47 protein-coding genes and 1 pseudogene (1 of these 48 running past the window's edge) are annotated in these 57,671 nt (G+C 49.6%); 3 read left to right on the top strand and 45 right to left on the bottom strand.

The features are described from left to right. From M3630_RS10035 to M3630_RS09945, 19 genes are all read right to left on the bottom strand, one after another. Positions 1-340: the beginning of an SEL1-like repeat protein gene (locus tag M3630_RS10035; protein WP_251251993.1), read on the bottom strand. Its footprint begins 2,186 nt before the window's first position; the window shows 340 of its 2,526 coding nt (coding positions 1-340); it begins with the start codon at positions 338-340; its stop codon lies off the left edge, out of view. A gap of 144 nt (positions 341-484) precedes the next feature. Then, on the bottom strand, positions 485-1,222 hold the full coding sequence (locus tag M3630_RS10030) for a PIG-L deacetylase family protein (RefSeq protein ID WP_251251992.1): 738 nt from the start codon (positions 1,220-1,222) through the stop codon (positions 485-487). Between the two features lie 9 nt (positions 1,223-1,231). Then, the gene (locus M3630_RS10025) at positions 1,232-2,248 is read right to left on the bottom strand and encodes an N-acetylglucosamine kinase (RefSeq protein ID WP_251251991.1); all 1,017 of its coding nucleotides are present in this window, start codon (positions 2,246-2,248) and stop codon (positions 1,232-1,234) included. Continuing rightward, on the bottom strand, positions 2,248-3,756 hold the full coding sequence (gene argH, locus M3630_RS10020; RefSeq protein ID WP_251251990.1) for an argininosuccinate lyase: 1,509 nt from the start codon (positions 3,754-3,756) through the stop codon (positions 2,248-2,250). The genes M3630_RS10025 and argH overlap by 1 nt, the downstream gene beginning before the upstream one ends. Before the next feature lie 112 nt (positions 3,757-3,868). After that, positions 3,869-6,400, bottom strand: a complete 2,532-nt coding sequence (locus M3630_RS10015; RefSeq protein ID WP_251251989.1) for an NEW3 domain-containing protein — start codon at positions 6,398-6,400, stop codon at positions 3,869-3,871. 119 nt (positions 6,401-6,519) lie between these two features. Continuing rightward, complete coding sequence (locus M3630_RS10010) at positions 6,520-9,039, bottom strand: PIG-L family deacetylase (protein WP_285860474.1); 2,520 nt, start codon at positions 9,037-9,039, stop codon at positions 6,520-6,522. Positions 9,040-9,091: 52 nt separating this feature from the next. Further along, a complete protein-coding gene (locus M3630_RS10005) occupies positions 9,092-10,819 on the bottom strand; it encodes an ABC transporter permease (RefSeq protein ID WP_251251987.1) in 1,728 nt (575 codons plus the stop codon). Between the two features lie 14 nt (positions 10,820-10,833). After that, complete coding sequence (locus M3630_RS10000; protein ID WP_251251986.1) at positions 10,834-11,910, bottom strand: ABC transporter ATP-binding protein; 1,077 nt, start codon at positions 11,908-11,910, stop codon at positions 10,834-10,836. Positions 11,911-12,033: 123 nt separating this feature from the next. Continuing rightward, positions 12,034-13,158, bottom strand: coding sequence for an extracellular solute-binding protein (locus M3630_RS09995; protein ID WP_173612021.1), 1,125 nt, complete (start codon positions 13,156-13,158; stop codon positions 12,034-12,036). A 24-nt stretch (positions 13,159-13,182) separates the two neighbouring features. Then, the gene (locus tag M3630_RS09990; RefSeq protein ID WP_173612022.1) at positions 13,183-14,361 is read right to left on the bottom strand and encodes an ROK family protein; all 1,179 of its coding nucleotides are present in this window, start codon (positions 14,359-14,361) and stop codon (positions 13,183-13,185) included. 1,244 nt (positions 14,362-15,605) lie between these two features. Continuing rightward, on the bottom strand, positions 15,606-15,887 hold the full coding sequence (locus M3630_RS09985) for a hypothetical protein (protein ID WP_173612023.1): 282 nt from the start codon (positions 15,885-15,887) through the stop codon (positions 15,606-15,608). 208 nt (positions 15,888-16,095) lie between these two features. Then, on the bottom strand, positions 16,096-16,977 hold the full coding sequence (locus tag M3630_RS09980) for a LysR family transcriptional regulator (RefSeq protein ID WP_251251985.1): 882 nt from the start codon (positions 16,975-16,977) through the stop codon (positions 16,096-16,098). A 129-nt stretch (positions 16,978-17,106) separates the two neighbouring features. Further along, a complete protein-coding gene (locus tag M3630_RS09975) occupies positions 17,107-18,075 on the bottom strand; it encodes a threonine ammonia-lyase (RefSeq protein ID WP_251251984.1) in 969 nt (322 codons plus the stop codon). A 142-nt stretch (positions 18,076-18,217) separates the two neighbouring features. Further along, the gene (locus M3630_RS09970; RefSeq protein WP_251251983.1) at positions 18,218-19,339 is read right to left on the bottom strand and encodes an aminotransferase; all 1,122 of its coding nucleotides are present in this window, start codon (positions 19,337-19,339) and stop codon (positions 18,218-18,220) included. Positions 19,340-19,367: 28 nt separating this feature from the next. Next, a complete protein-coding gene (locus M3630_RS09965; protein WP_251251982.1) occupies positions 19,368-20,417 on the bottom strand; it encodes an ornithine cyclodeaminase family protein in 1,050 nt (349 codons plus the stop codon). A gap of 130 nt (positions 20,418-20,547) precedes the next feature. Further along, positions 20,548-21,279, bottom strand: coding sequence for an IclR family transcriptional regulator (locus M3630_RS09960; RefSeq protein WP_173612027.1), 732 nt, complete (start codon positions 21,277-21,279; stop codon positions 20,548-20,550). A gap of 27 nt (positions 21,280-21,306) precedes the next feature. Then, on the bottom strand, positions 21,307-21,996 hold the full coding sequence (locus M3630_RS09955; RefSeq protein WP_056491238.1) for an amino acid ABC transporter permease: 690 nt from the start codon (positions 21,994-21,996) through the stop codon (positions 21,307-21,309). Between the two features lie 65 nt (positions 21,997-22,061). Continuing rightward, the gene (locus M3630_RS09950) at positions 22,062-22,874 is read right to left on the bottom strand and encodes an ABC transporter substrate-binding protein (protein WP_173612028.1); all 813 of its coding nucleotides are present in this window, start codon (positions 22,872-22,874) and stop codon (positions 22,062-22,064) included. Between the two features lie 74 nt (positions 22,875-22,948). Then, the gene (locus M3630_RS09945) at positions 22,949-23,671 is read right to left on the bottom strand and encodes an amino acid ABC transporter ATP-binding protein (RefSeq protein WP_251251981.1); all 723 of its coding nucleotides are present in this window, start codon (positions 23,669-23,671) and stop codon (positions 22,949-22,951) included. A gap of 213 nt (positions 23,672-23,884) precedes the next feature. Between M3630_RS09945 and M3630_RS09940 the strand changes: the two genes are divergently transcribed. Further along, a complete protein-coding gene (locus M3630_RS09940; protein ID WP_251251980.1) occupies positions 23,885-24,253 on the top strand; it encodes a hypothetical protein in 369 nt (122 codons plus the stop codon). Positions 24,254-24,286: 33 nt separating this feature from the next. Here the strand turns inward: M3630_RS09940 and M3630_RS09935 are convergent, their stop codons facing one another. The 7 genes and pseudogenes from M3630_RS09935 to M3630_RS09905 form a co-directional block, all read right to left on the bottom strand. Next, a complete protein-coding gene (locus M3630_RS09935) occupies positions 24,287-25,102 on the bottom strand; it encodes a metallophosphoesterase family protein (RefSeq protein ID WP_251251979.1) in 816 nt (271 codons plus the stop codon). Beyond that, a complete protein-coding gene (locus M3630_RS09930; protein WP_173612032.1) occupies positions 25,099-25,650 on the bottom strand; it encodes a riboflavin biosynthesis intermediates N-glycosidase in 552 nt (183 codons plus the stop codon). Before M3630_RS09930 ends, M3630_RS09935 begins: the two co-directional genes overlap by 4 nt. A 21-nt stretch (positions 25,651-25,671) precedes the next feature. Further along, positions 25,672-25,772, bottom strand: a pseudogene (locus M3630_RS31330) (DUF1963 domain-containing protein); the annotation flags it as partial. 237 nt (positions 25,773-26,009) lie between these two features. Then, positions 26,010-26,360, bottom strand: a complete 351-nt coding sequence (locus tag M3630_RS09920; RefSeq protein WP_251251977.1) for a DUF6463 family protein — start codon at positions 26,358-26,360, stop codon at positions 26,010-26,012. A gap of 25 nt (positions 26,361-26,385) precedes the next feature. Then, entirely contained in the window at positions 26,386-26,580 is a 195-nt protein-coding gene (locus M3630_RS09915; protein ID WP_251251976.1) for a hypothetical protein, read from the bottom strand. Next, positions 26,577-27,761, bottom strand: coding sequence for an ArsA family ATPase (locus M3630_RS09910; protein WP_232774737.1), 1,185 nt, complete (start codon positions 27,759-27,761; stop codon positions 26,577-26,579). The genes M3630_RS09915 and M3630_RS09910 overlap by 4 nt, the downstream gene beginning before the upstream one ends. A 76-nt stretch (positions 27,762-27,837) precedes the next feature. Continuing rightward, entirely contained in the window at positions 27,838-28,314 is a 477-nt protein-coding gene (locus M3630_RS09905) for a MarR family winged helix-turn-helix transcriptional regulator (RefSeq protein ID WP_173612037.1), read from the bottom strand. A gap of 146 nt (positions 28,315-28,460) precedes the next feature. On the opposite strand from M3630_RS09905, the gene M3630_RS09900 reads away from it, so the two are divergent. Then, positions 28,461-28,649, top strand: a complete 189-nt coding sequence (locus M3630_RS09900) for a small acid-soluble spore protein H (RefSeq protein ID WP_173612038.1) — start codon at positions 28,461-28,463, stop codon at positions 28,647-28,649. 83 nt (positions 28,650-28,732) lie between these two features. Here the strand turns inward: M3630_RS09900 and M3630_RS09895 are convergent, their stop codons facing one another. The 17 genes from M3630_RS09895 to M3630_RS09815 form a co-directional block, all read right to left on the bottom strand. Next, positions 28,733-30,916, bottom strand: coding sequence for a glycosyltransferase (locus M3630_RS09895; protein WP_251251975.1), 2,184 nt, complete (start codon positions 30,914-30,916; stop codon positions 28,733-28,735). A gap of 4 nt (positions 30,917-30,920) precedes the next feature. After that, positions 30,921-31,628, bottom strand: coding sequence for a glycosyltransferase family 2 protein (locus tag M3630_RS09890; protein WP_251251974.1), 708 nt, complete (start codon positions 31,626-31,628; stop codon positions 30,921-30,923). A gap of 45 nt (positions 31,629-31,673) precedes the next feature. Further along, the gene (locus M3630_RS09885) at positions 31,674-33,152 is read right to left on the bottom strand and encodes a glycosyltransferase (RefSeq protein WP_251251973.1); all 1,479 of its coding nucleotides are present in this window, start codon (positions 33,150-33,152) and stop codon (positions 31,674-31,676) included. Positions 33,153-33,181: 29 nt separating this feature from the next. Beyond that, complete coding sequence (locus M3630_RS09880) at positions 33,182-33,379, bottom strand: hypothetical protein (protein ID WP_251251972.1); 198 nt, start codon at positions 33,377-33,379, stop codon at positions 33,182-33,184. Between the two features lie 14 nt (positions 33,380-33,393). Next, positions 33,394-33,771, bottom strand: coding sequence for a DUF2642 domain-containing protein (locus M3630_RS09875; protein ID WP_251251971.1), 378 nt, complete (start codon positions 33,769-33,771; stop codon positions 33,394-33,396). 221 nt (positions 33,772-33,992) lie between these two features. Continuing rightward, positions 33,993-34,961 (bottom strand): aromatic acid exporter family protein, encoded by a 969-nt coding sequence (locus tag M3630_RS09870; protein ID WP_353057226.1) that lies wholly within the window; start codon positions 34,959-34,961, stop codon positions 33,993-33,995. Between the two features lie 160 nt (positions 34,962-35,121). Beyond that, positions 35,122-36,720: a YcdB/YcdC domain-containing protein gene (locus M3630_RS09865; RefSeq protein WP_251252226.1), complete on the bottom strand. Its 1,599-nt coding sequence runs from the start codon at positions 36,718-36,720 to the stop codon at positions 35,122-35,124. Positions 36,721-36,898: 178 nt separating this feature from the next. Further along, positions 36,899-37,651 carry a hydrogen peroxide-dependent heme synthase gene (hemQ, locus tag M3630_RS09860; RefSeq protein ID WP_017252188.1) on the bottom strand — a complete coding sequence of 251 codons (753 nt, stop codon included), beginning with the start codon at positions 37,649-37,651 and terminating at the stop codon, positions 36,899-36,901. A 120-nt stretch (positions 37,652-37,771) separates the two neighbouring features. Further along, entirely contained in the window at positions 37,772-38,536 is a 765-nt protein-coding gene (gene nagB, locus M3630_RS09855; RefSeq protein ID WP_251251970.1) for a glucosamine-6-phosphate deaminase, read from the bottom strand. A gap of 35 nt (positions 38,537-38,571) precedes the next feature. Continuing rightward, positions 38,572-39,465 carry a MurR/RpiR family transcriptional regulator gene (locus M3630_RS09850; protein WP_221866713.1) on the bottom strand — a complete coding sequence of 298 codons (894 nt, stop codon included), beginning with the start codon at positions 39,463-39,465 and terminating at the stop codon, positions 38,572-38,574. Positions 39,466-39,588: 123 nt separating this feature from the next. Beyond that, positions 39,589-46,143 carry a carboxypeptidase regulatory-like domain-containing protein gene (locus M3630_RS09845; protein ID WP_251251969.1) on the bottom strand — a complete coding sequence of 2,185 codons (6,555 nt, stop codon included), beginning with the start codon at positions 46,141-46,143 and terminating at the stop codon, positions 39,589-39,591. A 162-nt stretch (positions 46,144-46,305) separates the two neighbouring features. Beyond that, positions 46,306-46,671 carry a YisL family protein gene (locus M3630_RS09840; RefSeq protein ID WP_007715853.1) on the bottom strand — a complete coding sequence of 122 codons (366 nt, stop codon included), beginning with the start codon at positions 46,669-46,671 and terminating at the stop codon, positions 46,306-46,308. 153 nt (positions 46,672-46,824) lie between these two features. Continuing rightward, positions 46,825-47,829: a proline racemase family protein gene (locus tag M3630_RS09835; protein WP_173612047.1), complete on the bottom strand. Its 1,005-nt coding sequence runs from the start codon at positions 47,827-47,829 to the stop codon at positions 46,825-46,827. A 42-nt stretch (positions 47,830-47,871) separates the two neighbouring features. Then, positions 47,872-49,311, bottom strand: a complete 1,440-nt coding sequence (locus tag M3630_RS09830) for an aldehyde dehydrogenase family protein (RefSeq protein WP_251251968.1) — start codon at positions 49,309-49,311, stop codon at positions 47,872-47,874. Between the two features lie 14 nt (positions 49,312-49,325). Further along, complete coding sequence (locus M3630_RS09825) at positions 49,326-50,210, bottom strand: dihydrodipicolinate synthase family protein (protein WP_173612049.1); 885 nt, start codon at positions 50,208-50,210, stop codon at positions 49,326-49,328. 31 nt (positions 50,211-50,241) lie between these two features. After that, a complete protein-coding gene (locus M3630_RS09820) occupies positions 50,242-51,267 on the bottom strand; it encodes a 4-hydroxyproline epimerase (RefSeq protein WP_251251967.1) in 1,026 nt (341 codons plus the stop codon). Further along, positions 51,264-52,457, bottom strand: coding sequence for an NAD(P)/FAD-dependent oxidoreductase (locus M3630_RS09815; RefSeq protein WP_251251966.1), 1,194 nt, complete (start codon positions 52,455-52,457; stop codon positions 51,264-51,266). Before M3630_RS09815 ends, M3630_RS09820 begins: the two co-directional genes overlap by 4 nt. A 141-nt stretch (positions 52,458-52,598) precedes the next feature. Between M3630_RS09815 and M3630_RS09810 the strand changes: the two genes are divergently transcribed. Beyond that, positions 52,599-54,359: a sigma-54 interaction domain-containing protein gene (locus M3630_RS09810; protein ID WP_251251965.1), complete on the top strand. Its 1,761-nt coding sequence runs from the start codon at positions 52,599-52,601 to the stop codon at positions 54,357-54,359. 926 nt (positions 54,360-55,285) lie between these two features. Here M3630_RS09810 and M3630_RS09805 read toward each other — a convergent pair. Both M3630_RS09805 and M3630_RS09800 read right to left on the bottom strand, forming a co-directional pair. Next, positions 55,286-56,341: a DUF4179 domain-containing protein gene (locus M3630_RS09805; protein WP_251251964.1), complete on the bottom strand. Its 1,056-nt coding sequence runs from the start codon at positions 56,339-56,341 to the stop codon at positions 55,286-55,288. Next, on the bottom strand, positions 56,334-56,837 hold the full coding sequence (locus tag M3630_RS09800; protein ID WP_043072165.1) for an RNA polymerase sigma factor: 504 nt from the start codon (positions 56,835-56,837) through the stop codon (positions 56,334-56,336). Before M3630_RS09800 ends, M3630_RS09805 begins: the two co-directional genes overlap by 8 nt. Positions 56,838-57,671: the final 834 nt, after the last annotated feature.

Raw genomic sequence — 57,671 nt, 5'->3', positions numbered from 1 at the left:
CATCAATGTGAAAATACGGAAGCGTTCGTTTTTCCAGATAGTTCAGAAGCTGATTCCTCGCTTCCAAAAATGCTTCTTCGTTACGGATTAGTCCTTCCTGTCTCTCCAGGAAATCGTAGAATCGCTTCACGTTTTCGATGCCTGCCTGCGCGTCGTAAAAGAGTCCGGAATTGTCCGGTTCGGTATGATTGTTGTAATTGTTTCCGGCGATTACACCACCTTCTATGAAGAGCGGCTGCAAGAGTAGTGGGACCTCATAGCCCCATTCCACCATCATCGTGTCGTTGCCTTGTGCTTGAGAAGGTTCACTGACGTTATATACATAGACTCTATGTGACATGTCTTCTCTCCCTTTGATTTCCAATTGCTTCTTGACCACATTGTAAGCAATTCTAGCACGGTAAAACAATCCGACTGATGGTCTATCCAATGAAAAAGGCTGACAAGCGAAAATCATGCTGGTCAGCCCTTTCTACTTTTTAGACTATAGCTCAATGACAGGAATACTCCCACCCACACTAACCGGCTCGATCGCCTTGCCCGCTGACCGCACCAAAGTAAAATACTCATAGCAACCAATGACACCAAAGTCCCCATCGATCACACCCGGATAAGCGCGGTTGACGGAATACTCCTGACTGAGGTGAGCCTTCAGCGCCTCTCCTTTTTGTGTCCGATAGCCTGAAATATCGACCTTGCCTGTGATGGGAACCGCTGGCTTTGGACCATGATCCGGGCAATGATCGTAGTAGTGCGGGATCGAAACATAGTACAGATCAGGATATTCTGCCGGAGTCAAGCTTGCCTCCGCTTGTTCGACCGCTCGCGTCGTCGCCTCGCACGTGACGATATGATCGGGATGACCCGTTACCCCGTCCGGCGGAAACGTAACGACGACATTGGGCTTCCATTCCTCTATCGCTTCCCGAATCTTGCCAACCAGCTCGTTCAGGTCGGCATTTTGCAAGGAACCATCCGGGTACCGGAACAAGTCGAGACGACTGATTCCCAGCACTTCCGCCGCTGCTTTCAGCTCTAGCTCTCGATGCTTTGCCAGCTTTTCTCTGCAATCGATATCGAATGGACCGCTGCGACCTTTACAACCGGAGGTAATGCACAAATAACATGTTTCGTGTCCGGCATCCTTGCACTTTGCCAACGTTCCCCCGCAGGCAAAAGACTCATCGTCCGGATGGGGAAAGACAACCATTACTTTTTTCATATCTGCACCTCACTTGCCGCCCGATTGGCGTTCTAAATAAGCCAATCCCTTTGCTATGACACCGTAAATCGGATCGTTTTGCGCATTTTCGATGACGACCTGCGAAGCATACTCCCGGACGCGCTCTACGACAATCTCTCGCACGCGATCATCGTTTTGCAAAACGCCTCCCTGCATGATCATCTGAAATGGCTTGGCTTTCATTTGCAACGTATCAATGACCGCCCGAGCAGCATCGAAAAGCTCTTCGCCTGCAACCTGCAAGATAGCTGCTGCCACCTCATCTCCGGCAAGTGCCGCTTGACTGACCAACGGCGACAGCTCTCCTACCTTCTCGACGGAATAATGCTCACTGTACGTCCAGTTAAACAATTCATCTACGCGTCCCAGTCCAACGTGCGGGAGGAGCAGCTCCTTCAATACGGTCGGCTCGCCGCGGCCATCCGCTGCTTTTAATACTGCCATAATCGCTTGCTTTCCGATCCAGTAGCCGCTGCCCTCGTCACCGACCCGATGCCCCCAGCCTCCTGCTCGAGCCGTTTCCTGATCATCATTTACACCAAAGGCAATCGAGCCTGTGCCTGCGATGACCAGAATGCCTGGTTTGCCTCCGGTCGCACCGAGCAATGCCGCAAACCCGTCGTTTTCCACAATTAGCTGCTGGACGCGAATACCGAGCTGGTGCAGCACCTTGCTCACCATTCGCGAGATCACCTGTCGATCATACTCCGTATCCAGGCCAGCGATCCCGAACACTGCGCACTCGATTTCCCATTCGATTCGTCCATCCGGGGTCGGCGTGCCGCTCATAAAAGGGGCAACTGTTTGACGAGCGACCGCATCGTCCAAAGCTTGGCTGATCGCTGCAACCAGCTCACGAGCTGCCGCTTCCTCCCCGATCCCTTGATAATTGCATGAACCGGAGCGTCCTGCACCGATTTCATTTCTGGAGCGGTCCACCAGTACCGCCAGACACTTGGTGCCCCCTCCGTCCACTGCCAGAAGAGGTATTCGCACCACTGCCATTACCCCACACTCCATTCAGCTGTCATCTGATCTAACCCTTTCATCACATTCGCAATCGCCTGTTTTTTCTGTGCCAGCCATTCTGTTTCCTGATGGAGAACCCCTTGGCGAACAGCGATCATGCGCTTCATTTCCTCTGGGTTTGGTCCACCAGGAAGCTTGCGGATCATTACGAAATGAACCGGGTCAAGCGCCAGTTTGAGCTCTTCTGCTGTGAGCGACAGCTCCCGCCCGATTACTTCCACGGCTGCACGGTTTACCAGCTCCAAGCTGATTTGGTTTGCAGCAAGTTGCTCGCTCATCGCTTCCTTTACCACACGACTCACGATGTGATGAGATTTGCGGAACGAAAGCTGATCCGTGCGCACCAATGTATCCGCCAGCTCTGTGACAGTCGCAAAGCTGCCCTTCGCCCGCTCCAAGAGAACGTCCTTGTTCACTTCCATCGTACCCACAACGCTCGCCATCAAGCGATACATCTGCTCGAGTACTCCCATGCTCCGCCACGCGTATGGCTGCATGTCATCCTCGGTGTCCACGATATCGCCAAAAGGCGTATTGTGCATCATCGTAAGCACTGTCGTCGCATTGCCTGCCGCACTGGACAACAGAGAGCGCATATGCTCAAAAGAAACCGGATTTCGCTTTTGCGGCATGATAGAGCTGATCTGCACGTATGGACTCGCGACTTTTAACCCCGCGAATTCTTGTGTGCACCACAGCAGCATATCTTGAACCGTACGCCCCAAATTGATAGCTGCCAATTGTACGGCTGTCGCTACTTCCCCTAAATAATCCGCGCCGCAGACTGCATCATAGGAATTTTCCACCAACTCATCAAATCCGAGCAATTCGCGCATCCGCTCCCGGCTGATCGCAAAGCCAGAAGTCGTCAAGGCCGCTGCCCCCATCGGTGAGCGGTTGACTGTGTGATAGGCCTGGATCAGTCGTTTGATATCACGGCTGAGCATGTCAGTAGCCGCCATGATGTAATGCGCCATTGTCGTCGGCTGTGCCTGCTGCGTATGTGTGTAGCCAATCATGATCGTATCTACATGCTCATTTGCAAAGAGGAGCAAATGCTCTTTCAGATAGAGGGCAGAAGCCAAGGTCACCAACAATTTTTCACGCAGCACCATTCGGTAAATCGTAATCCCCATGTCGTTGCGGCTGCGAGCCAGATGCAGATTTCCTGCCACATCAGGAGCCAGTTCCAGCAACCGGCTCTCTACCTGAAAGAACAAATCTTCAAACTGTCCGGTGTAATGCGATTGGCGCAGCTCTTCCATTTCGATCCCACACAGTGCACCAGCAATTTTTTTAGCCTCGTCGTCTGTGAGCAATTCTTGTTCACGAAGCATGATCAAATGTGCCTTGTTGATCGCCATCATCGGATGCAGCAGATGGTGCTTCGCTTCATTAAATGCAGGCTCCAAAACCGCCTCCACGTATGTCTTGCCAGGGAAGCTGGCTCCCTCCTGTTGAAAAATTCGCTCTCTGTAATTCATCTTTCTTGCATCTCCTTCCCTACCCATTCGTAAGCTGCTTCTATTTTTGCGTCTGTTCTTCTTTTAGGGAGGGGGGCGACCGCCTGAACGATCGCCTCCCCTTCTACTATGATTACTGCTGTGGGCTGATCATGTTGACAAACAATCGGATCGCACCCGGTACGAGTGACGGAATTTCGCGATACCACACAAGTGAGCTGTAGGTATACGTTCCTTTTCCATACTTGGCAGTGAGGTACGTACCCGTAAATTCCTTCTCGCCTTCGTCTCCATTGGAGATAAGCTCTGTGTATTCCTTGCCCCACTCGGATGGGTTGTAAGCGGAACGATCCTGAATCCAGTTGTCCCAATCTTTCTCCGTGATTTTGTTTGGTGAATGGAACAAAGCATGATCAGGCGCCAATACTGTCACTTTGGAGTTTTCATCTGTGACACGCCATTGAATCAGCGGAGCACCGATTTTGATCGGATAAGGAGCCAGTTCCGGCTTCCATTTATCCTCTGGCTTGTGGTATTGCACGACCAGATTTCCGCCGTTTTCCACGTATTTCAGCAAGCGTGCATTCGAAGAAATCAGCTCAGGCCGGAAACCATAAGCGCGAATGCCCAGCACGATCGTATCGTATTGATCCAGATCACCAGACTCGATATCTTTTGCCGACAAATTGGTCACATCGACTCCCAATTGGGACAAATACTGATCGATATTGTCAAAGCCACTGGATACGTAACCGACCTTCAATCCTTCCGGCACCTTCAAGTCAAATGCCTGGATGGCAAGCGTCGCTGGTTGGACAAAGTACGTCGTGCCGATATGCGGGTAACGGATGACTTGGGCTCCGTGTCTGCTCTCTTTTCCACTGCCAGACGCTACTGCTGTCACCGTGTACTTATCCGGTTGGACGGAAGCATCTGCTTTGACTGTAAAGGCAACCGACTTCGTTTCTCCCTTGGCTTCAAAGGCGAGCGGTGCTGCTTGTGGTTCTACGCTCCAGCCTTTTGGTATATCGAGAGAGATGGTTGTTTTCGCTGCACCTGGATTGTAATTTTTCACCGTAACCTTGACCGGAATTGGCTCCTCTGGCTTCTGCGTATTCAAAACCGTCGCATTTGGACTCAGCACCATAGAAAAAGATGGAAGAACTGCAATGGCATCTGCTGGTGTCACATGGCTATTCGCCGTCGAGCCTGCAAAGCTGTAGCTGACGTCTGCTGTAATGGCAGGAGCGGCATACGGTTGGAACAGAGCAGCATCAGAAGGAACTGAGACATCAAAAGTCGTTTTCACCGTCTGATTGTAGCCGAGCGATGAGAAGCTCGTGGTCGATTGCGGCTTGGCTTGCCAGCCTTTTGGTACATTCAGCGCGAGATTGATCTTCCCGACTTTTGCTTGGCCGCCGTTGTAAGCCGTGACCGTTACTTTTGTCGTTTGCCCTGCTACCAGTTCGGTTGTCTCAGGCTTTACTTTGGTTACGAGCGAGAGCGCTTCGGCACTAGCTTTGTTTAGCTGGGATTTCTTCACTCCCAAACGATGGCGCAAGTCTGTTTTCGTGTCAGTTGGCAAGGAGGAGGCTTCGACTGCTGCCGTCGCTTTTTCCACATCCGCCAACATCTCATGCGCTTCCTTGGCTACGGAGGCAAAGCTTGGGTACGCAGCAATGACCTCTGCGGCATCCTTTTGCAGCTTTTTCAGTTCACCCGCGACTTTTTCCCCGCCAGACTGGCTGGCCACTTCCTTCGCTAAATCGTCAAACGAATAGGCAATTCCCTCAAAAAAGTCTGCTTCCTTGTCTTTTGTCTCTACGATGGATTGATCGAGCTTGTAATAATTGAAGCTGGGTCCCTCGTCATAGTGACGTCCCATCCCCTGGCTCTTGTGCATAAAACGGGATTCTTCGCCGAGTTGGACGTAAGAGGCCCCATAAATTTCGTCATAGTCGCCAACAGGCACTTTGACTGAGTAATCCTGTTCCTTTGCAGGCAGATACAGCTTCTTCACCTGCCAAGTAGCCAAGCCTTCTTTTGCATGCTGTGGAAAAACGTTTGGATCTGCGGCATCCTTGAATGCCCGTACTGTAATGACATTAATCGCGCGATGATGACCGTGAGTCGAAGGTTCGTTCAAAAATGCGGGAATCACGACATCAGGTCTCAGTGTCCGGATACGGCGGATGAGCTTTTCGTACGCGACATCCTCGCCCCATTTTTGCAAGGTTTCATCCGGGCTTTTGGAAAAGCCGAAGTCAAAAATAGGGTCGTCGATTTTTTCACTGAGGTTCTCCAGATGGATGTTCGTGATTTTGGAAGCTTCCTGCAATTCGCGGGTACGAATGATCCCCAGCGCATTACCCAGCTCGCTGCCTATCTCGTTCTGTCCTCCCTCGCCTCGGTTCGCAATGACACTGGATGTGTCCACCCCTTTGCCAAGCGACAAGTACGCGAGCATCGAACTGTGCTCATCGTCCGGATGTGCTCCGGTGTTCATCGCACTGGCAATCGTGGTGAGCGGCTTGATGGCTTTCCACAGGTCGACAACCCCGCGGTCCGCATGGGCGGTCTCGGGTGCTACCGGCATAATCAGACTCGTGGCTAGCACCGCTGCAGTCGTAATCGTGTACAGCTTGGCAAGTTTCCCCTTACTCAATGAACAACTCCTCCATTCCATTCAGATTGATGTCTATATCAATCATGGCGGTCTGTACGTATGCATTTCATTGATGTAGCCATGGATCGACCCACGGTTGGCCCGGAGTGGATGGGGCATTACTGCTTCTGACTGATCATGTTGACAAACAAGCGAAAAGCGCCAGGGACTAGCTGTGGAATCTCGCGGAACCAGGCAAGCGAGCTGTAGGTGTACGTCCCTTTTCCATAGTGCGCCGTGAGGAAAATGCCGCGGAACTCCGGTTCTCCCGGATCACTTGTCGCAATCAGCTCGGTATACTCGCTTCCCCAGCGAGAAGGATTGTAGATGGAGCGCTCTTGCACCCATCCATCCCAGTCTGCTTGGGTAATGACGTTTGGCTCCTGGAACATCGGATGTTCAGGGGCCAGCATACGGACGTCTGATTGCTCATTGGTCACCCGCCAATCGATCAGCGATTCACCGATAAAAATGGGGTAAGGTGCCAAGTGCGGCTTCCATTTGTCCTCCGGCTTATGATATTGAACGACGAGGTTTCCGCCGTTTTCTACATAGTGCAAAAGACGCTGATTGCTCTCGATTAATTCGCGCCGGAATCCGTATGCACGAATACCGAGTATAATCGTGTCGTAGCGGGACAAATCGCCCGATTGGATTTCGTTTGCGTCGAGATTGAGACAATTCACCCCGACCGCGCGCAAGTATTTATCCATATTGTCAAAGCCGCTGGATACGTAGCCGATTCGTTGGTTTTTCGGGATGGCCAGATCAAAGGCTTGAACAGTCAGCGTAGCGGGCCGGATGAAATACGTTCGGCCAACATGCGGGTATTCAATGACCTGCACATCTTGCGCAATCTCTGCCACACCGTCTGTCCCCGCGACCGTAGCGCTGATCTGATATTTGCCGTTCGTCACCTGCGGTGTGGTATGAACAGTAAAAGCGATCGTTTTCGTCTCGCTACGGAAAGAAAACGGAACATCGACAAAGGCTGGCTCCGCTGTCCAGCCTGCCGGGACAACGAGAGCGACCTTGGCTGTAGAGCTTCCCGGACGGTACTGTTTCAGTGTTACCTTAACCGGGATCGTCTCATCCGTATGCAGCGTATTCCGCACCACATCGGACGGGGTCAGCGTCACGGCATACGGCGGAAGCACAGCTACACGGCTATCCGGCTCCACGCGAATCGTACTGGCTGTCTCGAAGGCGAAATAGAGCACCTCGACATCGAGTACAGTCGGCTTGTAAGGATGGAACAGCTCCGTCTTTGCAGGAATCGATACCTCAAATACGGTGCACACCGTCTGATTGTAAGCAAGTCGTGGAAAAGCCGTTGGCGTGAGCGGTTTCGCCGTCCATCCAGCGGGGACACGCATACGCAGCTGCACATGCTCAACCTCCAGCGAGCCGCCGTTGTAAGCCGTTACGGTAACCGTTGTCGTCTGGCCCGCCACCCACTCGCCCGTCTCCGGCTTGATTTTCACAACCAGAGACAGAGCCTCCGCACTGGCACGGTTTAGCTGCGCTTCCTTGAGTCCTAGCCGATACATCAAATCGACCTTTGTTTCTTCATCGAGTGAAGCCTTGCTTACTTCTTGTTGTGCAGACGCAAGCAAAGCCTTCATGCGGTGAACCCTTTGAGCCACCTCAGCAAAACGCGGGTAGGCATTCAATACATCTGTAGCCGCATCATGTATACGGTGAAGCACTTCCGCAAGTTCTTGTCCGCCTTTTGCAGCGATGCTCTGCGCCAGATCAGCAAAACTGACGGGCAGTCCGGAAAAAAAGTCGCGCTCTTTTTCCGGTGCCGGAAAAACCGAGGCATCCAGGCGATAGTAATTGTAGGTCGGGCCTTCATCGTAGTGAACTCCCATGCCCTGTGTCTTATGCATAAACCTCGATCGCTCACCAAGCTGCACATAGGATGAGCCGTAGATTTGGTCGTATTCCCCCACGGGTACGGCGACGTGATAATCATCGTTGTCCATGATAGGCAGATACAGCTTTTTCATTTGCCACGGCAAAAGTCCAGCCTGTCTATGTTCAGGAAAGATCTGTGGATCAGCTGCTTCGTGGAAAGCTCGCTGTGTCAGTAACGTAATCGCCCGGTGATGTCCGTGTGTCGTCGGTTCATTTTCAAAGCAAGCGATAACGACATCGGGGCGCAGCTCCCTGATTTTTCGAACCAATCGCTCGTACACGACCTCTTCGCCCCATTTGCGGAAAGTTTCTTCGGCGCATTTGGAGAACCCGAAATCATGGATGGGATCATCCAGCTCTTCGCTTAAGATGCCAAGCGTCACATTGCTAAGAGATGAGGCTTCTTCCAGCTCACGCGTGCGGATAATCCCCAGCGCGGTACCTTGCTCGCAGCCGATTTCATTTTGTCCGCCTTCCCCTCTCGTCGCGATCACACTGGTGGTATACACGCCTCTCCCCAGGGCCAAGTAAGCGAGCATGGCACTGTGCTCATCGTCCGGATGGGCACCTGTATTCATGGCACTGGCAATGGTAGCGAGTGGCTTGATCGCTTTCCACAGATCGAGCAGTCCATGTTCCCCCTGCATGGTGCGAACAGATGCGGGAATAGTCGGGCAGGGTAGTTTGGTCGGCTGCACTTTCGGTGATTTCTTGTCCATCGATTCACTGACATCCACGTGAAGCCCTCCTTTTTCACGAAGGCATCCAGCTTTACACGGCAGTTCCCGCCTTATCTCCGGTCAGTTTTCTGGAGATGAACAACACGATGATGATGACCACGATTTGCAAGACACCATAGGCGCAAGCGGTGCCAAATTCATTACTGTACATGCGTTGGAATACAGCGACAGACAATGGCGTTGTCTTCGGTGTGAAGATCAGAATCGAAGCCACGAATTCCCCGATACACTGGACGAATGCCAAGAGCGTACCTGCAAGAATTCCACCCCAAGCCATCGGGAACACGACACGCCTGAAACTGTACCACCAGGAAGCACCCAGATTTCGCGCAGCCTCCTCAACAGATGGGTCCATCTGCATCAAAGTCGCATTGGTAGAGCGAAACACAAGTGGCAGATGTCGGACAAAATACGCCAACGGGATAATCCAGAATGTTCCGATCAAAACCTGTCCAAAGCTGAATGCATTCGGCTCACTGAACGCTGCAATCAGGTTGATCGCCACGACTGTCCCTGGCAATGCCCATGGCAGCATGATCAACACATCCAGAAGCGTTTTCCCGCGAAACTTGAGGCGAACCATGGCATATGCCGCAGCTACACCGAAAATGACGATCCCGATTACCGCGATCGCAGACAACTGCAAGCTGTTGAGAATCGGACGCCATGTCTTGCTATCCGTGAACAAATCCATGTAATGCGACAAGGTATACTCAGGAGGTAATATTTGCACCGTCCAGGTACCATCTACCGAGAAGGAGATGAGTACCAATACGAGAATTGGCAGCATCAGAATGATTGTACCGATAAAAGACAGCACAATCGTGGTGTAGCGTCCCGCTTTGCTCTTGATCTCGGTACGATGCACGCTGACCCCTTTGCTCAAGTTCTGGTAGTTGCGCGCGCCTTGGTACCAACGCATGATCAAAAGAAAAGCCACAGAAACAATCGAAAGAATCGTAGACTGTGTCGCAGCCATGTCCAAATCTCCATTGGTGCGAGACAGATAGATCTGCATCGTCATCGTCCGGTCAATGCCGAAAATGAGCGGTGCCGTATAAGAAGCCATCGAAATCATGAAAACCAACAGAGAAGACGCGACCATGGCTGGCGTGAGCATCGGCAAAATAATGCGCCGCCAAACGGTAAATCGATTCGCTCCAAGACTGGCTGCCGCCTCTTCCAAGGACGGGTCGAGTCCCTTGATTGCTGCTGTTGCTGTCATGAAGAAATAGGTGTACATCGTAAACGTATGAACGACGACCACACCCCACATTCCTTTTAACGAGAAAGGAACCTGGGCAAGCCCGAACAGCTCTTTGATTGCCCGTGGGATGATTCCGCTCTCTCCGTACAAAAAGGTAAACGAGAGAACACCAATCAGTGGAGGCAACGCCATCGGAACCAAAGCCAGCACAGAAAGAATTTTTCGTCCTGGAAACTCATAGCGCTCCAATAAAAACGCCATCGTAACCCCGACAATTCCGCACGTAATGACACTCAGAACCGATATGTAGACACTGTTCCACAACGCTTCCAGGTTGGCGGTATGCTCCAGACTGAAGAAGCGAATGTAGTTTTTCCACGTAATTTCCTCATCGATTTTGATACTCGCAACGAACGTTTCGAACAATGGATAAACGACATAAGCCAACAATATTAAAAAGAGTGGCGATACCAGCACGTAGACGAAGGCGGGTGAAGCGGTGATGGACTTTCGTCTGGCTGCTGTCGGCGCTTGCTGCAACTCTGCTCTCAAAAGCTTCTTCCCCCTTATCCGGCAAAATAAATGCTCTCTTTCGGTATATGTAGGCCGATGGCATCGCCGCGCTGTTTAATCGGTCGTCCCAGGTTGATGGACATGCTGCGCAGGCTCTCCGTTCCTACTTCCGTGACATAATTGACACACGCCCCTGTAAATTCAGACATGACAACAGAGCCTTTCACTACATTTTGTCCCTCATTGCCTGTACTCTCCAGAACGGATTCAGGACGAATGGACATCGTTACTTTCTCCCCGACAGACAGCTGTGCACGTGGAGAGGCATTTTCCTTCAATCCGCTAAGCATTTGTCCAGAAGCTGTGCGAACCAGCACTTCATCGCCGTCAAATCCTGTAACTGTCCCTTCCCACAGATTCGTCTCGCCGATAAAAGAAGCGACAAAACGGTTTACAGGACGATGGTAAATCTCATGCGGTGTTCCGATCTGCTGCACTTCTCCGCTCTGCATGACCATAATCCGGTCTGACATCGACATCGCTTCTGCTTGATCGTGCGTGACGTAAATCGTTGTAATTCCCAGCTCCAGCTGGAGTCGCTTGATCTCGAAACGCGTCTCTTCCCGAAGCTTCGCATCCAGATTGGACAGCGGCTCATCCAACAGCAGAATCTGCGGCTCGATGACCAGCGCCCGTGCCAGTGCTACCCGTTGCTGTTGTCCCCCGGAAAGCTGATCAATGCGGCGTTCGCCATAGCCCTCCAGACGTACCAGCTTCATGATCCGTTCTACGCGCTCTTTTGCATCTGTTTTGTTCACCTTCCGAACCTGCAAGCCAAACGCGATATTTTCAAAAACAGTCATGTGCGGGAACAACGCGTAGTTTTGGAATACCATCCCGGTATTGCGCTTGTGGGGAGGAAGAGATGTAACCTCCTGTGATCCAAAGCGGATATGGCCTTCCGTTGGATAATAAAAGCCGGCAATCATGCGCAGGGTAGTCGTTTTGCCGCAGCCACTCGGACCGAGAAAAGTAAAAAACTCTCCTGATTCGATATGAATGTGCACATCTTCGACCCCTTTTGCTTGGCCAAACCTTTTGTAAACGTGATCAAGTGTTACGCTGCTCATCGGGTTGTGTTTCCTCCTTCATCGCGAGTCATTTCAAGCTGACGGCCGTTTTCAAACAACTGCTATAAGTGACTAGACGGAAAGGACAACGCCTTCCCGCCTAGCTGCTTGAAAAAATCTTCCTTACTTCTTGCCTTTTCCCTTGATGTTTTCATCCCAATGCTGCATCCACTCTTTTTCTTTTTCAGCCATGACAGCCCAATCGAGTTCCATTGGCTTCAGCTCGAGATTTTTCATGAAGTCTGGCAATTGGTCCTTGCTGATGTCTGTACGAGATGGGAACTGGAAGCGTTCCTTCGCCAATTGGGCAGCCATTTCAGGACTCATCAAGAATTCCATAAACTTTTTCGCCGCATCCAGGTTTTTCGCGCCTTTTACCAGAGCCACGCCGTCAACGAGAATCGGTGCTCCACTCTTCGGATAAATGAAGTCATACGGATGGTTGTTCTTTTTGCTTTGGATCAGAACATCTTGGAGGTTCCACAAGGAGATGACGCCCTCTTGACGATCCAGCTTCAGATACAGGTTTGTCGGGTCTTGTGTGTACTCTTTTGTATTGGCATCGAGCTTGGTCAGCCATTCAAAACCTTTTTCAGGAGTATCCGCCCCTTGACGGAAGATCATTGCGGAATAAATGGTACGCATGGTGCCGGACGGCAGTACGTTTCGGATCACGATTTTGTCTTTGAATTTCGGGTCGATCAATTCATCCCAATCTTGCGGCGCTTCTTCTGGCTTCATTACCTGCGAGTTGTACATGATGACCTCTGGCAAAAGCATTTCGCCGTACCAGCGATCTTGCGGATCTTTGTACAAATCTGGAACCTTGTCTGCAAAAGTCGGCTTGTAAGGCTCCAGCAGATCTTCATTGGCTGCTGTCGCTAGAGCAGATTGAGTACCGCCCCACCAGAAGTCAGCCTGCGGGTTCGCCTTCTCTGCACGGACGCGCTCCAAAATTTGTTGGGCACCCATTTCAAGTGTTTCTACTTCAATGTTCGGGTACTTTTCTTTGAATTTTGGCAACACGATTTCAAAAATGTTTTTGTCCCGTCCGGTGTAAATCACCAGTCTTTGTGGGTCACCCGATGAATCAGCAGGTTGAGCAGCCGTGCCAGATTGGCCGCCTGCGCTGTTGTCGGCAGGCTTTGCTTCCTGTCCTCCACTGCCGCACGCAGCTACAGTCAGAGCCAAGGAGCTGACAAAAACGCCCTTCATCCATGTTTTCAGCTTGCTAGTTGTCTTCTTCAAAATGAACTCCCCCTCTTGTTCTTCTCACTCTTTGTCAAGCAGTCGTGTGAAAGGAAACGCTTCCAAAACGCTGTGGACAGCACCAATCAAACCAGCGCGCTCCCCCAGACTTGCTTTTTCAAGATTAGGCACCTCAGGCACCCATTCTCTCAGCCATTCGTGAATTTGCTTCACCCCTTCACCATCGACATGGACCATCTCCCCGCTCAGGATCAATATTTCCGGGTTCAAAATACTGATGATGTTTGCCATTCCGTACGCCCAATGTCGATACACATCCGCAAGAAGCTCCTTTGCTTGTGCATTTTGTTTGGCGTGCCGGATCAGCTCTTCTATGACACTCGACCCTTCCTGAAGGTCAGAGAGAAATCCCTTTGCCTGCTCTTGGATGCCCGGAATCGAATAATGCGTCTCAAACACGCCTGACGCGCCATTCGGGCGATTATGTACCGGGCCGATCATCATGAAGCCGATTTCTCCTGCTGCCTCACGACTCCCCCGATAAAACTGTCCATCCAATATAATCCCGGCCCCAATTCCCGTCCCTACGTACATGTAGACAACGTTGGTATGGCCGACCCCTGCTCCACGGACGTACTCGCCCAGTGTCATCATATTCACGTCATTGTCGATAATGACGGGCAGTCCGAGTCGCGCTTCGATGGTCTGTTGAATCGGTGAACCCATCCACCCCGTGCTGGGTGAAAAGCTAACGGTTCCACTGCCACGCTGTGTGACGCCTTGCAAACCGACGCCCATTCCGAGCAGGCGCTCTCGCGGGATGCCGCTTTCACACAACAAGCGATCCAGTCCGGCTGCCAAATCTTCGATGACAGTTTCGCCATTCGCTGGTTGTGCCAGCCGTTTGCGATAGCGAGCCAAGAACTCGCCTTTCATATCTGCGATAGCCATGTCCAGGGTAGAGCCTTCAAAAATTGCCCCGGCAATAGCGTACGCCTGGTAGTTGTACTCCAACAAAATCGGCTTGCGGCCGCCTTTGGAATCGCCCATTCCTACTTCTTGCAGGAGTCCTTCCTGGATCATTTCATCTACAAGGGCGGAAACACATGGACGGCTGAGCTGGGTCTGTTTGGAGATATCCGCACGGGAAATCTGCCCGTGCAAGACGACCTGCTGTAATACTTCTTCTTTATTCAGTTTTTTCACGAGTTTGCTATTACCTGTTTTTTTGGGAGCTTGCACGCTTCATCGATCACCGCCACACAGTTAGTTAACATTACTAACAAAGATAACCAAATTATAGACACGGCAGCACCCAATAGTCAAACAATTTACATTTGTCTTTCAGATATTTTATGGATTTTTTAGTGTATATATCCCTTGTTAAAAAATACTAAAAACATGGTCGTCACGCTGTTGTGGTGGGGAGGAAACAGAAGAAAACGCTCAGATTCTTGTCCCACCCGCTGTGGGATTCACTGCCCGCCTCCATGCAAAAAGCGAAACCGCGTCCAAAGTGGTCCATTCAGGATGTGTTTCAGAGGTGGACGCTTAAGAACGTGTTTCGCTTTTTGCATTCCGTCTCGGTCGGTGTACCAAAGATCTTCGCTTATTTCTCCTGTTTCCTCTACGAGCTTTCCGTGTTTAAACAGGGTTTAAAAGCATTAAAAGATTGAAGATTGTACTCCGTCACGACAGAGAAGAATATTTCCAGACGTAGCGACTTGTGGAGTCCTACCGAGCGGAGAAGGGATTCGCGGGCAAAAGAAACGCAACCGTGCCCATGCGACGTAGCGGCTACCACTTTTGCGTTTCCCCGCGAATCCCTTCGGAGCGGACAGTCTCAACCCCCAGAGGGACGGAGCCTGGAGCCTAGACTGGAAATATTCTTCTCCCCACCGCAGCTGCATATTTAGGGACCTTGAGTTGTTGCTGTTGTGGTGGGTAGGAAACAGGAGAAAACACTCAGATTCTTGTCCCACCCGCTGTGGGATTCACTGCCCGCCTCCATGCAAAAAGCGAAACCGCGTCCAAAGTGGTCCATTCAGGATGTGTTTCAGAGGTGGACGCTTAAGGGCGTGTTTCGCTTTTTGCATTCCATCTCGGTCGGTGTACCAAAGATCTTCGCTTATTTCTCCTGTTTCCTCTACGAGCCTCCAGTGTTAACCGGGTTTTAGAAGCCTTAAAAGATGGAAGAATGTGTTCAGTTACGACAGAGAAGAATATTTCCAGACGTAGCGACTTGTGGAGTCCTACCGAGCGGAGAAGCGATTAGCGGGTAAAAGAAACGCAACGTGCCCGCGCGACGTAGCGGCTACCACTTTTGCGTTTCCCCGCTAGTCGCTTCGAAGCGGGCAGTCTCAACCCCCAGCGGGACGGAGCCTGGAGCCTAGACTGGAAATATTCTTCTCCCCACCGCAGCCACTGCATTCAGAAATATAAAAAAGCACATCACCCTCTACGGGGGAATGTGCTTGGAACGTCCTCTATTCGTCTATGTATCCAGCGACTCCTTTTTTAATCAAGTATTCCATCTCTACATCCAGGATCTTCTCGACGGTGATCTCATCCAGCTTCACATCTGACTTACCCATGACATAATCTACGAGATCATCAAAATCAACGTCGACATCACCTTTTGCATCTGCCTTCGCACTGTTCATGTACGCTTGCTCATGCTTGAGTACGATCCTGATTTTTTCCGGGTCTACTTTTGTTTTCGAAGCTACATGCGAAACGAGTTCGGTTTCGTTTACTTGCTTACTCATTTGTTGTCATCTCCTATTTCTCTTACCTTCTGTCATTTTACACTATCATTGCGGAAGAAAATATTGTTTCCAAGAGACAATTTGCCCTTATGTCGAGTTGGGTATTCGGGCAATCACTTTCTGTGAACCAATAAAATCGAAAAAGAAGCTGGGAAAAACGAAACTGTTTTTCCCAACTTCTTTACTTTTGAAGGACTTCTTAGGCTGCCTACTCTTCTCTTACGGATAACCAGATGTCTTTGACGAGCTCCATGAAGGTTTGGATTGCGGGTTCTTCTCTTCGGCGCCCCAGACAGACCAGTGATGTTTCTGCTTTCTTGGAAAAGCGGTACAGCTCAATTAGTTCTCCTGTACGAAGCTCTTTTTCCACTAAAACCGTACTGAGCAGGGCTATGCCTGTTTGATTCAGGACTGACCGTTTGATCGTTTCTTCGCTGCTACATTTAATGACAGAAGGTGGGATGTAGTTTAACTCCAACAGGCATTGGGAAATAAATTCATCGAGATTGCACCCCTCCTGATAGGACAAAAAAGGAAAGGTCACGAGTGCATCTTCCAGAGTTTTGTCCTTCATCAAATCAGGAGAAGCAATCAAAGTGAATTGTTCTAAGTCCACGACACTGGAATGAATACCTGGTTGCGAGGTGATGCCCGCAATGATCCCAATATCCGCCTCGTGGGCTTGGATTTTTTTCAAGGTCTCCTGACTGGTGCATGAAATCACCTGCAGATTGACCTGTGGGTGTGTCTCCACATATGCTTTCAGAATTTGAGGCATGTATTGGATGCAATAAAACTCCGGGGCCGCCACGACCAGCGGCCCTACAGGCATGTCTAAGTAATTAAGTCCCTCCGCCATGTGCTGGAGAACGTAGAAAAGCTGATCCGTATGCTGTTTCACTATTTTTCCGGCCGGTGTCAAAAACGTGCGCTTGCCTACCCGATTGAGCAAAGGATGTCCCAGCTCCCGCTCCAACGCTTGAATCTGGAGTGTAATCGTTGGCTGGCTGTATCCGAGTTGCTCTGCAGCCTTCGTCAAGTTCAAATGCTCGGCAACGACCTGAAATGTCTTCAGATTGCGTAACTCCATGATTGATTATCCACTCCCTCACCGAACGACACCCATTCTTCTGTAAGTGCGTGTTCAAAAAGTCGGCTTTTTGAACAATCTTTGCTAGAAAAAGTGTAGCCGAGAGTGGCTCTGTGTTCAACCGATAGCCTATGCGTGCTTCCCTATAACTTCCGCCAGCTTGCGAGCATCTACATTACTGCCGCTCACGATCGTCAGTACCTTTTTCCCTGCCAGATCGGGTACCGTTCCCTGCATGAGTGCAGCGATACCTACCGCCCCTGAGCCTTCCACCATCAGATGATGCTCCTTTGCCAGCCAGCTCATGGCTTGGGCAACATGTTCTTCCTCTACGAGCAGGAAGTCATCGACGATCTGCAGGGCCAAATCCAGATTGCCTTGTGTAATTCCCCCATGAAGACCGTCTGCGAGCGAATCACTATATACCACATCTGCCAACCGCTTTTCGCGGAACGAGTAGTACCATGGGGGAGACGCATGTGTCTGAATCCCAATCACCTGAACATCCGGATTGATTGCCTTTGCTGCAAGCGCCACTCCGCAAATTAACCCGCCACCGCCAGCAGGTACGAGTATGACGTCAAAATCCGGCTCTTCCAAAAGAGCTTCCAGGGCTGCCGTTCCTTGGCCTGCTATGATCTCGTTATCTTCAAAGGCATGGACGAATGTGCGCCCAGTTTCTTTCGCCAGTTCATAGGCGTGACTTTCTGCGTCATCATAGCTGTCACCATAAACGACCAACTCCGCACCGTAGCGCTTGATTCCCGCTTTTTTGGTCTCTGGTGCGGTTTTTGGCACGACGATCAAGGCCGACACCCCTCGAAGCGATGCCGCATACGCGACCCCTTGCGCATGGTTGCCTGCTGAAGCGGTAATAACACCCCGAGCTAGCTCATTTTCCGTCAAGGATGCGATTTTGTTTAGCGCACCGCGCGCCTTGAATGAACCTGTTTTCTGATGGCATTCCAGCTTCATCCAGACATCGGCATCTGCGATGGCAGACAGCGCGGGTGATGAAATTAACGGGGTATGGATAACCTGCCCCTTTAGATTCTTGTGAGCTTTTACAATATCAAGAAAGGATACGGACAACGACATGAACTTCTCCTCCTTACTGTCAAAACACCGAATGTTCCGCTAATTATCAATACAATAAAGATCAAGCCTGTATGCTAGAATTCCAGGATAAGAGTGTCTCTTTTCTTCTACCGAAGAGACACTCCCTCTCCTACTTTATCCCTTATTTGCGTGACTCCAAAAACTCCGATACTTTTGCCAGACCTACTTGAAGCACTTCCGTCGAGCAGGCGTACCCGATTCGTACCCACCCTTCCATGTCAAAGCAACTGCCTGGTGTCAAAAACGCCCCTGTCGTTTTAAACAGGTCAATGCAAAACGTTTCCGAAGGGATATCCAGCTCGTACTTGAGCATTGCGGTTGTTCCTGCCTGCGGCTTTACGTAAGAGACCAACGGCTCCTTCGCCACCCACTCATCGAGAATCTGCAGGTTGTCGCGCACGATCTTCAGGCTACGCTCCATAATCTTGTCACGGTTTTTCAGTGCATGGACAGCCAGCATGTCATCCAGCATCCCGCAGCTGATGGTCGTGTAATCGCGGTGGGTAAAGCAGCTTTTGATCACATCCTGAGGTGCTGCAATCCATCCCAGACGCAAGCCCGCCAACGAAAACACTTTGGACATGCTGCTTGTCGCAATCCCTTTTTCGTACAGGTCGACGATGGATGGTACCACAACCTCCGGGTCTTGGTGCAAATTTCGATATACCTCGTCACACAACAGGTAGGCATCAACAGAGCGGGCAATCTCTACGATTTCTCGCAGCAACCCTTCCCCCATCAAAGCTCCGGATGGATTGTTCGGATTGTTGATACAGATCAGCTTGGTCTTGTCTGTAACGAGCGAGCGCAGCTCATCCAGATCAGGCAGAAAATCATTTTCCGGCAAAAGTCTGAGCAGCTTGACCTGCGCTCCGAATGACTCCGGTACCGAATAAATTTGCTGATAGGTCGGATGAACGGTAATGACTTCGTCACCAGGTGCAACGAGCGAGAACAAGGTAAGAAAATTCGCTCCAATCGCCCCGTTCATCGCTAAAATGTTCTCCGGCTTCATCGTTTGATACATACTCGCGACGAGGCTGCGGAATTCCGGTGAACCCTCGATATGTCCGTATGTCAGCTTCTTCTGGGCCATCTCGCGGAAAAAATCCTCCGGCTCATCGGAAAGGCGAATCAACTCTTCTACCGTCAGTGAATCAACGCATGTTTCGGCAATATTGTAAACTGCCTCCATCTCGTAAGCGTTCATCCATTCTTCTACTTTAAAAGGTGCAATTCTCATCGTCGTTCCTCTCCTTATCCTTTCACTTTTACAGATCCACTATCGTACCTACACCGCGTTTATCCGCCACTTTCAAAATGTGTGCAGCTGTCAGTAAATCTTGGAACGCGATCCCGGTGCTATCAAAAATCGTGATTTCTTCTACATGTTGTCGTCCTTGGGCTTGACCAGAGATGACATTGCCGATCTCTGCTGCGATATCGCCTTCTGTTAACAGACCCTTTTTTACAGCTACCTTCGTCTCTCCCAGGCGTACAGCCTGTCCAACATCATCAACGAAGACGCGCGCTTTTGCAAAAAGCCGTTCATCGATTTCCTGTTTTCCTTCCATGTCTGCCCCTATGCAGGTAATATGCGTCCCCGGCTTCACCCACTCCGCTTGGATCATCGGTTCACGTGAAGAGGTTGCGGTGATGATAATATCTGCTTGTCTAGTCGCTTCTTCGAGGTTGTCCACTGCAATAAACTGCACGTCACAACGGCTGGCAAACCGCTCGTACTCTTCTCCTGCATATTTGGAAACGAATCTGGTCAATAAGCTTTCTTTGATGTTGGCGGCAAAGCTTTGCGCCTTTTCTGGTGATCGCGGATTGCAGATGTACACCCGCTTGATCTCTGTCATCGTCATCAGTGTCGCCATGATTTGAAAAGGAGCCTGATGTCCCGTCCCGACAATCAGCAGGTTCTCTGATTCGGGACGTGCCAAATACTTTGCCCCGATTCCACCGGCAGCTCCTGTACGCATACAAGTGATGTGCTCTCCACTCAAAATCCCCTGCGGTACGCCAGTTTGGCTATCCAATACCATCACCGTACCCACTAATTGTGGCAGGCCTTTCTTGTCATTGTCACCGAACCACGAGACGAGCTTGAGTCCAAATATATCGGCTTGGGGCAAATGACCGGATTTGATATCCATGTCGGCTTTCCCCTCTACGAACTCATGAAAAATGAGCGGAAACAACGTCGCCTGCTGACTCGATTTCATTAGATAGGCTTGCTCGACCACTTCAATCACGCTAGCCATATCCAGCACATCTTCCGTGGTTTCCTGATTGATGACGCGAAATGGAAACATGTCTATCTTCCCTCCCCACTGTTTCTTTCACACTAACACAGTTTTTCAGGGCGAAAAAATTGAAAGATCCAATGGTTCCTATTAAAAAAAGCAAACCCTCCACCAACAGATGCTGGAATGGAGGGTTTGCCTATGCGCCGCCGATTCTTGCCGAAATCGTCGCAGCCTGACGTTTCACTTTTTCGATGAGTTGGGGCAATCGATCTTCTGTCACCCGAAAGCACGGAGCATTGATCGAGAGCGCTCCGACGAGTTGATTTCCGTAGCCGATGATCGGTGCGGCAACTGCCATGGTGCCTTCCGTCTTCTCCTCGTAGCTGATCGCATAGCCACTTTTCTTGGCTTCACTCAGCTGCTCCAAAAATGACGGCTGCTTGTCTCGTGCAAGCTGGGCGGAAACGACTTTCGTGATCGCATCCTGCTTCAAATACGCGAGAATGATTTTACTGGGGGCGCCGATTGTGAGAGGTATCCGCTCCCCCAGGTTCTCGTCGATGCGTATCTTCAGTGGACTTTCTACTTTTTCGATCGGCATCGAATCCGTCCCCGCCAATACGTTGAGGAAGATACTCTCCTCGACTTCATTCGCCAACTCCTCCATGAAAGGTTTCGCCACAGCCCGCAGGTTCAGCTTTTCATGCAGGATAAAACCGATTTCCATCCACGTATATCCCGGTTTGTAATGCTTGGTGACTGGATCCTGCTCAACCAATCCGAACTGGATCATGGATTCGAGAAAACGGTGGAGCGTACTGATTGGAAGACCTGTTGCGCTCGCCAGCTCCGAAATCGGCCAAGCATGTTTTTCGTCTGAAATCAGTACCCGAATAATTTTCATCGCCCGTTCGACTGATTGAACCATCCTTCTTTCGTCCTCCATGACATAAAGTTACGCTGCAACACTCGTGTTATCTTTCGTTTGTTTAGTGGGGGCTTTTCCTTTGGCAAGTCTTGCTTCCAGCTTGTTCACGAAATACGAGAAGATCATGATCAGCACGAGATAGTACAACCCGACGACCATATACGTCTCCAACTGCTTGTAGTTGGAAGCTGCTTCACCGAGGCCCGTTCCCCATAAATCCTGCATCCCTACGTAGGCGACCAACGACGAATCCTTCAACCCGATAATGAACTGGTTGCCAAGCGATGGGATCGCCCGACGGAACGCCTGCGGCAAAATGATTCTGCGCATCGCCAACGGATACGACATTCCGAGTGATCGGGAAGCCTCCATCTGCCCGCGATCGATTGACTGGATGGAGCCTCGGAAGATTTCTGCAATATACGCACCATTATGAACCGCAAGCGCGATGGCCCCTGCCCAAAACTGGGACAATGTCACCATATTCGCCAAGCCGAAGTACAGAATACAGATTTGCACAATCAAAGGCGTTCCACGAATGACGGTAATGTAGGTGTGTGCGATGTAGTTCAACACTTTGGAATCGGATATTCGGAAAAAGGCAATGACAAGACCTACCCCACAACCGAGGATCAGGGCAACTGCCGTCAACTGAACCGTGAGCCATGTCGCTTTTAGAAAAAGGGGATAACTGGACAGAAAAATATCAATAATCACGTTCAATCCTCCTCACATGAAGCGTTAAAAAGGGGGGCGTCCATCACGGACACCCCGTTGCCCACTCACTGTTTTTGCAAGATATTGCGACCAAACCATTTTTGGCTGATCTTTTCATAGGTACCGTCTTTGACGATCTCATCCAATGCCTTGTTGATCCGCTCCACTGCCTCCTGGTCACCCAAGCGCACAGCAATCGCTTGCTCGTCAAAGCTGAGTGGTTCACCTACATCAATCACTTTTCCGCCGCCTTCTTTAATGAAACGCAAGCCTACTACCTGGTCGGTAATCACAGCATCGAGACGTCCTGTCGGCAAGTCCAGCAAAGCGGTGATATCGCTATCATACTGAGTAATTTTGTCTTCATCGGTCAGCTTTTTCGCCCAATCCAAGTAGTTGGATGCTTTCACGACGCCGATCTTTTTGCCTTTCAAATCCTCTTTGCTCTTGATCGCTGTATTGCCTTCTTGCACGAAAATTTGCGAACCGGAACGGTAGTATGGATTCGTGAACAGAACAGCTTTTTGGCGTTCAGGTGTGACGGTCAAGCTCCCGATGACAGCGTCGTATTTTTTCGCGTCCAGACCAGGGATGATCGTTTCGAATGGATTGGTGATCGGCACTGCGTTCATGCCCATTTTTTCTGCCAGCGCTTGTCCGATCTCTACGTCAAAGCCGGTCAATTGCCCGTTTTCCTTGAAACTAAACGGCTTGTATACGCCACTCATGGCGTACGTAAAATCTTTCTTTCCCCCGTCTCCAGAAGCTTGTCCACCTGCTGCTGGCGCACTTTCCTGTGATCCACAAGCCGAGAGCAACAACGAGCCTACCAGAACAGTGGACAACAAAATTCCAGACCATTTTGCACGTTTTTTCATTGGTGATTCCCCCTGTATTCATCTCTATTATTCGTGATCAAAAGACGCCTTTTGAACTAGCTTTTTCGTGGGTTTTAACGGATGCTGCCTAAAAATTGCTTGGTACGATCATGCTGCGGTTTTTCAAAGAATTCACTCGGCGGTCCTTGCTCGAGGATTTGCCCATCGTGCATGAACACCGCCCGATCTGCTACTTCACGAGCGAAGCCCATTTCATGCGTCACGACGATCATCGTCATTCCTTCTTTAGCGAGCTGCTTCATGACCTGTAACACTTCACCGACGAGCTCGGGATCGAGTGCGGAGGTAGGCTCATCAAACAGCATGATCTTCGGCTTCATCGCAAGCGCCCGTGCGATGGCAACCCGCTGCTTTTGTCCACCGGAGAGCATGTCCGGGTAGACATCGGCTTTATCCTGCATATTCACTTTTTTCAGGAGCTCGTACGCCAATTGTTTGGCTTCTGCTGCATTCATCCCTTTGACGTGAACAGGTGCCTCGATCACGTTTTCCAAAACGGTCTTGTGCGGAAACAAATTAAAGTGCTGAAAAACCATGCCAACCTCGGCGCGGAACTGATTCAGATTCGTCTTGTGTGGATCAATCTGCTGACCCCCGATTCGAATCTCTCCGCTGTCATAAAATTCCAGAAAATTCAAACATCGGAGTAAAGTACTTTTGCCTGAACCACTGGCTCCAAGCAAGACGACAACTTCCTTTTCTTCCACCGTGAGCGTAACGCCCTTCAACACGGTTAACGGGCCAAAAGATTTGACAAGCTGCTTAACCTCAATCATCCTGCTATCCCCCATTTATATCCCGGATGAATTGCGTATTAGTTTTTCCGAATACCGGAAATGATTTCTGATTTAAATTATAATTATATATTTTCTGATATTCAAGAAAAATATGTTTTATTGAATAAATATTCATGATAGGGATATGGAATAGTTTTCCTCCATGCGAGGAATGAATAAACGGGAGTGTTTTATACATCAAGGAGGACCGTGATGAAAGCAGCAACGTACTTCTCTGTAGGACTCATCATCATTTTTCTGTTCTCCGCCTGTTCACTGCCAGGTCCACAAGCAGCACCACCGCCACAGCAAACGGCTCCATCTGACCCTGAACGAGAAGTGAAAAGACCTGCAACCGATGAGATCAAAGGTCGAACCATAAACAATCAGTTCACGGTGCCGATCCCGATCATCGAGACATTTACTTTTACCATTCCGCCCTCTTGGACAGGAAATTACATCGTGAAGGAGTTTTCATCAACACCAAAACGTCCGCCTCGCCAACAGCCACTGGAGGGCAAGCTGGATGTGCAAATGGTCATGTCGCTTGATCAGGTAAAAAATGCATTTTCCGTTCAGTAGATAGAAAAAAGTGGTCGACAGCACAACGTCTGCTCAACCACTTTTTTTCGTAAAGACAAATAGCTTCCCATCCGCGTTCAACACTTGTGTCCCTTGGGCAAGCTCGATCCAAGACCGCTCCCAGTGAACATGCCCACAGCAGACGAGTACTGGAGGATGCTGCTGCAAGCACTCACGAATCTCAGGCAAGCCTTGCAGATCGAATGAAGGCTCATCCGGACCTTGATGAAGTAACAAAATGTCAGGCTGCTTCCGAAGCAGTTCCCGCATTCCATTCAGGAACTCCTTCCTTTCCCTCCGATTCGGTCTATCCGCACGACCTACGATTCCACCCAGGCCCGCAATACGGAGCTGGCTGACTTGCACCATTTCAGGATCATTGATTACGGTGATGTCTGCCATGCGTTGAAGCTGTGCGAAGGAACCAGAGTCAAACCAATCGTGATTGCCAACAACCCCGACCACCTCTCCAAACTCGCGTTTAAAGGCCTGCCATACGGAGGAAGGGTCCCCGCTACTTCCCCGTTTCCAAGGATCGGCATACAAGTCTCCGCATAGCAAGACCAGAACGCGTTCCCTTGAAATGGATGACTTTTCGATCTGGAGTAACAGTGATACTATCTCTGGCAACGCTTCGCCAAGCAGTACCTGCTGCTGCCCGTGCCAAGACTCTATCACCCCTTGCAGATCGGAAGTAATGATGATCGCCTCATAAGCTTCAGGAATATTCGCCATTTCCCCAAAAAAGATAGGCAACATGCTCGGAACAACACCTTTGCCATTCGCGCCTGCTGCTAGATAGGGAACCTGCTCGACGGGTTCTTCTCCGATTTTGGTAATCCGAATCACGAACGCAACTGCTCCCTGACTGCCATCAATGCAAAACCGAGCAAATTTTCTCCCCGCCATTTCTCGGGCTGTTCCGCATGCGGATGATCTTGGGCCATCCCGATTCCCCATATCCGATCATAAGGACTCGCTTCGACAATAATGCGGTCACCTGTGTCCAAGAGGTATGCTTTCAAATCGGCATGCTGGCTGAATTTTAACAGGTTTGCCTGACGTACAATCGCCGTCTTGTTCGCATTCCACACAGCCTCGTCAAAGGAATGAACCTTTCGTCCCAAATCCTTCGCTTGTTTTGGATGGCTTTTCTTGAGTATTTCATCACGGATGGCAAGATCGCCGAACAGCTCAGCCTTTTTCGCCATCATGTAATGCTCAGCGGTCAGGTACGTGATACCGTCCTCTACAAATGCGGCCGGATACCATTGGCTGAAACAAGATTTATCGATCGTGCCTGATTCCTTCTGTGTATGTCCCCAAAAGAACAAGTATTTCACTCTGGTCTTTTGCGATTCTTTGATTAAGGTTTGGACGTCATGTATGTGCGCCATCGTTGTATCCCCATCTTTCTTTTATAAACAATCCCATGAATACGAAGCCTTTGAAAAACCAGACGAAGCAGATCCTCCCTGCGAACGAAGAAGTTGCCCACTCCGCTATCTCCCCACGAGACATAGCTGAAAATTCACCGCCTGTGGATCTCGATGAGGGACGTACTGCGACTCTAGTTTTCCTGTCAGCTTGTATGGCCCACCTAGTACCGGACTGTACACGTTCAGGATCCTCTGGTGTAAAGGGGGGTTATTTGCATCTAAGAAGCTCAAGGAAGATCACCTCGGATATTGAACCATATGGAAAATGGTTACATTCATTTTATCTGAACCATCTACCTATCCGCAAATTTCTTACATCACTTGCGCAGCAGGATGCCAGCCTGCGGTATACCAAGCCAGAAGCCAGAGGTAGGCATGGCAATTACCCCGACCACACATATCCCGAGTAACGTCCACCCAAAGGCAGCTGGCGTCTCCATTCCCTTCTTTTTCATCAACCAATCCGCCATATATCCGAGCAACATCAGCAAAAAGCCAAACATCATAAACCAGACAGCAGCAACTTCTTCTTTCCCTACAGCATTCCAAAAACCGTTTGCGACGATCTGCTGAAGCGGCTCCGCGTATAAAAACAGACCGACAACTGTATGCAGCAGTCCTGTAATCATGAGCGTGAAACCCATTTGGCGCTTGATCCCACTTACCATGTCAATTCTCTCCTCTCAAGTTGGCCTATTCCTTAGAAATGTTGATTTTATGAGCTCTCGGACGGTCTTGTTCATCCTGTAACACATCAATCATGCTGTCGATCACTGATCGCGATGCGAGTAGCCATTCTTGGCAGGCATTTTTCACATGGCGCTCGGTTCCGTACTGTTCCATGTTCGTAAGAATCGTCAGCACCCGATTCAATCCAGTACCTCTCAATGCTGAGCAGCCCCTTCCCTTGCGCTAAAACGAATGATCAGCCGATCTTCCGCATATTTCGCTCCTGTAACCCGTCGTCCCATTAATACGCGTGGCAAGATGACTTTTCGTTTGTAGGCACCTGCATTTACGGTCAATTCATCCCCTGTTTGCGTTAAATCCAAGGCTGCTTTATCCACAAAAGGAATCATCAGCTCCAAATGCAGCTCGCCGTCCACTTCTCGAATCAGTTCCGTTCTGCCCTGATAAAGCCTGGCCGATGGGTCTTCTGTTCCAAAAACGATATCTGCCAATTCTTCTAAAACAGGAAGCCCAATCACTTCTTTTGGCATCATCGGTGCTTTCAAAATCGGCAGCGGCTGAAAGTTTTCCACGATTTCGTTCTCATACTTTCGTTGCAGCTCTCGCCAGTGGGCAAAAAAGCCTTCTCCTGCTTCGTCCGGAAGCACCCGATTCACGATGATGGCATCCGTATTGAACCCGAACAGATTCAAGTACGTGAACGATCGCTTTGCTTCCGCAAGCACCATTTTCTCCGGGTTTACTACGATCCTCACTGATGTAATCTCCGGGTCCAAAACAATGCGTTGCATTTCCTCCAGCCCTCGAGCGAGCTGCTCGACACTGTCTAGTACATCATCAGAAGGAAGCTCTACTTTGTTGACGATCTTGGCCACTGGGCGAACCAGTTTAATCAGCTTGCGCTCGGTCGGAAAAATTTTCTCCAGCCACCAATTCAATACATTCGGATAACTAAGCAGACGCAGTGTTTCCCCGGTTGGGGCACAATCCACTACCAGGACGTCGAACTTCCCGCTCATGGCGTGTTCCTTGATCTGTAGCAAACTGAACATTTCCTCCATGCCAGGAAAAACGAGCATCTCTTCCGTTGTAATATCAGTCAGCTGTGCTTTGTCGAGCAGTGTTGTCAGCCATCCCTGAACGGCTCCCCAGTTGCGCTCGGTTTCCCGCAAGCTGTTTACTTCCTGGCCCCATAAATTTTCACTGATTGGTACGGGATCTGGTCCGATCACAGTCCCCAATGAATCTGCCAAACTGTGTGCGGCATCCGTACTGAGTACGAGTGTCCTCTTTCCCTGCTTTGCCAGCTTCACAGCCGTTGCTGCTGCAACACTCGTCTTCCCAACCCCACCTTTGCCGGTGTAAATGACGATTCTCATCTCGACTCTCTCCTTCACGATCCATTTAATACGATTTCGTAGTAATTAGACAAAAAAAGAAGCAGGCTCGATCAGACTATTCCTCAATGTTGATCTTGATGGAACGAACCTTTGTTTCACGAGGCTTGACAGGTCCTCCGTCCTGAAATACCTTGGCGGCTTTGAGTAAAAGGGTAGTGAATTGCTCCATTTCTTCCGGCGTAAATGCCTCTTGAAGCCTTCCCAGCATCGTCAGCATCATTTGCTCCGATTCTTTGGCGAGCTGTTTGCCTGGTTGTGTTAGCGTGACGAGCTTCACCCGTTGATCCTCTACAGAGGTAGCCCTCGCGATGTATCCCTTGCGTTCAAGCCGTTTCGCGATGCTAGTCATCGAACTAAGCGGCGCCCCCATCTCCGCAGCCAGCTCTGACATCGTCAAGTCTCCGCGGAAAAGCAGGATGAGGAGGGTCGACAAATCAGAGCGAGTCAGTTTTTCTTCCAGCTGCATCGTATCGGACATAAAGGCGAACGGACGTAAACCGGTTTTCAGAAAGAGGTCATATAGTTGATGCATACCGGCGACTCCTTTTAGTACGATTTCGTAGTAATTTCTATCTTCAATTTATTACATATTTTAGGGAATGTCAACAGGCGTAAAAAGTATACCATGCTGGGCTGACGTACATATTAAAGCTGTTACAAATGACAGGAGGAATCAAAATGAATATACAGCGCGCGAAAGAAATCGCCGCTTCGCCCGTTATGGCGAATGTTACCTGCGACGGAATACCTGTATACATCCAGCATATCGATGATGACAACGACATGGCGAGGATTTACCCGCTCAACCAGCCGGATCAGGAGATGAGTGTTCCTGTAGCCAGCTTGCGGGAGCATAGTGAGTACTGATTTTTGTCACGACAACGATGGAGGGGACCTGTAGCGAATATGCAGGTCCCCTCGTCTTTTTCTTTTTCATTGTACAAATGGCCTTACAGCAAGCCTTGGATGAACGGCAGCTCCAAATTATCGATCATTTTTTTCTGACTCGCCGCCAATTTTGCTGCGATCTGCTCCTTGCGTGCGATTGCCTCCCAGGTGCAGGAAAGAATTCGTTCACCTAATTGCGGCTCGCCTGTTGACACGATGAGCTCTGGGAGATCCAGTGAATAAGCGAAGTCAATGCCCTTAATGCGGTACGCCAAACAAACGAACGGAACACCCGCAGCGGCACTCAGCACATTCGCATGCAACTTAAAGTTGATCGTCGCCTGAAAGCCTTTCATCAGCTGCAGCATTCGCTTATGATCGTGCAGCTCCAGGTCGAGGATTGTATGAGCTGGATCGTCGATTTTTTTGTACAGTCTTTTAATGGCTTCCCGATCCGGTCCCCACATGGTGAGCAAGTGGATATCGTAGCCTGCCTTGATCAGCTTCTTGGCTGCATGTACAAGCCCATCCTCTACTGCGGTCTCGTTTTTCCCATAAATCCGGTTATAGGACGTACCCCAGTTGATGCCAATCGTGGATCGCTTGCTTTTATCTACCACTGTTGGCAATGATGCGGGGAGAAGCAGCATCCCCGGGTCTCCGCTAATCGCTGCCCTTTCTCCCACTCCCGCTTGCTGGAGGTATTGGAGTGTAAGTGGTCCGCGTACACCAAAAAACGTGGCGTGCTCGGCGATTTTTTGCAGCATGTGGCTCATTTTATCTTGGCCAGTTATCAGCTTGTTCGTCAATCTGCCGGAAGAATCCAGCTCGACTTGATCTTGCGAGTCAAATCCGCTTCCCCAGACCCATAGATTTTTTTTCTGTTCAACAGCACGATAAGCTACATCCACATACCCCGGGATGAGAAGCGATCCTCCCCCCAAAACGACGGTATCATATGGGCTTAAATCCTTCAGATCAACCCCGGGCAGGGAAGGTATTACCTTGTATTGTGTAGGGTCGAGGTATTTGCATGACAGATCGTAAAAGGCATGCCACATCAGCTCATCGCCCAAATTGTTGAAACCTAACCAGCCAACGTACAAAATTTTTTTCATGCTTGCCGCCCCCCCTCCATTCTTTATTTGTGCATAAATGGTAAGCAAGGAGGTACATTTTTGCGTGATATGAAAATGGTTTTGAATCCACGCTCTTCCTTTACCTCCTATTTCCTTCAATTGACTCCGGTCGCTACATGCTTGACGCAAAGCACTATCAATCAACGCAGGAGACGGCTTCTGCACAGAGGAATGGTCACCGAAGTAACAGTCCCATGCCAACTCGTAAGACGAAGGTTCGACCATACCGACGTAGCCATGATTACCGATTGCAAGCACAGGCTTTCCACACGCCATCGCTTCGAGTGCGACCCTCCCTGTTCCAATCACCAAATCGCTGATTTCGTAATACGGCCGGACATCTGTTTGCTCCCCCACAATGTGAATATAGGGCTCCCCTGCGGCTTTATTCAGAGCTTTGGCCAACTCATGAACATGAATGGCCTGGGCACCTGAACCCACCACCACGATATGCAGGTTGGGGATTTCACTCCGCAGTGTTTTGGTTGCCCGCAACACCATGTTGCACACCGTCGCTTTTTGCCAAGCCAACCGGCTCACGTACGTAACCACCATGGCATCAGGCGGCAATGACGGCACATCAGCCTTACTTGCAGAGCCAGACTGAAACTCTTCTACATCAACCCCATTGGAAATGAGTGTGGTTTTTACCCCTCGCCTTTGCCAGAATAGTTGGACAGGTTTACTCACACTGATAACAGCGGAGCAGAGCTGGGCTACTTTTATCGCCTCATCCTTTGGATAGTACGTTCCATGCAGGGTGAACACGACAGGAATGCCAAGCTCATTGGCTGCCGTAGCAGCAAGAAAACCTGATGGCGTCTGGTGCACATGGACGATGGTAATACGATGCTTCTTCATACATGCACGGTAACACTCGATCAGATGCTGTCTGCGTGCCTGGAGCGGCTCACGTGCGGATTCTATTGGTTCTATCAAAAAGCCTGCATCAACAAATTCTTGGTAAAAGGGGCCATTGCCACCTGCATAAAACAGTTGCACGCCTTTTTTCCTCAATGCTTTACCCATGCTAAGAACATGTGTCTCCGTTCCGCCTGTCCTCAAACTGTCCAGCACCATCAATATCCGATCATTACTGCTAGTCAACTTTTTACCCTCCCTTCTTCCGATAATAGTGGGCCGAACGCTGCTCAGCGTGGGTGCGGTAATAATACAATGCTTCTGCTATATTGTTCACGCCTGCTCTCGCATTCAAAGCTTTGGCGATAAATTCGTAGTCTTCTGCACCCTCAATCCGGCGTGTCGGGCCACCAATCTGGTCAAACAATCGCCCTCGAAACATGCAGGTTCCGTGACAGACGCAGTGTCCCCCGTTTCCGTATACTTTGCGAATGTCATCGCCGTACTTGATCCATCCAGCGAGCTGCTTTTTTTCCGGATTATCGGACGAAAACGCATAGTAATTCGTACCGACCAAATCAACCTGGGGATGATTTTTCAAGTATTCAACCTGCCGTGAAAAACGCAGGATATGGGAGAAATCATCCGAGTCCTGAATCGCGATGAACTCGCCTCTGCTCAGGTAATGCCCGACGTTGATGGCACCCGAAAAGCCAATATTGCGAGGGAGCTCATGAATCAGCACCTGATTCTCTCTTGGAAAAAAACTTTTACTCTCTTCCAGCCATTCTCTGACCACTTCTACGGAATGATCTGTCGATGCATCATCGATCAGGACAATCTCCCAATTCTCATAGGTTTGCTGGAGGATGCTGTCCAAGCATTCACGTATATAAGCAGCCCTATTGAAATTGGTAATGACAACACTTACCAGACCTTCTATTCTCTCTCTTGCCAATTTCATATCCTCCTTCCAGTCTTCTTGTTTCCAAATCGCATCACATCACCGCTCTTTTGCCAGAAACTGCAAAGCTTCCACGTGGTCACCCGCAATCTGTTCGACGGCAGGGGGCATTCCAGAGCTGGCGAAGTGTTTTTCTGGCCGGAGTCGGTTGGAGGTGAAGCTGTTCACCTGATGAACCAATTCCATCTTTACACCTGCTTGTGCATATGCTGCTTGGGCTTTTGGCGGGCAGAGCAGTATGGGCCACCCGAGCGGAGCAACCGCTTCCCTTCGTAAGGCAAAGGGGACGGTCGCCATAGACCCGATCCCCAAATCCTTACGATTTAAAGCCAAGTTGAGAGCTTGGCGACAAGCCACAAAGACATTGTCTACGCAAGGTTGATTCAGAAATACAGAAACGTCATTTAGGGCCACATCCACGCCGCACTCGCATGCGAGAACAAATGGATACAGATCATGGGCAGTTATAATCGTATCCGCATCGACAAACAACAGGATGTCGCCTTTCGACAGACTTGCTCCAATTGCCCGTCCTGTATCTACACCCAATGCATAGGGGAACTCTACGGTCGTCGCGCCGCATTCACGGGCAAGCTGTGCCGTTTGATCAACCGAGCCATTGACGACCACGATAATTTCAACAGGCTCCAGCCGAAAAACTTCACGGATCACTTGCTGGATCGTCGCTGCCTCGTTTAGGGCTGGAATGATCACCGATACCGTCTTCCCACCGTAAAGAGTTGTTCGTCGCAAGGGCCATTTGCCTACCTGCATCACAGGCATACCCCAGTTTTTACCGCCCACATTCTCTGCTACATCTCTTCGCCGACCTCCATCGGACAGTCCGCCGCGAAAAGGAAGACGCGAGACAAGATCAAGCTGTTCGGCAATCACCAGCTTTTCATACAAAGAGAGCTCTTTGAGCGACGAACCGTGAAGCTGTGGCAAAAACATCCGTTCTTCCGTCCCTGTTCCCATGGTTTGCGCGGTAATGGACAGCCCACTCATGACCGCCCGCTTGTGCGCTTCGGCAGGCTGTGCCAACTGTTCCACTCCAATTTTGGAAAGTGCCTCTCTGGTCATTGCGTGAGGTGTGTCCAGCAAGGAAGCTTCGCGCAGATCAGCTCGACCGAAGAGGTTATTTACCAGCAGGGAAAAACTGTGGATGGGTCTTGGTTTTGTCATCCTCCTGTGTCGCAGATCATGCTGGGGCAAAACGACCTGTGCATTGCCATATAAAATCGGGAACAAGAAGCGCTGCAATCCAGACAGCGTTTCGATTTGTTCTTCGCCAAGAAAAATCAGGACACTCCCTTTTGCATGCTTGGCAGCCTCTCTCCGCCATGAGAATAGATTCTCGACTGCCTCTGCAAGAACGACGCGCACACCTGCTTCATGTTCCAGTGCCCTTTTCGAAATCACGATGATCTCCAGAGGTTCAAGCTGTTTACATACCGCAATCAGCTTTGGCAAATGAGCTGTCCCATGCACGGCAGGAATTAGAATGGATAGGGGCACTAGGCCCCTTCTCCCTTGCTGCTCTGCCATTAGAGAACGCGCACATACGTGATGCGATCGAGTTGAAATACCACTGTTTGGCCACCGCCATAGCCGGGCTCACTTGCTGCAAGCACGGTTAATGTCGAATTGGTCACGCTGAGCAACTCACCGGTAGTCACGTCCAATCCGGTTATGACTTGTACACTATCGCCTATAAACGTTCTCAATTTTTGAACATAGTTCATTTGTCTTCTCCTCCTTACACCTCATGAACATAATTAATTTGCGTGAAACGAATCAGCACACGTGTACCGCTTGACTCTATGATTTCAGCATAGTCCCGGCCAACCTCGTTCAGGACCCCTGTGACACTTCCTGCATCTGTTCCCAGCTCGACGGTTTCATGCAAATAGCGCAGCAGCACTTTACGAAAAGAATCTTGTCGAAGCAAATCACTGTGGTTTTCTTGCAGAAACGCGGCGAATTCTTCTGCATACAGCTCTTTGCGAAGCGAACAACGAACTGCTTCTTCCTTCTCATTTTCGACTTCTTCGTCTCTTTGGTCTTTTCCCCAAACGAGACGTCGCAGCCCTTGAAAATACTCTTTCAACTCTTTTTCATTCACAATTATTTTCATCTGGTCACTCTCATCTCCTTGATCCTACTCTTTTGATTTTTTTCGCCGCTTGTACACGGTATACAAGTAAGTTCAAAAACGTACTAGGACAACTGTGTAATTTTTTGGTTTTAATGAAAAGTTCACAGGGTTTTTACCGAAAAACAAAAAAAGACTGCGAAAAGTATTCGCAGCCTTCCTTCGGTATTCTACAACTCTTTCATTGTTACGTACTGTTCTGTCTAACTCTTTGCCACCTGTGCCTTTTCGTCCCTGTTCTTGCCTAGCTCATGCTTGATGAACAAATAGCTCTCAATTTCCCGAAGGAGGTAGAACAGCGAGGCACGTGTCTCAAATTCCTCCCGCGTTCGCGGCAAATCTGCTGCCTTGATCTCCTCTTGCATCACGCGCAGTTGGTCGATAAAGCGGTAGGCGGTATTGCCCGGATGTACCGAGTCGCTGATTCGCTCAAGAAAATCTGCGATCCGATGGCTCTCCGCCACCTGATTGTCCAAGGAAGAGACGATTGGCATCATGCGTTCCAGTAGCTCGAACTGCTTTTGCCGCATCACAAAATACTCGTAGTACGAATCGTTACGACGGCCCAATCGATTGCCAACATCTCGTGAAGCCAAACGAATCGCCGTTTCCAATACACCATTTGTTTCGATCAATTCTTTCCCGTCCCACTCACTTTCCCCGTGACGCAAGTAGTAGCAGAACTCCCGCAAGATTTTGCTGAACAGCTTCTCCACCTTTACTTGCATCCCTTTTAGCTCTTTATCCAGGCTCGGCATGTACAGATTGACCAGTAGGGCTACGCCCACACCGATGACGAGCAAAGCGACCTCATTTAGCAATAGCATCCCGTCGATTCTCTTTGAAGAATACAGATGCATGAGCACAACCATGCTGTTGACGAAGCCTTCCTGAATGCCAAAACGTACCGCGAGTGGCAAGAAAAGCAAAATGAAAAGGAGAATGGCAATCGGCGTATAACCCATAAGGGAAAACAGGCAAACACCGATTCCCAGACCCAATAAACTGGCCAGAATCCGATTCCACGCTGTCTGAAACGATTGCTTGACTGTTACCTGGATACACAAGATCGTAATGATCCCCGCTGAAGAAGCAAACATCAAGCCTAGCTGCTGGGCGATCAGAATCGAGATAGCCGTTCCAATGGCTGTTTTTAACGTACGATAACCAATTTTAAACTTGAGAAAGCCCAGTCTTGTTCCCCTCCGCTGTCAAAAATGCTTTCCTGTTTACTTTAACAAAAAGTGTCCGGGAACCAAAGACAAGGTTTCATAAATTTTTGCAGGAATGTCGGCGCGGGTATTTATGCGGTCTGGCTTGTTACCCACTGGGCTACTGCTTCCGTTCCTTGGTAAAACTGTGCCACTTGCCATCTGCTGTGACGAGCCCTTTCTCTCCCACATAACGGTAGACGAGGAGGGGTTGTTCGAGCATTTTCATTCGTCCATTACCCCCTCTTACTTTTGGCTGAAAGTAAGTGAGCATGAGCTTTTTATTCTCTTTCACGACTTTTTTCGCCGTACTCAGATCGTTACCATCTTCATTTTTTTGGGGAAGAGATGAATCCCCCGCATGATTAGACAGGTGGTTATACAGATCCACTACTTCCCCTGTCTCAGCGTCAACATTGACTTCAAAGATCGCACCATCTACCGGTAAGCCGTTTATCAGATAGCCGAATTCGACCTCATACAGTTCATCATTTTCCCAAATTTGTTTGATCTTTTCCTCACTTGGAGCATTGTCGACTGCGTAAATGATCCCTAACTGATCGGAGTAGAAGGTTTGTACGAGTTTTCGTGCACTCTCTTGTGCTTGTTCCCAGGTAATACCCTTTTCTACTTTCTTGCTCTCTTCCCTGAATCTGTTTTTTTGATTCAAGTTGTATTGGACTAAATAGCCACTGGCGTTAATCCCAATTTTCACAGTATCTGACTTTTTGCCATCCCCTGGTTGGGAGGTAAACTCGAAAAACCAAACCTTATCATTCAATCCTGAGCCAGATTCAATAATCCTGTTATTCAAAAGGTATGTACCAGGGAGCTTTTTGAGCTGTTGCTCTGCTATTTTTTGCGCCTCGTCTTTCGTAATGAGCTTTCTTTCTGCGGTGGATGGAGGAACGGTTTTCCCTAACGGCTGTATCTTCCTTTCATGGGCAACCTGTCCGTATGAATCGAGCATCTTTCCTGTGATGGCATCGACATACTGCGGGTCGATTCTCTGGAATTCATACACGAGCTGGTATCGTTCAGTTTCCTTACGAGAGACGGACGCCATATCCTTGTTTAAAAATGTTGGAAATGCCCCTTCATCCCATTTCCTCTCAGCTTCCGCTATCTTTAAGACTTTCGAAGCATCTGGAAGTTTCCCCTCGGACCAGCGCCGCTCAAAATAGGTCACCTCCCCATCATTGCCCACTATCAGTCGAAACCCATTCTCAAGAAAAGGAATCCCGTTTTCGATACGAGTAAAATTTACATCTATTCCCTGTTTATCACTCGTATAGAAAATGTCCGAATCAGGATATTCATTGGGCTTGGATAAACGGCTCCGTTCTTCTTCTGTCGCTACCTGCTTAAGAAATTGAATAGCCACTTGAAACGCTTGATCTTCCGTAAGCTTCTGTTGATTTGCTTCCCAGTCCTGTTCTTCCTCAAGATACTCGTATTTCCATATTTGCCCTGATGTTGCATCCTGTTGCACACCTAAACTTCCACCATTCTCTTTATTCCAGCTGGTATACCATATTGATTTTCCCCATAACATTTCAATGCCGTCTACAAATTCGGCATCTCTCAACTTATACTCACCCAGCATCGCCAACTGCTTCTGGGCAAGCGCGATTGCCTCTTTCTCCGAAAGTGTCTTCTCGGCAGCATATACGACTGGCGTCAGAATTCCTCCCCCTACTGGAGCAAATACAGTTGTCATCAAAAGGGTAGATGACACTCCTAGTGAAAGTCTCCACGATGAAGTACGTTTTAACACAAATCAACCTCTCCTCTCCAATTCAAAACAACCTTATTTTACCATTTTTGAACAATAAAGGCTGAAATAAAAAAATCCGCCAATGCGACGATCTCGCACAGCGGATTTTTGGGCATGTTGTTTATACTTCCAGCTTTTTCGCCAGTGTTTCTACGTTCAATACGTTTCCTACAAGGAAGTTGCCGAATTCACCGAAGCGCGCACTCACTTCGTCAAAGCGCATTTCGTAGACGATATGCTTGAATTCCAGCGGATCGTTGGCAAACAGGGTAACGCCCCACTCCCAATCGTCGAAACCAACGGAGCCACCGATGATTTGCTTCACGCGGCCAGCGTAGGAGCGACCGATCAAGCCGTGGGAGCGCATCATTTCTTGGCGCTCCTGCATGGAGAGCATGTACCAGTTGTCTTGCAGATCACGTTTTTTGTTCATTGGATAGAAGCAAATGTGCTCCCACTTTGGCAGGATCGGATAGAGGCGGTCGCGCACATGCGGGTTCGCTTTTGGATCTTCGCCTGGGTTATGTACATAGTTGCTCAGCTCTACTACGGATACATACGAATAAGGAGCTTCTGTATAAGCAGCAAAGCGGGTCTTATTGAACGCTGTTTTGATCTCATCGAGTTCTTGCATAGTTGGACGCAGGAACATGAACACGAGGTCTGCTTTGTGTCCGAGGATGGAGTACACAGCGGTGCTTCCTTGGTTCTCGCCCTCATTCGCTTCCCATGTGCGGATCAATGTATTCAGCTCGTCCAACGCTTCTTGGCGTTCTGCTGCGGACGCTGCTTTCCACTTTTCCCAATTGATGGTGCGGAAATTATGATACGTATACCAACCTTCTAATGTAAGCAACGCTTCGTTTGCGCTCATTAAAATCAGCTCCTTTGAAAAATCTGGTGACCTTCTTGCAACATTCCCAGTATAGCATAAGGAACAAGTGCGTATTCGGAACAGATTGGTGAACAAGCAAAATGAAAACCAAGCGGTGCATTAGCTGCCGCTTGGTTTGGTTCCTGCCAGTACGGAGGTGGTCAGCTTGCTCGCTGCTTCCTGATCTACAAAAACGGTTACATCTCTATGCAATTGCAATAAGGAGGCTGGGACATCTGCCGTAGGCTCTTCTTCTAGCATCAATCGCACTGCCTCTGCCTTTGCCTCTCCACTTGCAAGAAGTACGACTTTTTTAGCGCCAAGAATCGTCTTGATCCCCATAGAAACGGCCTGAGTCGGCACCTGATCCACACTATCAAAATAGCGGGCATTTGCTTCGATAGTGCTGTCAGTGAGCTGGACGACGCGTGTCAATGAGTCGGCAGGGGAGCCAGGCTCGTTGAAGCCAATATGGCCGTTATTGCCGATCCCCAGCACCTGGATGTCAATCCCACCTGCCAAACGAATCGCTTCCTCATAGCGTGCACACTCTGCCAAATGATCTGGCGTATTCCCAACTGGCACATGTGTATTCTCCGCAGGAATGTTGATGAGATTGAACAAGTTTTCTTGCATATACGAGCGATAGCTTTGCGGATGAGTCGAGGAAAGTCCGACGTATTCATCCAGATTAAAGCTGCTCGCTTGCGAAAAATCGATGCTCTGTGCTTGCGACAGCTTGATAAGCTCACGGTACATCCCTACTGGCGTGCCTCCGGTTGCAAGACCAAAGACGGTTTTCGGATTTGCTTTTACTTCGCTCACGAGCATTTCAGCAGCTTTTCTGCTGAGCTCCGCGTAATCTTTCACGATCACGAGCTTCATTTCCAACCACTCCTATTCCATATAAAATAAACCACTTAATATTTTCTCTCCAGGACAGCCTTCGCTGTTCTTTCTTTATATAAAAGGGCCTTTTCCTTGTTGCGCATCGTGATTGTCGTACTAATGACATCCAGTACATGCAGCTGTGCAATTTTCGCTGCGAGAGAGCCTCCCTGCAATGGACCTTCTTGCGCTGCGGTCAATAGCGTAATGTCCGCTACATTCGTGATCGGCGAGCGTCGATAGTGCGTCAGGCAAATGCAAGTTGCGCCTGCCTGCTTGGCGACTTTCAATGAATCGATCGTGTCTTTCGTACTGCCTGATACAGACAAACCGATCGCAACATCCCCCGGTCCCAGAGTAGCCGCAGCCATCGCTTGCAGATGCGATTCATTAAAAGCGTCCACGCGAAGCCCGATCCGCAAGAATGTGTACTTGGCATCCTGGGCTGTTACCGCTGACGTACCTACCCCGTAAAAATGGATCGTGTTTGCTTTTTGCAAAAGGTCTACACAACGCTCCAGTTGTTCGATCTGAAACAGGGCCGAGGTATCCCCGATCGCCTGTTGATTGGCTGCGGTTACTTTGTGCGTGATGATGTCCAGAGAATCGTCTTCTCCTACTTCGCCATGCAAGTTTTTGACTGGATTGACTAATTCCTGTGCCAATGCCAGCTTGAACTCCTGGTAGCCATGGAAGCCTATTTTCCTGCAAAATCGCAAAACGGTCGTCTCGCCCACTCCTGCCTTTTCGGCAAGGTCAATCACCGATGAATAAATCACGCTGTCTGTCTGCTGTAAGACGATATGGGCAACCTTTTGCTCCGATTTCGTAAAGGAGGGAAGGAGACTCTGAATATGCAAAAGCGTATTTGTCTTCGTGATAGTAGCTGTCAATGGATGGGCCAGCTCCTCCTGCTGTTTCACCATATGGCTCGCTCCCCCTTGTTGTTTTTCCCCCAAAACAAAATAGCTGTATTTCTACAGCCATTATATCAAAAAAGGAGTTATCCGCCATATTTTTATTTTTTAGTGGAGCAATTCTCCAGAACATCAAAATGGGGTAAACAAGATGGTCGGACATGTTGCGACTCGAAAAGATCCACTCATAGCTGCTGGAACCAGAACCAGGTCGAGCGTCACGATTTCCCCTGCACCTAGCGTCGCTGTCCCTCTCGCTTCTCCACTCCCCAACGCATTAGCTACAACCAAGTAGGTGCCAGGAGCAAGACCAGTCACCTTGTACCTCCCGAAGCTGTCTGTTTGGACGACCACAGTCGTTCTGTTTGGTTGATTTACCGTTTGCACATATACGGTCGCTCCAGCAACTGGCAAGCCTGTTAAACCAGATCGAACCGTTCCTTGTATCGTACCCGTTTGAGAAAGGCGGATGATGATAAAGGTTGTTTGGTTCGGCAAAACGACTACTTCTGCCTGACCGGTACCAATGCCCGGGATGGTCCCGATAACGGTATACGTCCCCGGCGCCACATTGACAAAATGGAATGTGCCATCCGGCTCAGCCAGGATATTTTGCAGGCGAATCTGGTTTGAATGAAATAACGACAATTGAATATTGTTTCCGCTGGCTTGACTTCCGTCTGGCAAGAGGACAATCCCGGATATCGTTCCAACGAATGGCAATAGCTCGACTGTCGTTACGGTCGTCTGCCCGCCTGCGACCGTAACTGTGCTGTAATGTGTACCGAAGCCATCTGCACTTGCTATGACATTGTAAACTCCGGCCGTCAAGCCATTCACCTGGAATTGCCCGCTCTGATTTGTTACGGTGTTGGCAATAAATTGGCCATTGGCAAACAGTTGCACGTTAACAGCCGCTCCCGTGATCGGGAGTCCCGTCAACTGATTGGTCACCTGTCCCATGATGTTGCCTGGAAGAGGAGACATCGTGAGAATGACTCCGCTTATTGTCTGTCCAGTCGGCACTGTTATGCTTTGTGTTGCTGTCGCGTAGCTATCTTCACTTGCGCTAATCAAATAGGTCCCAGGCGGAAGGTTACCAACAGAGAAATTGCCCGAGTCATCCGTGATTGCACTTCCGAACAATGTTCCATGTGAATCCTTCACCTGTACCAATGCATTGGGAACAACGCCTCCGCCAGCAGCCTGTACCTGACCTGTTACAGTAGCTGGGAAGGGGGGAAGCCCCACATCAATCGTAGTCGTCTGCACGGAAAAGATCGTCGCACCAACAGGCTGGGTGGTGTAGTTTTGAGCGCTTATCGCAAGTGTATAGGTTAACGGAGCCAAGCCGTCGATTTTAAACTGGCCGAGACCGTCCGTAACGGTACGAGATAACAAATTGTTTGTACCAGGGAAAAAGATCAATACTTCCGCTCCTACCAGCGGCGTACCATCAAGTGCATCCCTGACAGTGCCCTGCAAAATACCAGGATTCGGGTCCAGTGGGATATTGACTGTAGCTGTTCCCCCGGGAGCTACATCAAAGGAGACACTCTCCCTCTGATAGCTTTCGTTCCTTGCCAAAATCGTGTAATTGCCAGCCACAAATCCATCAATGAAGTATATCCCTTGAGCGTCTGTCTGGGTAGAAAAGAGAATCGTGTTATTGTTGCCCAGCAAGCGGACAAGTGTATTCGGCAAAGGTGTACTGAGAAGGGCGTCACTAATTTCGCCTGTGACATTCGCAGGCAGATTCTGCAAAGAAAAATCAAGGCCGGTAGTCGCCCCCAATCCGACCATAGCTGTTGATGCCTCAGCAGCGAATCCCGTAGCACTTGCGATCAGTGTATAGCTCCCAGGAGACAGTCCACTCACCATATACTGACCCTGCGCATTCGTCAGGACAATAGCCAGTATCGTTCCAGACGGACTTCCTTGTCGAACCGTAATGACCGCACCGGCAATCGGCGAGGCCGAACCTTCCTCTCGCACTGTACCAGCTATCCCACCGGGCAGCTCGTTTAACGCAAAGCTTAATACAGACACCACCCCTGATTGTATCAGTGCGCCAGCTACATCGCTTGCATATCCAGTTGCATTGACATTGACGGTGTATCCTCCAGGAGCCAACCTATCAAGCGAAAAGTTACCATTTGCATCTGTCAGTACGGAGCCCACAGCGGCACGAGTACTGTCGTAGACGATAACTGTTGCGCCAATGATCGGCAAGCCCGTCTCCAGATCAGTCACAACACCGGATAAACTGCCGGGATTGGGAACTAATGCCTGCTGATAGTTGGTGGTAATGCCCCCTTGCAAAATAACCGCCTGTGAAACGGATACAAAATTCGGCGCAGAAACAGTTACATTTACGACACCCGGCGGAAGCTTTTCTGCCAAAAAATTGCCTTGATCGTCTGTCAATAATTGAGCAAGCACAACTCCTTGGCCATCTGTAATGAGTACGGTGCTTCCCGGAATCCCGAATCCCGACATCTGATTCGTCACCACACCGTAAATAGCCGCAGGCAAGTCAGGTAACGTGACGGTCGTTGAAGTTGCAGCATTGGCCGTCACGATCACGCCGATACTTCCTACGGCATAGCCAGTCGCTGACGCGATCACGGTGTAAACGCCGGGAGCGACACTCCCAATGAAAAATACACCCAATTCATTCGCGAGCAGGCTCTGTTTGACGGCTTGATTGCTATCCAACAGCTTGACGTTGATTTCGCTACCTGTAACAGGTGTCCCCAAGCTGTTTATGACGCTTCCCACGATGGACCCAGGCATTGGCAAGAGCGCCACACTAGCCCCCGTCGTTTCTCCACTGACTACATTGGCCCCTACTGATTGATCAGCATAGCTAGGCGCACTTACCGTGACGGTATAAGCACCAGGCAACAGATGTTGAATCAAATAACTGCCCGTCTGGTCGGTACTTGCTGTAGCCACTACATTTCCGTTACTTATGGAACGAATCAGTACAACGGCGCCTGCAATGAATACCGCGGGATTCGTCGCGTCCGTCACCTGTCCACTAATCCCGCCTGCATTTGCCTCAAGAGTGAAGTCTACTCCGGTCTTATTATCACCGGGTCCAAGTGTAACACCAACCGAGCCTGTAACATATTCAGGGGCGCTTGCCACCACGACAAATGATCCGGCAGGCAGGTTGCCAATTGTATAGGCCCCGTTTGAATCCGTATAACCAAAGCCTATTGTCGTCTCATTCAAATCCAGCATACGGACAACGGCATTGACAATCGGCTGCATCCCCGTGTCTTGCACAGTTCCAGATATACTGGCCGGATTCGGGGTAAGCGTAAATGAAGCGCTAACCGTCTGCCCAGGCTGTACAATCGCCCCAACAGATTGAACAGCGTAGCCTGGAGCCGTAGCTATAAGGATATAAGAGCCTGGTGCGACTCCCAAAAATGAAAATGCCCCATTCCCATCTGCGACGACAGTACCGACCAACAGGTTATTGATATCAAACAATTGAATGGTGGCTCCCGGTACGACAGGTGCTACTGTACCATTAATAAAACCGATATCCTGATTGAGCTGGAGCTGGACAGGAGTAGTGGTATTCGCGTGCACAATGGCTCCGACATGATTGGACTGAAAGCCATCCGCTGATGCACGGATAACGTATTGACCTTGAGCCAAGCCCGTAATAACAAAGCTTCCTTGACTATCGCTGTATACCGAATGCACGATGGAGCCATTGAAATCGAGTGCATTTACTTGGGCACCGGCAATCGGCTGTAACGTCCCTGAAGCGAGCACCTGCCCTTGGACCTCACCCGGACTCGCAAACAATGATAAGTTGACAGTCGTATTCGTATTCGCTAGTACAGTGGCGGAAGCACTGTTCGTTTCATAATTGGCAGCACGGGCGGTAATGGTGTAAACGCCCGGTGCAAGCCCTGTGATCTCGTAACCGCCAGAAAGATCGCTGCTGGCATGAGCGACGATTGCCCCCGCTTGGTTCAACACACTAACTACTATCGAAGCACCTGTGATCGGAAGACCCGAGGTAGCATCAAAAATAGAACCTGAAATACTTCCCGGCAAGTCTGCCAGCCGTACATTCACTGTTGTTGTCGTCAATGAAGTGACGATTGCCCCCGAGATCACTGTCGTTTGATTCGGAGCAGATACGATGACAACGTACGCCTGCGGTAGCAGATTAGGTACCACATACTGTCCGTTCCCATCAGTCAATACAGTAGCGACAACAGCACCTGCTGCCGTATTATCCCTAATAATGACAGTGGCACCCTGAATCGGCTGATTGCTGTTGTCGACCACCTGTCCTGCGATTGATCCCGGAGAAGCTTGCAGGACGAAGGCAAGGGACGATATTTCCTGAGGCTGTACAGTTGCCCCCAACACAACAGTGGAATAACCAGAAGTAGAAGCGGTTACGGTATACGTGCCTGGGGCCAAGTGTGGAAAGGAAAAGGTACCAGCGCTATCGGTAATGGTCTGCGCCACAGGAACAATTCCCTTCATAACAATGACAGTGGCATTGCCAAGCGGATTGCTCCCTGTGTCCGAGACAGTCCCATTCAGTACCCCTGCCAGTTTTTCCAATTGGAGGTCAACCGGCGTAGTAGCTCCAGCATTGATATCTATCCCAACTGTTTTGCCCGCATACCCCTCTGCAGAAGCCGTAAGGACATAGTTTTCTGGACCAAGCAAGGATAAAGTGTAGTCTCCATTCACGTCGGTTAATGTCTCTCCTACAGCAATCCCCGAGCGCGTTACCACCTTAATGCTCGCATTTGGGATTCCCTCACCCGTTTGCGCATCGGAAATGGTTCCACTTACCGTTCCAAATGAAGTCATCAAAGAAAAATTAAGAACCTTGGCATCGCCCGCTTGCAGACTGATTCCAGCTAATTGTGTGGAAAAACCCGCGGCACTGACACGGATTTGATAAATACCTCCTGCGAGCTTGGTCAGCAGATACGTGCCAGCTCCATCTGTAGTCGTTTCCGTCAGCGTAATACCTGTCTGGTTCAGCACTTCCACCAATGCCCCGGCAATCGGTATACCGCCAGGACCTGTTACCAGTCCGGAGAGCTGGGCAACGGATGTTTGGAGCGCTACATTTTGTGTAGTCGTCTGAGCTCGAATAACATTGATTGCAACGGTTGCTGGTTGGAATGTATCTGCACTGACTGCCAGGGTGTAGGCACCCGGCACGACATTGGTAAACAGATAGGTCCCCCCGCCGCCAGTCACTGCCTGGTTTACGGTCACGCCTGTCGTATTAATGAGCTTGATCACTGCCCCTGAGATGGGGGCCAATCCGGTATCTGTTACCGTCCCGTTCACCTGCCCTGGACTCGGAGGAAGCAAAATGTCCGCTCTTGTGGTCTGCCCTGCCAAAACGCTCACGAACTGGATTTTGGGGTCATAAGTCGGCGCGGTCACCGACACAGAATACAGACCAGGAGCCAATCCGGTAAACGAATAGGCACCATCTGTGTCTGTTGTCGTCGTTCCGATTAGGACAGGAATCGAATCATACAGCGCGACCTGCGCACCTGCAACAGGCAAGTTCGTGGATTGGTCAAGCACCACCCCAGCAACACTACCAGCCAAGTTAACCGTGATGACGATATTATCCTGGACAGGGGAAAGCGTCCCGCCAGAAAAGCTGTCTACACCCGTGACTGTCGCTGTGTTTAATCGCCGTGTTCCGCCGGGAGAGACCGCGAAAACTCCACTAACCGTAAATGACAAGCTGGCAGTAGAACCAGCAGCCAAATTGCCGATCGTCCAGCTGAGCACCTTCGTGAGGGAATTGTAGATCACAGAGCCGATACTTGTTGCGTTTACCGTAAAAGCCGTTACCTGATCCAGCTCGATCAAATCGTTGACAACAACTGTCGTTGCCTGACTCTTCCCGGTATTGGTGACAGTGATCGATCCTGTCCATTGTGATAGTTGTCCTGTGGTAACGACGGCTGGTCCTGCTGTTACTTGCTTGTCGATGGCAAGGCTGGCCCGTACGTCTCCTGTTGCTACCGTAGTCGTATTGCTCAAGGAATTTTCAAAGCTAAAGCCTTCACTGATTCGCAGAGAATCTTTGTTGTAATTGTTGTCATTTGCAGAAGTAAAGGGGAGGAAGCGAACGGAAGTAAGGGAGGTAACACCGATCGTTGAAAAAAAAGTAGCTGCCGGCATGACGAGATCGATGAAGTAATCGGGATTGCCGCTAAAATTTGAGCCATCATTCGTTAAGCGCACACGAGCCGTGTCAAAATTGATAATCGGCGCTTGCCAGTTGGGTGCTCCACTGCCGTTTGTGCCCTCTGCCGGATCATTCCATGAGTTGACTTCTATAACCGTGTTTTGAATCAGGGCTATGCGATTGCGCAAGCCTTGCACGCCCAGCATCCACTGATATGTGCCTGTCACTCCGTTTGTATTGATCAGATAACCCCAAGCAAAGTTTTGAAAGCCTGTTTTTTGCGAATTTCTTGGATCTTCATTGACTCGCATCCGAAAGTAGAGATTCGTTCCATCGTACGCCAAAAAGGCAACGGGAAACGTAGCGTTTCCTACCATGTCAGTTGAGCCGGGACTTTCATCGTTTGGGACGTCTGCGAATGGACTTCCCCCGAGCATAAACGGGATGAATTGACTGTCAGAAGGATAGGCCATTTTTCTTCCTCACCTCTCCCCTCTAACATATGAACATAGAGTAATATGGCCCCATCCCTCCCTTTGCTAATTGACTTGTCCATACCCGTACAAACAAAAAAAGGGCTTTCGCCCGCAAATATTTCTTGCGAGGAAACCCTCTTCCTTCCCGTATTGCCTATCTTACATAAATACGCGATAGCCAAGCAGAATAACCAGCACCAAAACGACAATACAGCCGATAAAGAAGCCAATGCTGCCTTCTTGTCTCTTTGCTTTGCCCAGGGACATTTCCATCAAACCAAAGGCGATAACCGCGATGATGCCCTTCACGTAGTAATAGAAATCTGTTGCGTGACCCACGAAAAGCATCCAAGCTCCGGATACAAGAATGATGACCATCATGAGTCTGAGCAGCATATGTACGATCTTGCCTGCTTTTGCTTTGCCCACGCGATACAGGATGTAGGCAACGATCAAGAGCACGAATGCGACTTCCCAGCTACCCACATGCGCTTCAATTAACGCTTTGTACGGCAAAAAATTCAACCCCTTTACTCCTAAATTCAATCTTGTCCATTATACCAGAAGAAGGGAAAAAATGCTGATGTCCCAATGCGTGGCAGTATTGTGACCAGGCTTTTTGAGGGATGAAAAAGAGGCTGCCCGTGATCGGCAACCTCCTTTTTCTCGCAAACGATCCTATCGCAGTAAAAATCCGTCTTTCAGTGGGTCGGTAGGGTCAACGACAAATTGATGCAGACCTGTGATAAACGCCTTTCCTTCTATGCTCGGGATGACAGCCGGATAACTCCCCACCTGCGTGGTTGCTACCACCTTGCCGATAAACTGGCTTCCGACAATTCCTTCATGGACAAACGATTCTCCAAGAGCCAGCTTGCCTCGTGCATGCAAGGTGGCTACGCGAGCCGCAGTACCTGTACCGCATGGGGAGCGATCGATCTGCTTGTCGGCGAAAATCGTCACGTTGCGCAGGTCTGATCCTTCCACTCTCGGCTTATCCGAGATAATCACCCCGTAAATTCCTTTGAGCTCAGGCTCCAACGGATGAACGACCTCCATTTTCGCCTCGATTTGTTCCTTGATTCGTCTGCCCCACTCTTGCAGCTCGGCCAGTTGTTCAATATCCACCTGAACCCCGAGATCATCCGCTTGTACTACTGCATAGAATGCTCCGCCAAAAGAAATGTCCACAGAAAAAGTACGTCCTCCCCACTCAATGGAAACGTCCTGTGCCAAAACAAAGGAGGGGACATTTTCAAACGAGACGGAATGAACCAGCGATTCTTTCACAGTGGCGTGTGCAATGATTCTTCCTGCCGGACTGTCAATCACAATACGCTCTGTTGAATCTTTTCGCCGAAGTATTCCAGTCTCAATGGCTGCTGTCACTACCGCAATGATTCCATGCCCGCACATTGTACTGTAGCCCTCGTTATGCATGAACAGCACTCCAAATGCCGCATCCGGGCTGACGGGCTCTGTCATGACACACCCGTACATACCATGATGCCCGCGCGGTTCATACATGAGTACCCGCCGGATATGATCCAGCTCCTCCCGAAAGTATCGTCGCTTCTCCAGAATCGTCTTGCCCGCGAGCGGTGGGATGCCGCCTGTTATGATGCGCAGCGGCTCCCCTCCGGTATGGGCCTCGATCGTCGTAAACAACTGATTGATGTGCATGACATCCTCACCTTTTTATGCAATTGGCAATTATTTGATGGATCACCACGCGTATTTGATCGCGCATGTTTTCGTCGTACTGTAGAAATCAAGCGCCGCCTGACCCTGCTCCCGTGTATGTGAGCTGGACAGCTTCATGCCGCCAAATGGAGCCTGGTATTCTACACCTGCCGTCTCCTGATTGACCCGAACCATCCCCGCCTGCGCCACATCCAAGAAGCGGTGGGCACTCGCCAAATCTCGGGTGAACAGCGAAGCGCTCAGTCCGTACACGGACTGGTTGCACAACTGCACTGCCTCGTCAAAACCGTCTGCTGTCAAAAGCACAGCCAATGGTCCGAACACTTCCTCCTGAACGAGGCGATGATCGGCAGCGACACCCTCGACAATTTGGGGACGGATGTAATAGCCTTGCTCCTCTTTTGCATATGAGGGGCTTTGGGCAATGACTGACGCTTCCTCATTCGCCAAGGCGATGTATTGCCCAACCGTCTCAAACTGTGCAGCCGAGGCAACAGGACCCAAATACGCTTCCAGATCACTGGCATCTCCTACCCGGCATGTCTCCATAGCTGATTTCAATCGCTCGACCAGTGGCTGATAGATCGCCTTCTCTACAATGATCCTGCTGGTTGCCGTACATTTTTGACCAGCCGATCGAAACGCGCCACTGAGCAAAATCGGAACAGTTTTATCCAGATCAGCATCAGCCAAAACGACTGCCGCATTTTTTCCGCCCATTTCGGTTTGATATTTCATATTGCGACCCGCGCATGCGATAGCAATCTGTCTGCCTGTTTCCGATGAGCCAGTAAAGCTGACTGCATCGACTTCGGCTTCATTCGTGAATGTATTTCCGATCTCTCGCCCCTTGCCAATCACCAGATTCAGCACACCCGCAGGCAGCTTCGTTTCCGCAAATATTTCAGCCAGTCGTGTCGCCGTAAGCGAGCCATTTTCCGCTGGCTTCCAGATGACTGTGTTCCCGCAAATGAGTGCAGGGGCGATTTTCCAGATGGGGATCGCAACAGGAAAATTCCATGGTGTGATGACCGCCACGACTCCGAGCGGGACACGACGGCTGTATTGCAGAACATTCGTATCTGAAGAAGGAATCAGGTTGCCGTTGGAACGCATCCCCTCTCCAGCATAATAGCGCAACAGACTGACCCCGCGCGCCACTTCTCCGCGCATCTCGCCAAGCTGCTTGCCCATTTCCCGGCTTGCCAGCTGTGCCAAGCTATCTGCATTTGCTTCTAATGTGGCAGCCATTTGAAAAAGGATTTCGCCACGAGCCGCCCCCGTTTGTTTTGCCCAACCGATCTGTGCCGCACGAGCTGCCTGTTCAGCCGCAAAAACATGTGACCGATCAGACAGATGCAGAACGCCGACTTCTTCTGTGATACGCGACGGGTTTTTGACCGTTAGTTCCTTCCCTGACGGCGTCATCCATTCGCCGCCAATCCAGTTTTTGCTGTGCATCCTGCCCGCCTCCCTTATCGTCCACTTGCAGCGCCGACTGCGTAGTCAAACGCCTTTTTAATGCCTGCATAATATTCTTCAGACAGCGGCAGACGTGGCGGACGAGTCGGTCCCACCGGGAAATTCGCCAGCTCCATCATGTATTTGATCGACTGCACCAATTGTGGACTCGCATCATAGTGGAACAGCGGCAACAAACGACGATAAAGCGCTTGTGCTTCGCCGAGCTTGCCTGCCCGTGCAAGACGGAACAGCTCCACACCTTCTTTCGGCAGCGCATTCGGCACACCCGAAATCCAACCTGTCGCCCCAATCAAGCCGCCCTCCATGACGAGATCATCTACACCGACCATAACTTCCAGATCCGTCTGGGCGAGAATATCCTGCATGCGGCGCACGTCGCCGGAGAATTCTTTCACAGCGACGATATTTTCGAACTTCGCCAGTCTTCCCAAAATGTCCGGTGTCAGGTCGATTTTGTAGTCGTGAGGATTGTTATAGGCAATAATCGGCAGCCCGACAGTGTTCAGTGCCTCGTAGTGAGCAAACACTTCATTTTCCAATGGCTTGTAGTTAATCGGAGGCAAGGCCATCACGCCTGCTGCTCCCGCATCCTTGGAGAATTGCACCCATTCCACTGCTTGGCGGGTAGACGGTGCAGCAGAGCCTACGACTACCGGAACTCTACCTTTTGCGGCAGCGATCACGGTATGAATGACTTTTGCCCGCTCCTCTCCTGTCATTGTCGCGTATTCCCCCAGCGAACCCGACGGAACCAGTCCGTCTACTCCCTCCTGAATCAACCAGTCACACAATTCCGCCAAACGTTTGTAATCCACCTCATAATCGTTTGTAAACGGCGTGACAATCGCCACGTACACTCCTTCAAATCTTGCCATTTTCATTCTCCTCTCCCATTTGGGTTTTGTTTTAATGATCAGTGGCGGCTGGGATGAGCAAAAAACCATTCGCCAGCTCGTCTTCCGGATTATAAAAAATCGTATGCTTGCCCATCAGCCAGGCCGAGCCTGCAATTCGGGTGATGACAGCAGGTAGCCCCCCTTCCTCCGTCACCTGTAGCACTCTTCCTGTAAACAGAGAACCGACGATGCTCTCATGCACAAACGGTTCGTCTATCCCGATCTCCCCTTTGGCAAACAAAGTCGCCAGCTTGGCGGAAGTGCCTGTTCCACATGGCGATCGGTCTATTCCGCCCGGCGGTACGACGACGGTATTTTTCACATCCGCTCCCGGATTGTCTGGAGCCGTATAGAACTCCACATGGGTCAGTCCGCGAATAAACGGCTTCGCTGGATGAACGATCTCCATCGCCTGATTAATCGCTTTTCGAATCGTAACGGCCGTATCGACAATGGCGGATGCATGGGCTGGCGTCAGTTCGAGATGGAGCTTGCGTGCATCTGTGATGGCATAAAAGTTTCCACCGTACGCAATATCGCAGGTCACCGCTCCAATCCCTTCTACTTCAACAGTCACATCTTTTTGATAGAGGAAGGCTGGAATGTTCACAAACGATACTTCCTTGGCTTTCCCTCCCTCTACCTGTATATCTACCTCGACCAATCCTGCTGGGGTATCGAGCGTTAGCCTTGTCACCGGCTCCGTCACGGGGATCATGCCTGTCTCTACCAGAGCGGTACATAGACCGATCGTATCGTGGCCACACATCGGCAAGTATCCGCCTGTCTCGATATAGATCACTCCTACATCCGCATCTGGATGGCATGGATCAACGATCAAGGCCCCGGACATCACATCATGCCCGCGCGGCTCATACATCAAAAACGTGCGAATCCAGTCGTACTCGTCCTTCATCTGGAGCATTTTTTCTCCCATCGTGGTTCCGGTAAGCTTTGGCAGACCACTGATTACCGTGCGGGTAGGGTTTCCCCCAGTATGTGTGTCAATGGTGGTAAACACCCTCGTTGCTTTCATGGATGCAACACTCCTTTTTTCGTAAACCGGTCCAAGCGCAGCGGCTCTGTCGGAATGATGGTGTCTGTCTGATCGATCAGCATCTCGGACACCAGCTTGCCTGTGACGGCAGCCAGACTGATTCCATCTCCTTCATGACCAGCCGCGATAAAGTAACCGGGTACTTCCTCTACGCGAGAAATAATTGGCAAGTGATCCTCTGTCCACGGGCGCAAACCGCAATAGGTGCGGATGATGGCGAAGTCTGCGATCTTCGGGTAAAAGCGCAGTGCTCTTCTCGCCATGCATCTGATTACATTCAGATCAATCCGCGTGTCGAAGCCTGCAAACTGACGACTGGAGCCAATCAAGAAGTTCTGGCTTTCTGTCGGTTCAAAAACGAGCGCGACTCCGTACTTCTCTGTCTCCTCGTCTACTTGTCGCACGCCGCCAAACTTCGAGATGAGATAGCCGAACTCCATCACCTTTCGTACGCCGACAGGCATCTGTCTCGAGGCGACGATCAAATGCCCTTTGCGCGGAACAATCGGAATGTCCACCCCGACCATTTGGCCAATGACTGGCGCCCACACCCCCGCTGCGTTGACGACCTGCTTGGCTGTCATGCTGCCTGTACCAAGCCCGATGTGAAACGTTCCCGTCGCCTGATCACGTCTGAGCGACTTAACCTCTGTACGCCGCATAATCCTCGCTCCATGCTTTTTCGCTCCTTCAAACAGGGCAAAGGTCAGCATGTACGGATTGACGGTGGAATCGGTGGCGCACTCCAAGCCTCCCAGCAAGTCGTCGGCAAAGTAAGGCGACTCCTGCCGAATATCCGCCCTATCCAGCATCCGAAACGGCAATCCTGCTTCTTTTTGCCGTCGCACCCATTCTTGGGCGGCTTCCATCTCAGCCTCTGATTCGCAGACGAGAATGCTCCCCGGTGCCCGATATTCAAACGTATGGCCCAGCTCCCGGCTTAACTGATCAACGAGCATCTGGCTTTTCAGGGACATCTGACTGTCAAAGCCGGGGTCCTTGTCGATCGCCAAAATATTCCCGTCACAGCGCGAGGACGTCCCCGATGCCAGCTCGCCTTTTTCCAGGACAACGACATCCAATCCAGCCTTCGCAGCGTAATACGCAATCGCCGCGCCGATGATGCCACCGCCGATTACCGCAATCTGCGCATGGGTTTGTACTGTCATGCTGATTCTCCTCAAATGCGTATTCTGCTACTCTCTTACTTCTTTTTTGTTTTTGCAAAAGCCATGCCAATCGTTCCAAGCAAGATTCTCAAAACATTTCGTCTAAATTCTTTGACAACAAAAAGAGCGAATGTATAATAAATGAGAAAATGTTCAAAATTTTATACACTTGAACGACCTCTTTTAAAAGGGATGATCACGTTGAATCACAAACTTCCTTCCTTAACCGAGTTGATACAGACAAACATGCGGATTTTCAACGATCAAGAGCTTCTCCCTCCTCAGCTGGACGAAACCATTCCTGTATTTGCCCAGCGTCAAACCAACTGGTATGTCGCCGATTCCTCTCATTTCACCGCCCATTTGACGATCGATTTCACACAAGCCCCTTGGGAACCAGCTGCTGTGACGATACTGGATTCAACATTAGCCGATGCCATCCGTCTGTTAGCTACTCACAACTATCTCCTGATCGAAAAACAGCCTGGAGTCCCTGTCGGCTACCTTCATCGAGGTTCAGTCATACAAGCCATTTTTTCCTCGTACGAGATCTTGGAAGCGTATTTCGAGACGATGATTAAGACCATGGATGCCTCCATATCCGTCATCGATGAAAAAGCGCGTGTGATGGTTTGGACAGAAGGCGCTGAACGAATCTTTTCCTTGAAAGCAAAAGAAACGATTGGTCGCCCGATCACCGAATTTTTCCCGCTCGAAATGCTCGAAACACTCAAATCTCTACAAAGCGGACAGTCTCTCTACCGTCATCAGCATCAGCCACGTGAGGATCTCGTCGTGCTCATCAATACCAACCCGATCTATTTGCATGACAAAATCATCGGTGCTGTTGCGGCGGAAACGGATATCACGAGCCAAGTCCGACTGAACCAGGAGCTGTTGAATGCCAATAAAAAAGTGAATCACTTGCAACAAGAAATGGCAAAGCTCAGTCCGACGCCCGATCCATTTGCACAGATCAAGGGAACGAGCCTCCCTATTCGCCATATCAAGTCCATGATCCAAAAGCTCAGTGCAACACAAGCAACCGTCCTGATCACAGGGGAAAGCGGCGTCGGCAAGGAGCTTTTCGCCAAAGCCGTGCATGATGTACGGGAAGGCTCCAATGCGCCCTTTATCGCCATCAACTGCGGCGCAATTTCGCCTACTTTGTTTGAAAGCGAGCTGTTCGGATACGAGAAAGGTGCCTTTTCTGGTGCGGATCAAAAAGGAAAAAAAGGAATGATTGAGCTGGCACGTGGAGGAACGCTGTTTCTCGACGAGGTAGGAGAAATGCCGCTCGATATGCAAGTGAAGCTGCTTCGCGTGCTTCAAGAGAAAAAGTATTATTCGGTCGGAGGGACCAAGCAGATTGAGGCGGATTTCCGCGTGGTTGCCGCCACGAATAAAAATTTGGAGGAGGTAGTGAAGGAAGGGAAGTTTCGCCAAGACCTATTCTATCGACTCAATGTCGTGACGCTAAAAATTCCTCCGCTTCGAGAACGCATTGAAGATACGATTGAACTCGCCCACTTTTTTCTCTATGAATTCTCGTTACGTTATAACCGTCCTATCCATGCCATCTCGCAAAATGTGATGCAAAACTTGCTTCAATACGACTGGCCAGGCAACATTCGCGAGCTGCGAAATGCCATCGAACGATTGGTAGTATTTGCGACAGACGGCATTATCAAAGAAGAAGATTTGCCGTATTCCTTGCAATCTCAGACGAAACAGGTACCGATTGAGCTCCCGCCTGATCTCTTTTCCTTGCAAGAGGAAATCGAGGCACACGAGCGCCGTGTCATATTGCGCGCCATCGAGCTGGAAAACGGCAACAAGCAAGCCGCCGCGAAAAGACTCGGCATATCGCGGGCCACTCTGTATAACAAATTGGGGAAGTAAAAAACGTTGTTCTTCAATGGTTGTGCATGGGGAAGCCCTGCCACATGTTTTCCAGTCGCCTGTATCCTCTCTACGTTCGGGCGGTCTCCTTCCAAACATGTGACAGGGCTTTCGAGCTGTTAATGTTCATCGAGCTTTTTAAATCGTTTTTGGGTTGATCAAGGTAGATTTCTTGTACTAGCTGATCATCTTGAGTGATCGAATTACGATCATGAAGCATTTGTAGTTCATTTTGAAGACTCCATGATCCTGAGTTGCCCCTCGATCTTTATGTGGATTGTCAACTGTATAATTTGGATTTCATCCATAAAAAATAAGCTTGTAATAAACACCCAATATTGTTTGTAATTTATAATTGGCGCACAGTACTATCTGCTACGTGTCAGTTGGGTATGCTACTAACTCTTGGTTGCGACAATTGGCGAGCACAAGAAGTGTTGCTTTAAAGAAGTTCGGCTTCGATAACTTTCTAAAAAAACCTACCCCGCTTGCTTAGTCTCTCGGGGATTTGGGTTTATCGCCGCTGCAGCTCGTTTATAATATCCCTCATATGCCGTCCCAACTTCTCGCTAATAACCGTCCTTGTTTGTTGGTGGTCAATTTCAATCTTTTCTTCAATAGCAGCCAGATCATCCGTCAATCGGACGTGTATCACCTTGCGGCCGAGGTATACAACCGTCGGATCGGGTCTAGCTGCAGAAGTTTATCCGCATCAGCGGTTCGCGGGCGCAGCGGGAACGGATCGACGAAGGGGCCCGGGCGATCGTCGAGGAAGTGCGGCTGGGGAACGGGGGGTAGAGCGATTGGGGCGGCTATTTTTACTCGGTCAGTAGTTCATAGGGCCCAGCGTCAAATAGCCCCCAGCGCGCATAGCCAAGCTAGGTACGCATGAGAGCATTTGACACTTACTTTAGTGTAATGGAGATTCAGTCTTTAATCGGAAATTCTTTATCAAAAAATACGACAGATGCGATTTCCTTATCATTGATAAGATTTTGAAAAGATTTGGTCGTGATCATTTGGCCAGTCATTAAATCCATTCTAGTTGATCCGGTAAAAAAGTTTGTCGTTTCTGAGGTACCGTCTTTATAGTTTATCGTGATTGGGAAATGATCCAAATGGGGACCTCTACCATCTTCTTGCCTCAAGCCGAGAGTGAAATTGTAGATTTCTTTCAAGTAATTGCTGTCAATCTTTAAAGTTATTGAAATGGGCGAAATCGAGATCGTTTTGAAAACGGCCTTATACCCATACAGGGTGATGTCTTGATCAATCTGATAAAGACGAGAAGTATCCTTGAAATCCAGCTTAAGCGCTGTTCCCCAAGAACCCGGTATAACTGTTTCAAAAATTTTCGTAAGCGGATTGACTGCTTGTAAATTTTCGACTGAGAAATCAAAGGTTTTGCCTTTGCCTGTTATGGAATTGTCGGTCCCGATACTCATAACCAAGCTAATTTTATTGTCATTAGGATTGCCATCGTCTAGCACTTGGAACTCGTAACTACGCTGGAATTTATCACGTCCCGCCCCATCATAGGTAAGATCGGGAAACTCAAAACGGTATCCTTCCGCATTTAACACCGTGCCTTTCGGAGCAGTAAAGTCCATTAGGATATAGGTCGTATTACTGTCGCCGATCGCTTGCTTAATGGTAAGCGTTCCATTTTCGTTTTCCACTTGCTTGTTAATTACATAAGCGCCATTTGACAAATAATGTGCCTGCTCCTGATTTACCGGCTTCAAAAATTTCAAAAATGCTTCATCCAATCCCATATATGCCGCTGCCAAAGCAGTTGAGGTTAAACAGCCAATCAGTATGGCACACAGAATCGCAGGTCTCCAACGTTTCACGGGAGCAAGCTCTCTCCGTCTTTTATTTTCATTCTGGCTCTGTACTAAAATGTTCTGTAACATTTTTTCTTTTTGCTCCGTGTTTGGCGTAATTGCTTCAAATAGCCGATTAATATGCTTGTCACTCAAGATAATTCCCTCCCAGGTCAAGTTTAAGGAGTTTTCGGCCTCTGGATAGCTGCGTTTGGATCGTGCTTTCCTTGTGTCCTAACATCTCTGATATTTCTCTTACCGAGTACCCCTCGAAATAGTAAAGATATAACACGGTTTTGTATTTTTCGGGAAGTGAAAGCAATCTTGCAAGCACCTTCCCTGATGATTCATAACCGTTCCAAGAAGGAACTTCCGGCAAAGTGTCTAAAGCCACACGGCGGGTTTTCCACCAACTTTTTAAAATGTCCTTGCAGTGATTTCGGGTAGTTACCGTCAACCACGCCTTTTCATGCTCATAATCATTAAAAACCATTTGAGATTGGATGAGTTTTATAAATACAGATTGAACAGCGTCTTCTGCATCAACAGGGTTTTTCAAATAGATATAGCACAACCTATACACTAGATCTGCATGCCGTTGATAGAGTTCAGCCAATTCTTTATCCGTACGCGCTAAAGAATTGCTTTCCATGTTTTCGCCTCCTACATACAACACGATCGGTAATTCGAAAATATCCCATTTCCGGTTAAATTTTTTCAACAGTAAATACAGAGCGCCGCGTACCCAATTACTAGGGAACGCGGCGTTTGGTTTTGTTCGCCTTTGCTTTTATTTCGGATCGCTAGGCTCTAGCAGCTCCCGCAAGATGCGGTACGCTTGGTGCTGCTTTTGTTCGTTATGTTCAAAAGGAGCAGGATGCTTTCCCATACCCACGTTTTCCCTTGCAAGAATGCTCCTTTTCGTCACCAAATAGCCACGCAACGCTATCCCTCGGTTTTCTATAAATTGTTTGGAGACATACGCCTAAAAATGCATAAAAAAATCTAACGATTCTGGTGGTAGACTACATTCACTACAAAGTTACACATTTAAGTTTTTTTAATTGTATTTATTTATAAGGATTTTTTTCTTGATTATACATTGGAATCACGTGTAATCATAAGTGATACTATGACCAAAAAAACACCACCATCAGATTACACAGATGATAGTGGAAAATCTACTTATTTATCAAGACATTTCCTCCCTTTTCTTTATTTCTTATCTTTGTCATTATAACTTCCTTCTTGGATCGACTTGCAATCATGTTTTACAAAAGCCGCGTAGGAAGAAGCGGATTTCCAGTCCAAGCGCCTCTGGAGCCCGCCCCAGCATAGGAATGAATGGCGGGGAATTTCAGCTTCACTGATATGAACGAGGACTGTCAATAGCATGACGGCCCCGTTTTTTCTTTTTTCTTGTTGCTTTATATGGAGAGGCGGGCGTGGTAGACTGCTCTGTTGCGGTCAGCGTAAAGAAACCCAC

It is taken from the genome of Brevibacillus sp. MER 51, assembly GCF_023714195.1.
Classification (GTDB): domain Bacteria; phylum Bacillota; class Bacilli; order Brevibacillales; family Brevibacillaceae; genus Brevibacillus.
The sequence above is the reverse complement of the archived record's forward strand: the minus strand, read 5'-3'. Positions and strand labels throughout refer to the sequence as shown.

Bases quoted from the DNA above. Each gene is read 5' to 3' on its own strand.
- M3630_RS09980 (WP_251251985.1), bottom strand. From the start codon at position 16,977: ATGGAGTTACGCAATCTGAAGACATTTCAGGTCGTTGCCGAGCATTTG.
- M3630_RS09845 (WP_251251969.1), bottom strand. From the start codon at position 46,143: ATGGCCTATCCTTCTGACAGTCAATTCATCCCGTTTATGCTCGGGGGA.
- argH (WP_251251990.1), bottom strand. From the start codon at position 3,756: ATGAATTACAGAGAGCGAATTTTTCAACAGGAGGGAGCCAGCTTCCCT.
- M3630_RS09930 (WP_173612032.1), bottom strand. From the start codon at position 25,650: ATGGCGCACATACATGACGTCCAAACCTTAATCAAAGAATCGCAAAAG.
- M3630_RS09950 (WP_173612028.1), bottom strand. From the start codon at position 22,874: ATGAAAAAACGTGCAAAATGGTCTGGAATTTTGTTGTCCACTGTTCTG.
- M3630_RS09940 (WP_251251980.1), top strand. From the start codon at position 23,885: ATGAAAGCAGCAACGTACTTCTCTGTAGGACTCATCATCATTTTTCTG.
- M3630_RS09835 (WP_173612047.1), bottom strand. From the start codon at position 47,829: ATGCACATCAATCAGTTGTTTACGACGATCGAGGCCCATACCGGAGGG.
- M3630_RS09830 (WP_251251968.1), bottom strand. From the start codon at position 49,311: ATGCACAGCAAAAACTGGATTGGCGGCGAATGGATGACGCCGTCAGGG.
- M3630_RS09800 (WP_043072165.1), bottom strand. From the start codon at position 56,837: ATGGAAAGCAATTCTTTAGCGCGTACGGATAAAGAATTGGCTGAACTC.
- M3630_RS09905 (WP_173612037.1), bottom strand. From the start codon at position 28,314: ATGCATCAACTATATGACCTCTTTCTGAAAACCGGTTTACGTCCGTTC.
- M3630_RS09865 (WP_251252226.1), bottom strand. From the start codon at position 36,720: ATGACAACTGTATTTGCTCCAGTAGGGGGAGGAATTCTGACGCCAGTC.
- M3630_RS09910 (WP_232774737.1), bottom strand. From the start codon at position 27,761: ATGAGAATCGTCATTTACACCGGCAAAGGTGGGGTTGGGAAGACGAGT.
- M3630_RS09975 (WP_251251984.1), bottom strand. From the start codon at position 18,075: ATGTCGTTGTCCGTATCCTTTCTTGATATTGTAAAAGCTCACAAGAAT.
- nagB (WP_251251970.1), bottom strand. From the start codon at position 38,536: ATGAAGCTCGTGATCGTGAAAGATTACGCGGAGCTCAGCAGAAAAGCT.
- M3630_RS09900 (WP_173612038.1), top strand. From the start codon at position 28,461: ATGAATATACAGCGCGCGAAAGAAATCGCCGCTTCGCCCGTTATGGCG.
- M3630_RS09965 (WP_251251982.1), bottom strand. From the start codon at position 20,417: ATGTTTCCATTTCGCGTCATCAATCAGGAAACCACGGAAGATGTGCTG.
- M3630_RS10000 (WP_251251986.1), bottom strand. From the start codon at position 11,910: ATGAGCAGCGTAACACTTGATCACGTTTACAAAAGGTTTGGCCAAGCA.
- M3630_RS09810 (WP_251251965.1), top strand. From the start codon at position 52,599: ATGAGAAAATGTTCAAAATTTTATACACTTGAACGACCTCTTTTAAAA.
- M3630_RS09850 (WP_221866713.1), bottom strand. From the start codon at position 39,465: ATGGTGAAACAGCAGGAGGAGCTGGCCCATCCATTGACAGCTACTATC.
- M3630_RS09945 (WP_251251981.1), bottom strand. From the start codon at position 23,671: ATGATTGAGGTTAAGCAGCTTGTCAAATCTTTTGGCCCGTTAACCGTG.
- M3630_RS10030 (WP_251251992.1), bottom strand. From the start codon at position 1,222: ATGAAAAAAGTAATGGTTGTCTTTCCCCATCCGGACGATGAGTCTTTT.
- M3630_RS09875 (WP_251251971.1), bottom strand. From the start codon at position 33,771: ATGAAAATAATTGTGAATGAAAAAGAGTTGAAAGAGTATTTTCAAGGG.
- hemQ (WP_017252188.1), bottom strand. From the start codon at position 37,651: ATGAGCGCAAACGAAGCGTTGCTTACATTAGAAGGTTGGTATACGTAT.
- M3630_RS09820 (WP_251251967.1), bottom strand. From the start codon at position 51,267: ATGAAAGCAACGAGGGTGTTTACCACCATTGACACACATACTGGGGGA.
- M3630_RS10010 (WP_285860474.1), bottom strand. From the start codon at position 9,039: ATGGACAAGAAATCACCGAAAGTGCAGCCGACCAAACTACCCTGCCCG.
- M3630_RS09970 (WP_251251983.1), bottom strand. From the start codon at position 19,339: ATGAGAATTGCACCTTTTAAAGTAGAAGAATGGATGAACGCTTACGAG.
- M3630_RS09815 (WP_251251966.1), bottom strand. From the start codon at position 52,457: ATGACAGTACAAACCCATGCGCAGATTGCGGTAATCGGCGGTGGCATC.
- M3630_RS09985 (WP_173612023.1), bottom strand. From the start codon at position 15,887: ATGAGTAAGCAAGTAAACGAAACCGAACTCGTTTCGCATGTAGCTTCG.
- M3630_RS09920 (WP_251251977.1), bottom strand. From the start codon at position 26,360: ATGGTAAGTGGGATCAAGCGCCAAATGGGTTTCACGCTCATGATTACA.
- M3630_RS09825 (WP_173612049.1), bottom strand. From the start codon at position 50,210: ATGGCAAGATTTGAAGGAGTGTACGTGGCGATTGTCACGCCGTTTACA.
- M3630_RS09960 (WP_173612027.1), bottom strand. From the start codon at position 21,279: ATGGTTCAATCAGTCGAACGGGCGATGAAAATTATTCGGGTACTGATT.
- M3630_RS09880 (WP_251251972.1), bottom strand. From the start codon at position 33,379: ATGAACTATGTTCAAAAATTGAGAACGTTTATAGGCGATAGTGTACAA.
- M3630_RS10025 (WP_251251991.1), bottom strand. From the start codon at position 2,248: ATGGCAGTGGTGCGAATACCTCTTCTGGCAGTGGACGGAGGGGGCACC.